Below are 53,738 nucleotides of genomic sequence, written 5' to 3'. Positions count from 1 at the left end.
TGCTTGCCGAAGATCCATACGCCGGTGTCGACGACGAGGTAGGAGGAGTCGACGTCGTCCGAGTGCTTGTCGACCTTGCCGATGCTTCCGTCGGTGGCCTCGACCTTGAATCCGGTCAGGTCGGTGCCCGCGGTGTAGCCGGTGGTCGGCTGGTAGCCCCAGATGCTGTCACTCATAAAACGGCTCCCTCATCGAATTTCGGTGCCGTCCACAGTCGTACGGTGGAGGCATTTCAGGTGTCATCGAATTCGGTGACGTTCCTTCAGTACGCCGAGTTCCCAGGGTTCTTGGCCTCACACATCCATTCCCGAATCGGTGCGGCCGGGGCCACCGGAACGGGAGGGGACACGGGTGGGGCCCGGCACCGTAGTGCCGGGCCCCACCCGTGGTGCTTGTGTTGTGCCGCCGTTCAGGCGTTTTACCAGCGGTACCAGCGGCCACGCTTGCCGCCACTTGCCGTCGGGCGGATCACGAACCCCAGGGCCCACACGATCAGCACGATCACGGCGATCCACCACAGGGCCTTGAGCGCGAATCCGGCACCGAAGAGGATCAGGGCGAGCAGAAGAACGAGAAGAACAGGAACCATGATTATCAACCTCCGGAGCATCGTGTGCCCGGAGGATCGGCCCGCACTCCTGCGCATCCCGATTATTCGGTGCCGGCTCCGAAGCGGCACGTTCTCTCGAAAAGTCGAAAGAAGGTGGCGGGTGCCTCTAATAGCGGCCCGTACGACATAGCGCCCCGTGGGACGTGTTTCGAGTGGAGGCCGTTGGCGTTGTCTGGCAGGGTGCGTTCGGTGGGAGCCGACGCCGGACCGGAGCACAGCCCTGACGGGCGGTTCATCATCGTGGGCGGGCGCCGCTGGCGGGCGACGGACCCGGACCTTCCCGAGGACGTCGCGGCGCGGCTCCGCTCCCACCTCATGGCGGCCCGGCGCGCGGTCGCCGCGGCCCGGCGCGCCGAGGACCCCGAAGCCGAACGGGCCGCACGCGCACGCGTACACCTGTCCAAGGTGGCCCTGGGGGAGCGGGGCACACCATGGTGGGAGCAGAGCGAGGAGGAACGCCGGGCACGCTGGCGCAAGGGCTTGGCCGAACTGGACTGAGTTCCCGCGGGCGCGGTCGCGGTCGCACAGTGCATGGCGGGACGCGGGCCGGAGAGTGCGGGGCCTTGGGCGGCGGTGGGGCGGTCGGCCTTGGAGAACGCGGGGCCTTGGGGGCGCTGGGGCGGTCGGCCTCGGAGAACGCGTGGCCTTGGGGGCGGTAGGGCGGTCGGCTTCGGAGAGCACCGGTTCCGGTGTGTCAGCGGCAGCGGCGGATACGGATGGGGCCGTGAACCTCGGCCGACGTGACAGGACGCCCACCCTGCGTGATCTCCACCTCGCCGGCCGCGACCAGCCGCCGGGCGGCGCGGCGAGCCGGTTCCATGAGGGCGCGCCAGCCGTCGTCATCCCCTTCGTGCACCGCCCGCGCGGCGTCGGACGGGCAGATGCTCGCGGTCGGGGCACGACGATCCAGCAGCTCCAGAATGACCCGCTCCAGCCGCCGCCCGGTCTCCGCGTCGTCGTAGGACACTCCACCAGTATCGTCGCCCCGCTACCGTTCCGACCGCACCCCTTGGACCACACCACCTGGAGTCACCAGTGTCATCGCCGCAAGTGCGCACCCCTGAGGAGAAGCTCGCGGACGCGAAGAAGCTGTTGGGTCTCCCGCGTATCGTCGTGATCTGCGGCTCCACCCGCTTCATGGCCGAGATGAACGAGGCCGATCTGCGGGAGACCAAGGATGGAAGGATCGTCGTCAAGCCGGGCTGTGACATGAAGTCGCCGCACGAACTGTGGTCCGATCCTGTCGAGGCCGGGGCGTTGAAGGTTCGGCTCGACGCTCTGCACCGGGCGAAGATCCGGCTCGCTGACGAGGTGCTCGTGGTCGGTGACTACATCGGAGACAGCACCCGAGCCGAGATCGCGTACGCCCGGTCGCTGGGCAGGCCCGTGCGGTTCACGCACCCCGAAGTCGACCCTGACGCCTGACCGTCCTCGTCTCGTCCGGCGGGGTGACCTGGAGCCCCTTGTGGGGCGGGCCCCTCAGGCGGGGGCGGCGTCGGTCGTGTCCCGGCGGCCCGGTGTGAGCAGGTAGGCGAGCGCCATGTCGCTGAGTTCGTCCGCGTATCGCCGCTTCGCCGCCTCACCGGCGGGCGCGTCGGGGCGTACGGAGTTGTGGAAGCAGGCGCCGAGCACCGCGCGCGCGGCGGTGTCCAGCGCGCTCGCGGGGTCGGCGCGGCGGATCTGGTCCATGTAGGGAGCCGCCGCGTCGAGCAGCAGGCGATGGATCACGGTGATGGTGCGCAGGCCGCGGTCCGGAGGCTTGGTCCCCCGGGCGCGCAGCAGTTGGGGGAAGAAGTTGCCGCCGTCCTCGAACGACTCCAGCAGGGCGTGCGCGTAGGCGTCCATGACGCCGGACAGTGACGGCTCGGCCGAGGACAGCCGCTCGGCCACGTACTCCTCGCGCCGGTCCAGCATGCGCTCCGTCAGCGCGTTGACGAGCTGTTCCTTGTCCTCGAAGCGCCGGTAGATCGTGCCGACCGAGACGCCGGCGCGCTCCGCGACGCCGGTGATCGTCATGTCCTCGATGCCCACCGACGAGGCGAGGTCCTCGGCGGCCTGGAGCACCCGGGCGAGTGTCGCCGCGCTGCGCGCCTGCCTCGGCTCCCGGTACGGCGCCGGGCGGTCGTGCTCGTCGGTCATGCCTCGCATCGTATCGGCGGCGGCTCCAGCAGGAACTTTTGACAAGTGGTGCACCTCTCTGCGTACCCTCATAACGTGAATGTGAATTTACATTCACATCATATGGGAGGTGTGGACCATGACCGACAAGCAGACGTCCATGACGGACGAGCGGACGCGGACGTCCGGAACGGACGAGCAGGCGTCCCCGGCGGTGACCGTGACGCTGGAATCGGGGCCCATCGGTTCCGGGACCATCGACGACTTCGAACTGTTCTACGCGCGCCGCGCCCTGGACCGCCTCAGGACGCGACTGGGCCGCGAGGGTCTGCTCGACCTGCTGGCCGCGGACATCGAGGAGGGCAACGCCTTCCTGCGGGAGTGCGCCCGTACCTCAGAGGGCCGGTTCAACGCGGGGACGACCGTGCTCGCGGCCCGCGGTCTGACCTCGGGGGAGTTCCTGGCCTGGATGGACGCGGCCTTCGCGGGCGACGACGAACGCCCGCTCCTCGCCGCGCACCCCGAGCACTACGCGATGGGCACCGACGCCATCGGCGCGCGCGTGGTGGAGAACATCGGCCCGCACGTCTGCTCGTTCTACATGGGCGGCTGGGGCACGGCGGCGATGGCCTGGGCCGAGGACGCGGACGAACTCCTGCCTGAGGCGGAGTATCCGCGCAAGATGTCCTCGAACCTCTTCCTGGAGGACGGCACCGTCGTCGGACGGGCGCTGATCCAGTTCGGCGACACCGCCGACGGGTTCACGGCGAACCTGACGGTCTACTTCCCGGCGTCCTGTCCGCAGGACGTCCTCGACCATCATCTGCGGCACTACGCCGTCGAGTTCAGGAACTGGATCGTCGCCGCGGCGGCTGCCCAGGTCTGAGCGGCGGGAGGCGGGAGCGCCCGCCCCGGCTGAGTCCTCCGGCGCGGCCCCGGCCCCGGCGTGCCAGGACGACCCACCCCGGCGCTCCCGCCGCCCGCGCCTCCGGCGTACGAGGGCCGGCGGTGCCCACCGCTCAGCGTCCCGCGCCCATCGCCCAGCGCACATAGTCCTGAGTCCTGCGCCCCGCCGAACCACCCCACCGTTCCAGCCGGCAACCGACCCCGTCCTTCCGGCGGCCGGTGCCCAGCAACGAAAGACCTCCACCATGTCGCACCACGTCACCCCGCCCGGTACGGGACGCAAACTGACTCTGGTCGTCCTCGGACTGGCCGCCCTGATCGCCGCGATGCTGTGCGCCTTCGCGCTGCCCTCGCTGCACAGCGGCCCGCACCACGTACCCATCGGTGTCACCGGACCCCGGCAGGCGGCCGAGGCGATCCGGGAGAACGTCGACGGGCCGGCGTGGGACATCCGCCTCTACCCGACCCCCGAAGCCGTCGAGAAGGCCGTGCTGCACAAGGACGTCGCGGGCGGCCTCGCGGTCACCGGCCACGGCGTCGACGTCTACACCGCCACCGCCGGCGGCCCCTCGGCCACCAGCGCCCTCACGGCCCTCGGTGACGGGGTCGCCCAGCAGAACAAGACGCGGGCCACCGTCCACGACCTGGTGCCGTTCACCGACGACGACCCCCGGGGCGCGGGACTGACCGCGGCGCTGATGCCCATGATCTTCGGCGGGATCTTCCCCGCCCTGATCCTCGGCAGTGTCTTCCCCGGCCACCGCGGGCTGCGGACCCGTCTCACCGGCGCCCTGCTGTTCTCCGTCGTGGCGGGCGCCGCCGTCGCCGCCGTCCTCCAGTTCGGCACCCACTCCATCGACGGCGACTACGGGATCACCGCGCTGGGCGTCATCCTCGGCATGGCCGCCATGTCCACCACCCTGCTCGGCCTCCAAGCCCTGCTCGGCATGGGCGGGTTCGCCCTCGGCGGCGCGCTCATGATGCTGCTCGGCAACCCGCTCTCGGGCCTTGCCACCGGCCCGCACTGGCTGCCCGACGGCTGGGCCACCGTCGGCCGGCTGCTCCCGCCGGGCGCGTCCGGCAGCCTGCTGCGTACGAACGCCTTCTTCGACGGAACCGGTGCCGCCACCCCCGCGCTCGTCCTCGCGGCCTGGGCCGCCGTCGGGGTCGCCTTCGTCCTCCTCGCCGACCGGCGGGGCCGGCGCGCGACCCCGGACTCCCATGGCGCCGCCACCTCCGGGACGACCGACGTCTCACATCCCGAACTCGTCACACGCTGAATCCCAGTGGCCTCCGGTCCTACGGGATCGGTTCCGGGCCTGAGCACAGGACGCAGGAGACGGCCCCCCGCCTCCGACCCCATCCCCAGGAGGTTCACCATGCTTCGAACCGGAGTTCTCGCCGGTCCCGTCAGCGGGCTCGCGTACGAGACGCCGACCTGTTCCGGACTGACGAACGAGAGAGGGGAGTTCCGCTACCGGGACGGGGAGCGGGTCGCCTTTCTCCTCGGGGAGACCGCGCTCGGCACCCTCAAAGGCGCCCCGCGTGTGCACCTGGCGCAGATGGTCGCCCGCGTCGACGGGAGCCCGCACAAGCTCAAGGACCCCGGCCTCACCAACATCGCCCGACTGCTCTTCACCCTCGGCCGCGACGCAGTGCCCGACCACGGCACCCGGATAGCCCCCGAGATCCATGGCATCGTCGGCGACCGCCCGCTGGACTTCCGCCGTGACATCGCCTTCGCCGGCCGCGAGGACGACGAGATCCGGGCGTTCACCGAGGACCCCGTCGTCGTCTCGCTGCTCGCCGACCTCAACAGCGCCGGCGTCTTCGACGACCGCACACCGCGCCGGCTGTGCACCCCGGCCGCCGCCCGCAACGAGCTGCGCCGCAACGCGATGGGCATCCGCCGCCACCGCGACGTCAAGATCCCCCTCGCCAACGGCTCCCACCTCTACGCCGACGTGTTCCGCCCCGCCGAGGACGGCGCATACCCGGTGATCATGAGCTGCGGTGTGTACGGCAAGGCGTTCAACCACCACTCCATCTGCGGCGACGAGGACCTGGAAGAGCACGAGCGGATGGAGGACGAGTACTTCCACGGGAACGCCGACGGGATTCCCTGGGAGAACCACGAGACCGTCAACACCGCCGCCTGGGTGCCGAACGGCTACATCGTCGTCCGCGTCGACGGGCCCGGCACCGGCAAGAGCCCCGGCACGCTGGCCCCTTGGGGCATCTCCACCGCCGAGGCCTACAAGGAGGCCATCGAGTGGGCGGGCGAACAGCCCTGGTCCAACGGCAACGTGGGGCTGTGGGGCATGTCCTACCTCGCCGTCACCCAGCACGCCGTGGCCTCCCTGCGCCCCGCCCACCTCAAGGCGATGATCGCCATCGGCACCGACATCGACCTGTACGAACAGGTCGCCTACAACGGGGGCATCCTCAACGAGGAGTTCTTCCCGCACTGGTACCGCAACGGCCTCGTCCCGGCCGTCTGCGGCGAACTCGACGCCGTGGACTTCCTGAAGGCCATGCGGGACAGCCCGTTCAAGGACTCCGACCCCAAGGCCGTCTTCGGGCCGCGCGCCGAGGTCTTCATGAGCCCGGACATGAGCGACGTGACCGTGCCGCTCTGGGCCGTCGCGGCGACCACCCATGTGAGCCATCTCCACCAGCTCGGCAGCAGCGAGACCTATCTGCACACCCCGACGCCGCACAAGAAGCTCGACTTCTGGGAGGACTGGCTCGTGAAGTCCTACGCGGCCGAGTCCGTGGCCGACCACATGGCGTTCTTCGACCACTGGCTCAAGGGAGTCGACAACGGCGTCATGGACCGGCCCCCGGTGCGGCTGGAGATCCGCACCGGCAACGGCGCCTCCTACCTCCAGGAGGAGGACGAATGGCCGATCGCGCGGACCGCGTACACCAAGTGGTACTTCGACGCCGCACCGGCCGCGTGGAGCGGTGACGGCACCCGGGACGACTTCCTGCGCATCGCGCCGACGCCGCCGGACGCCGAGGCCCGTGTGAGCTACTCCGCCGAGGTGCGGCTCCCCGACGCGACGCTCGGCCCCGAGAGCCTGCGCGGCGACGCGGCCTCGACCGCGACCGACCCGCGCACCACGGGAGTGTCCTTCATCAGCGAGCCGGTCACCGAGGATCTCGTCCTCGCGGGGTACGGCAAGGTCGCCCTGTGGGTCTCCGCCGACAGCCACGACATGGACCTCTACGTGTCGCTCCGCGTCGTCGACGAGCGCAACCGGGAGGTCGACTACTCCGGCCCCACCACCATGGGCCTCAAGACCGGCCACTACCCGGTGGCCAAGGGCTGGCTGAAGGTCTCGCACCGCACGCTCGACGCCGCGCGCAGCACCGAGTACGCCCCGAAGCACACCCATCTCAAGGGCGATCACGCGCCGTTGGCCGACGGCGAGGTCGTCCCGGTGGAGATCGAACTGATCCCGCACACGGCCCTGGTCCGCGCGGGCCACCGCATCCGCGTCGACATCCAGCCCTACGACGGCCTGGGCCACGGCACGCACCACGCCTACGACCCGAGCTATCACACCGGGGCGGCCAACACCCTGTACACCGGTCCGACGCACCTCGGATACGTCCAACTGCCCGTCGTTCCCCGGCGATCGCATGCCTGAGCCGCGCTGAGGCGCCTCCGCGCCCGCCACTCCCTCCGCCTGCGGACCGGCCGGATCGCGGTCCGTAAGCGGAGTGCTCCTTCTTAACTGTGCCTTAAACGCGCCTTAAGGGTTCGCGGGCGGTGTGTCGAACTTCAAGTAACCCCAGTTCAAAGGGATTTGGTGATCCGCCGGGCCGGTTGGCCTCTTCGGCCGTCGTGCGTAGCATCGGGGCCCATCGGTGGCGTCCGGTGCCGTTGTGAGAGCGCTCTCAGGAGCCTTCTCCGATCATTCGCGGTGCCCGCGCCGGCCGTGCGCAGCACAACCGAACAGTCCCCTGGGCAGGGCGCGTTACGGCGCCCGCCCTCCGCACAACACCCCCCACAGCCTGGCCGCAGGCACAAGTACCAAGGAGCACCGCACCCATGACGCCTCGTCACCACCGTGACCTCTCCCGCCGCAAGATGCTCTTCGCCCTCGGCGGTGCCGCCGTGGCCGTCCCCGCGGTCGCCGCCGTCGCGCCGTACGCCCTGGCCGGCCCGACGGACGCCTCCACCAAGGCGGCCGAGGGCTCGCTCCCACTGACGATCGTCAACAACAGCGGCTCCTTCGACAACGCGTCGGTGCACGTCTACATCGTCGGCAACCAGGACGGCCGGCAGGTCCGCGTCACCCAGGACGGCACCCTCGCGCCCATATCCCTCGCCGACAACGGCGCGGACGGGTTCACCGACTACGCGCTCACCCTCTCCGGCAGCGGCGAGACTCAGCTCAGCCTCCCGTACATGTCCGGACGCATCTACGTGTCGCTCGGCGAGAAGCTCAAGTTCAAGGCCGTCGCGGACGGCGACGGCAACGCGGCGCTCCAGTTCCCCGCCGGCTGGGTCACCTCCGACCCCAACTACCCGGTGCTGCACGACTGCGCCGAGTTCACGTACAACTCCTCGGGCATGTTCTGCAACACGACCATGGTCGACATGTTCAGCGTCCCGCTCAGCATCCGGCTCAACGGCGACAAGGAGCAGACCACCGGCACCGTCCGCGAGGGCGGGCGTGCGGCGGCCTTCGCGGCGGTGAAGGGCGTCGAGGCGTTCGCGCCCCTGGTGGTGGACGACGTCCGCATCATCGCGCCGGGTCACGGTCTCGACGCCGGCCTGTTCGCGAAGGACTACTTCGCCCCGTACATCGACGAGGTGTGGAGCACGTACACCGGCAAGGATCTGACCGTCACCACCAACGCCGGGACGTTCACCGGGCGGGTGCGGGCCGACAAGTTCACCTTCGACGGACCCGCCGCCGTCTCCTTCGACAAGCCCTCCACCCGTGACGTCCTGTTCTGCGACGGCAACCTCGCCGCTCCCAACGACGGGACGACCGGCCCGGTGGCCGCGGTGCTCGGCGCGGGCTTCAACCGCTCCACCCTGCTCAGCAACCCGGCCCAACCGACCACCTCCGCCGACGACTTCTACCGGACCGACCTCACCAACCACTACGCCAAGGCCGTCCACGCCGCCACCGAGGACGGCAAGGCCTACGGCTTCGCCTTCGACGACGTGGCCGACTTCGCCTCCTACATCCAGGACACCGCCCCCACCGCGATCCGCCTGACGCTCACGCCGTTCTAACGTTCCGGAGCACAACTCCCGCTCCAGGGGCGGCACATCGGGGAGTCACCGCGCGGTCGGCGGCGGTGACTCCCCGCCGCGTCCCTCGCCGGCCGCGCCGCCGAGGGCGGGCGCCGTACGTCAGCGGTGCGCGAGCGTGGCCTTCGCGAGGACCTTGTCGATGCGCGGCAGGGTGCCCTGGTGGCCGACCCACCCGCGCGGGGTCTCCAGCTCCTCGCGCGCCGCGCGGTCCCCGGTCAGGGCCAGTGCGACGATGCCCGCCTCCGCCATATGAAGGGCCCGGGGCGGGTCACCGGACCGCTGGTCCAAGGAGATCTCCACGAGTGCGGCGACGGCGCCGATCGTCTCCCGCGTGACGGGCAGCAGACCGAGCGTCCAGCCGAGCCCGCGCAGCGCGTGGGAGTTGCAGGCGCCGAAGCGGGTGTTCACGTCGAACGGCAGATTCCGGTGGCCGACCAGCGGGACCGTGCGGTCGAGCGCGGCCGGCTCGGACCAGACCGGCAGCGCCGCCCGTACCGCCTCCGGGCCGGCCTCCTCGACCAGCGCCGGCGCGGCCCGTCGCCAGGTCGCCGACGGCGCGCTCGCGGCCCGCATCACAGCACGGGACAGCTCCAGCAGCTCACCACGCTCGGCGAGCGCCCGGTATTCGGCGGCCTGTTCGACCTGTACCTGGCTGTCACTCAGCCATCCGCTCATGAACCGGAGCACAGAAGAGGCCGTGTCGTCCCCTGCCGCCCGGATACCGGTCCGTTACGCTCGCAGCGCCGCACCGGGCCCGAGACCACGGAGGACAGCACGGCGGGGATCAACCGTGAACGCCTCGTCAGGACGCTGACGTTCTGGCTGCGTCCCGCGTTCGCGTTGCGCGTCCTCAACCGGTTCCAGAAGATCGTCGGCTTCGACCGGTCGATGGCCCTGGCCTCCAGCGCGCTGACCGCCATGATCCCGCTCATGATCCTCTGCGGCGCCGTCCTCAGCAGTTTCTCGGAGTACGACGCCGCCGAGCGGATCATCAGCCGCTACGGCCTCACCGGACAGGGCGCCGAGGCGGTCAGGTCGCTCCTCGCCCCCGCCGACGGCACCAGCGCGAGCGTCGGCGTCTTCGGCAGCCTGTTCCTGATCATCTCGGTGCTGAGCTTCGCCCGCGCCACCCAGCGCCTGTTCGAACAGACCTGGCAACTGCCCCCGCTCAGCGTCCGCAACACCAGGAACGGCCTGTGGTGGATCCTGGCACTCGCCGGCTACACCGCCGTCACCGGCTGGCTGCACGCGACACTGGGCGGCAAGCCCCTGGGCGTCGCGGCCTCGGTGGTCGAGATCCCCGTCAGCATCGCCTTCCTGGTCTGGAGCGGCACCGTCCTGTCGGCCAAGCGCATCGCCTGGCGCGACCTCGTGCCCTTCGGCCTCACGGCCGCCGCCCTCACCGCCCTCTACTCCGTGGGCGCCTCGATCTACCTGCCGCGCCTGTTCAACTCCTACACCGCGCGCTACGGAGCCGTCGGCGCCGTCTTCGCGATGATCTCGGCGCTGTTCGCCGCGATGTTCGTGCTGGTCGCCTCCGCCGCGTTCGGGCGGGAGATGCGCGAGGAACTCGTCAGGATCCGGGCGGGCGACCGGCCCTCCGACGACGAGGTCCGCCGCCAGTGGGACAGCGTGGTGGAACAGACCCGTTCGCGGTGGCGCTCGACCCGGGCCCAGGTCTCCCACCGCCGCGCGAAGAACGCCAAGGACGGCGCACCCTAGGTGGCGCGGGCGACGAGGAGGGCCACGTCGTCGTGGTCGTCGGAGTTGCGCAGCCCGTACAGCAGGAGGTCGCACAGCTCCTCCAGCGGCCGGCCGGGCTCGTCGAGGAAACTCAGCAGGACGTTCAGCCGGTCGTCGATGGGGTGCAGGCGCGTCTCCACCAGGCCGTCCGTGTACAGGACGAGGACGTCGTCGGTGGCCAGGTCGACCGTGGTGGTCTCGAAGGGGACGCCGCCGACGCCGAGCGGGGCGCCCGGCGGCAGGTCGAGCAGGACCGGCGCGGCGCCGGGGCGGGCCAGCGCGGGCGGCATGTGTCCGGCGTTCGCCACCCGGCACTGGCCGGTGTGCGGGTCGTACACGGCGTACAGACACGTGACGATGTAGTGCTCCAGATCGCAGGTGATCTTGTCGAGGTGCTGGAGCACATCGCCCGGATCGAGGTCGAGGTCGGCATAGGCGCAGGTGGCGGTGCGCAGCCGGCCCATGGTGGCCGCCGCGTCGATCCCGTTGCCCATGACGTCGCCGACGACCAGGGCGGTCCGGTCGTCCGACAGCGGGATGACGTCGTACCAGTCGCCGCCGACCTCGCTGGTGGCCTGGGCCGGCTGATAGCGGGACGCGACCTCCAGGCCGTTGAGGTTCGGCGGGTGCTCCGGCAGCAGGCTCCGCTGGAGGGTCACCGCGGTGTTGCGCACGCTCTGGAACCAGCGGGCGTTGTCGATGGCCACCGCGGCACGGCTCGCCAGCTCCGTCGCCAGCACCACATCGTCGTCGTCGAAGGGGACCGGGTTGCGGGTGCGCTTGAGGTCCAGCGCGCCGAGCACCTCACCGTGGGCGATCAGCGGCACGGCGAGATACGAGTGGACGCCGGCCCGGGCCAGCAGCGAGCTGGCCTGCGCGTCACGGGCGATGCGCGGAAGATCCTGGTCGCCGACATGCCGTATGAGGACCGGCCGGCCCGTGTGCACGCACAGGGTCACCATCCGGTCGCCCTCGTAGGCGGCCAGGTCGCCGGGCGGGTCGGCGGCGCGCAGGGCCACCGTGGGGTGGGACGCCTTGAGGGCCAGCGCGCGGAAGAACTCCGGGCCGTTGTCGGGGCGGCGCATACGACGGCAGGCCAGCGCCGAGTCGAGGACGTCCACGGCGACCACGTCGGCCAGCTCCGGGACCGCGATGTCCGCCAGTTCGCGGGCCGTCTGGTCCACCTCGAGGGTGGTGCCGACCCGGGTCGAGGCGTCGGCGATGAGCGCCAGACGCCGGCGCGCCCGGTCGGCCTCGGCGGCGGCCCGGTGACGCTCGGTGACGTCGACCACCGAGGCCGCCGCGCCCAGCACCCGGCCGCCCGGGTCCTCCAGCCGGTAGAACGACAGGGACCAGGCGTGCTCGTGCTCGGGGTCCACCGGCGGCCGGCCCACGTGGTACTGGTCGAGCAGCGGGGTGCCCGTGGTGAGCACCTGACGCAGCGCGGACTCCACGGTGTCGACGTCGGGGAACGGCAGTGTCTCCCGCAGACGCCGGCCGATGTGGTCCTCCGCGGGGATGCCGTCGATCCGCTCCAGCGCCGGGTTGACCATGAGATAGCGCAACTCGGGGTCCATCAGGGCCAGCCCGATGGGGGACTGGTTGATGAGCTGCTCGCACAGCGCGAGGTCGGTCTCCACCCGTTGCAGCAGGGTGTGATCGGCCGCGATACCGAGGGCGTACACATCACCGAGGTCGTCCAGGAGCCGCATGTTGCGGAACTCCATCAGGCGGGTGCTGCCGTCCTTGTGCCGGATGGGAAAGGCCCCCGCCCAGCTCCGGCCGGTCGCCAGCACCTCGGCGAACAGCTTCGAGACGGAGTGCAGGTGCTCGGGGTGGATGATCATGCGGGCCGCGTACTTGCCGAGGACCTCCTCCGCCGAGTAGCCGATCAGGTCCTCGGCCTGCGGAGTCCAGAACACGATCCGGCCCTCGGCGTCGAGGACCATCGCGGCGACGCTGAGGACGTCCAGCAGTCCGGTCGGCCGGTTCGCGTCGGGGCCGTGGCCCCCGCTCTCGGACTGCAAGGAATCGGCTGTCATCCCTGGCCCTCCTCCGCCGGCCGGCGCGGCATGCCGGCTCCGTCGCCGCTGTCGCACACGTCGGCACGAACCCCGGCCCTTCCATGCTGCGCCCTGACCCCGTCCCTGCCCACTCCAGAGGCCCTTCTTGGCATGTACGGAGCGGAGAGGCGGGTGAGCCGGCAGGAGGGGACTGGCGGGCCGGCGCGGTGACCCGTGCGGGTCAGCTCCGGAGGGATTCCCAGCTCGCGGCCAGCCGCTCCTGCTCCAGACGCCGGAGCCGCGCGCGGGAACGCGGATGGAGCACGGGCGCGACCGACAGGCCGCCGATCAGGATGAGGGTGCTGGCCACTCCCGCGACTGGCACACGTTCATTTTGTCGCACGGGTACCCGTGGCGGTCCTGTTCGGCCGGCCCGCCTACTCGGCCGACTCGGCGGGCCGGCGGGCTGGCGGGCTGGCGGGCTGGCGGGTCGATAGTCCCGGGCGGTCCCCAGGGCGCCGCCAGAGCTGGCGCCGCCCCCCGCGGGCCCCGGAGCCCCCGTATTGGGGCCCCGGAGCCACCCGGCTCGCCCACGGGAGGGCCGGGAGGCCGCGACGCCGGGAACAAGATCCGGTCTTGCCGAAAAGGCGGTCAGCGCAGCCGCGCCGCGGACAGGCCGCCGTCGACGTCGAGGGTCGCGCCGTGGACGAAGGCGGCCTCGTCGGAGACGAGGTAGCGGACGGCGTAGGCGATGTCGACGGGACGTACGGGTGCGCCGGCGGGGGTGGCCTTGGTCATCTCCGCGAGCACGCCCGCGCTCCTGGCGGTGCCGAGGGTGGCCGTGGCGCCTGGGGCCACGGTGTTGACGCGGACGCCGTGCGGACCGTACTCGGCGGCCCAGGCGCGTGTGAGCTGTTCGACGGCGGCCTTGGTCGCCGGGTACAGGGCCTTGTACGGGACGCCGACCCGCGCCATCCAGGAGCCGATGTTGATCACGGCGCCGCTGCCGCGGGCGGCCATGCGCGGGGCGAGGGCGGCGACCAGGACGTGCGGGGCGCGGATGTTGGTGGCCCACAGGGCCTGCATCTCGTCGTCGGTGACGGTGGCGGTGGCGCCGCCCGGATAGACGCCCGCGTTGTTGACGAGGATGTCGACCCTTCCGCCGAGCGCCTCCTCGGCCTGCTCCGCGAAGGCGCGTACGGCGGCCGGCGCGGCGCCCAGGTCCGCGGTGAGGGCGTGGGCGCGCCCGCCCGCCGCCAGGATCGCGTCGGCGACGGCCCGCGTACGGTCCCGGTCCCGGCCGCTGACCACCGTCTCGGCGCCGGACGCCGCCAGCACGCGCACGACGGCCTCGCCGATGCCGCCGGACGAGCCGGTGACCAGTGCGGTGCGGCCCCCGAGGGCGCCGTCGGCGGTAAGGCTGGACAGGATCTCTTCGTTCGTTCGCATACGTCGATCGTGGCCCGGCGCAGGCGCGGGCGTATTGCCTGGAACGATCAGTGTCTTGCCTGATGACGACTCGCCGCCGGGACGGTACGCGTGCGGAGGCGGAGGCGGAGGCGGATGCGGATGCGGATGCGGAAGCGGACGCGGGTCGGATACGGATCGGACGCGGGTCGGGTCGGATTCGGATGCGGATCGGATCGGATCGGATTCGGATGCGGGTCCGCTTGCGGCTCGCGCTCCGGCGCAACGGGTCCGGACCGTACGAAACCGGTTCGCGGGACGGCACTCGGCCCCGGGCGCCCGACACAGGCTCCCCGCCTCCGCTCCCGCCGTGCGGCCCGGACCCCGGCATCGGGTTGGATGTGACGTGTGGACGACGTGACCGACGACGTGACCAACGCGGTGATCGCCGACCGGCTCGACCGGGTGGCCGACGTGATCCTGCGCCGGGCGGGCGACCGGGCGCTCGCCGCGCGCCTCGGGCTCCGCCTCAGCCGGGTCACCGCGCCGACCGGCCTGGCGTACCAGCGGTACACCCCGTCGCTGTCGGTCGTGGCGGCCGGCCGCAAGCGTTCCATCGTCGGCGACGACGACAGGGTGTGGGGGCGGGACGGCTTCCTGATCACGCCCGTCGATCTGCCGGTCGTGACGGCCGTGGTCGAGGCCGAGGAGCCGCGCGGCTTCCTGTCCGCGCGCTGGGAACTCTCACCGATCGTCATCGCGGAGGTCGCCGCCGCGATGACGGTGCCGGGCGGCGGGGGACGGCGGGCCGCGCCCGGGAAGCGGCTCGGCGGCTGGACGGTCCCGCTCGCCGACGCGTTCGCGCGGCTGGTCGCGCTGCTCGACGAGCCCGAGCAGATCGCCGTGCTCGGCCCGCTGGCCTGCCGGGAGGTCGTGGTCCGGCTGCTCCAGACCGACCAGGCGCCGCGCGTCCTCGCCATGGTCGCGGACAGCGACGCCGTAGTGCCGCGCGCGGTGAGCCTGATGACCGGCCGTATGGCCGAGCCGTGGACGGTCAAGGCGCTGGCGGCGGCGGTCCGGTGCAGTGAGCCCACGCTCTTCCGGCGGTTCAAGGACGCGACGACGATGACGCCCATGCAGTACCTCAAGCGGCTGCGGCTCGGCGAGGCGCGGCACCGGATGGTCGTCCTCGGCGAGGCCGCGGCGCAGGCCGCCTCCGCCGTCGGCTACCGCAGCGCCTCGCACTTCTCGCGCGACTACCGGCACGTCTACGGCCGCCCACCGGCCGCGGACGCCGCGAACACCCGCCTGTGGCTGCGGACTTCGGAACCGGGCACGCCGGAACCGGGCAGGCCGGGGTTGGGGACTCCGGAACCGGGGTCCACGGAGTCGCCCGCCGCCTCCGGGCCGGGCACGTAGGCACCCGCGGCACACCGCGGCAGTCGCGCTCGCCGAGCGGCGGGCCGGCGCCGATCGCGCCGTCCGTCACGAGATCACCCAGGTCGTAATCACGCAGGTCGCAATCACGCAGGTCGTCCGGTGCCCACGGCGCGACCGGCACAAGGAACCGGTCATGGGACGGTCGCGAGATCCGCCGGAGGCGCTTCAGACGTCCTCGGCCTCGGTCGCCTCGTGGAAGGCGACGATCGACTCGCCGTTCGCCCTCGCCCATTCGCTCAGGACGCCGATCGGCTCCCTCAGGGTGTTCCCGAGTTCGGTCAGGCTGTACTCGACCCGGGGTGGCGCCTCCGCGTACACCCGCCGTTCGACCAGCCCGCTCTTCTGGAGCCGCCGCAAGGTCTGCGTCAGTACCTTGCGGGAGACCCCGCCGATCAGTTCGGCCAGCTCGCCGTGGCGCAACGGGCCCTTGCTCAGCGCGAAGAGCGTGACCACGGCCCATTTGCTGGAGATGACCTCGATGGCCAGCCGGGCGGGACAGTCCGCGAGGAAGACGGTGCCGGGGCGGAGGCTCATGAGCCGAAGGGTACCTTTTGGTTCCTGTCGGCTGCCTACCGTCGGAGACACGCAGGGCCCCACCTGCCGGTACACCGACCCCGAGGAACCAGCCATGACCACCCGGAACACGTACGTCCTCGTCCACGGCGCCTGGCACGACGGACGCTGCTGGGAGCGCGTCGCCGCACTGCTCACCGCCGAGGGCCACCGCGTCCTCACCCCCTCGCTCACCGGCCACGGCGACAAGGCCCACCTGCTCGGCCCCGAGGTCGGGCTGACCACCCACATCGAGGACGTCGTCGGCCTCGTCCTCGGCGAGGACCTGACCGACGTCGTCCTCGTCGGCCACAGCTACGCGGGGATGGTCGTCTCCGGGGTGGCGAACCGGATCCCGGAGCGCGTCCGGCGCCTGGTGTACTTGGACGCGATGGTGCCGACGCACGGGGAGAACGCCATCGACGTCATGCCGATCACACAGGCCATGATCGACGCTGCCGCCGCCACGGACCAGCCCTGGCGTATTCCGCCGTTGCCCGAATTCCCCGCGCCCCAGGGCCTGTTCGGCGTCACCGACCCCGACGACATCGCCTGGCTCAGGGCCACCCTCACCGACGAGTCCGTGCTCTGCTTCCGGCAGCGGGTCGAGATGGACAACCCCGCGCAGGCCCTCATCCCCCGGGTCCACATCCGCTGTGTCGGCAGGGAACCCGAGGGAGTGACCCGACGGCCCGTCCCGGAACTTCAGCCCAACGGGCAGCCCTCCCGGGTCCATGAGCTGAAGAGCGGACACGACTGCATGATCACCGATCCCGGCGAACTCGGCGCGCTGCTGCTCGAAGGGATCTGACGCGCCGAGCCGGGGGAGCGGCGAACGCGGTGTGACGCCTCACCGGGCGCGGAGTGTGACGTCCCGCGCTTAGCCGAGGGCCTTGACCGCCTGGTAATAGGTCCAGGCCGTGCTGGTGCAGGTGGTCTTCGTGGCGCCGCTGTAGGCCTCGCACACCCGCTTGAGGTCCTCGTAGAGGGCGCTGTCGAGGCGGGGCTTGTTGGCGGTGAAGGTGCCGGCCGCCTTGTAGTTGCGGTAGCCGAAGTCATGGCGGGCGCAGGAGGTGGCGAAGGGGAAACCGAAGGGGTTGTCCGGCGAGGAGGAGCAGTAGTCGGTGGACCAGTCGAACGAATACGCCGACCAGGCGGCCTGGTTGGAGCGCGCGGCGACCCAGAGGTTGTAGCTCGACGCGCTGGTCTGGGTCCAACTGGACAGGATCTGGGGCTTGTCGGCAGGAGCGGCGGTGGCCGTGCCGGCGGTCGCGGTGATGGTGACCACGGCCATGACCGAGGCGGCAAGTCCGGTGGCGAGTCTACGGTGCATCCCACACCTCCATGAGGCTGCCGCCCGGTCGGGCGGCAGGTTCATGACAAGATGATCGGCACCTTGATCCTCCTTGCATAGCCTCTGTAGCTCAACAATCAATTAACTTGCGGTAGTTGGAAGGTGTGGCGGGCTGGAGGAGGGGGTGGAGCCGGGTCATACGTGTCGGAGTCGGCCGTATGCGGCGGGGTTGGGCCGTACGTGGCGGGCCGGGCCGCACTCGGTGGGGTCGGTGAACCGCGCATGTGCCGGAGCCGGGCGGGACGTACGCGGCGGGGGCGGTGAGCCGCATGTGCCGGGGGCGGGCGGGGCCTACGCGGCGAGGGCGGGCAGGACATACGCGGCGAGGGCGGGCGGACGTACGCTCGGCGCCTCGACCTCCGGCGGCCAGGACGCCGTCCCTGACCGGATCGGTCCGCACCCGGACCCGATGCGGCCTGTCCCCGCCCCGCCCTCGGCGGCCAGAGTGGGGACATGACCCGAGCACTCGTCGTCATCGACGTCCAGGAATCCTTCCGCGCCCGCCCGCTGTGGGAGACCATCTCCAACCCGAAGATCGCCCACCAGGTGGACCGACTCGTCCGGCTCGCCCGGCGGGCCGGCGACACCGTCGTGTGGGTGCTGCACTCCGAGCCCGGCAGCGGCGGCGTGTTCGACCCCGCCCTCGGCCACGTCCGGCTCCTGGAGGAACTCCACCGGGAGGAGGGCGAGCCGCTGATCCAGAAGACCTCGCACAACGCCTTCACCACCACCAATCTCCAGCAACTGCTCACCGAGCGCGGCATCCGCGAACTCCTCGTCTGCGGCATCCGCACCGAGCAGTGCGTCGAGACCACCACCCGCGTCGCCGGCGACCTCGGCTACGACGTCACCTTCGTCACCGACGCCACGGCCACGAACCCCATCGCGCACCGCGACGCACCCGCCGACCAGTCCGTGGCCGACCTGCTGGCCGACCCGCGCACCCTGAGCGCCGACGAAGTCATCCGGCGCACCGAGTACACGCTCGCCGGCCGCTTCGCGACCATCGCCACCGTCGACGAGCTGGAAGCCGCGGCCACTTCTCGGGCATGATGACCGGATCGTGAGCCGCATCGTCTTCTTCCTGGTGCCCGGAGTCCATCTCCTGGACCTCGCGGGACCCGCGCAGGCCTTCTCCACGGCCGCCGACTTCGGGCACCCGTACACCCTCCACTACGTCGCCGAGCAGCCGCAGGTGCCGACCGCCCAGGGGCTGCCCCTGGTGGCCCGGCTCGACTGGCCCGAGCTTGGCCCCGAAGACCTGATCGTGGTCCCCGGCTGGCGGGCGGTCGACCTCGCCGACGGTCCCGCCATCGGCGAGACGACCCTGCGCGTCCTGCGCGAGCACCACGCCGGCGGCGGCACCGTCGCGAGCGTCTGCGCCGGAGCCGACGCGCTCGGCCGCGCCGGGCTCCTCGACGGCCGCCGCTGCACCACCCACCACGACGTCCAGGAGGCATTCGCCCGCCGCTACCCTCGGGCGGTGGTCGTCCGCGACGTGCTCTACACCGCCGACGACCGGGTGGTCACCTCGGCCGGCATCGCCAGCGGCATCGACCTCGCGCTGCACCTCGTCGCCACCCGGCACGGCCCCGCCGTCGCCGCCCAGGTGGCCCGGGACATGGTGGTCTACTCACGGCGCAACGGACACGAACCGCAGGCCAGCGCCATGCTCCGCTACCGCTCCCACCTCGACGACACCGTGCACCGCGCCCAGGACCTGGTCGACGCCCGCTTCGACCAGACGCTCCCGCTGCCGGACCTGGCCGCCGCCGTCGGCGTGAGCGAGCGCACCCTCACCCGCCTCTTCACCCGCGCCACCGGCGGCCTCACCCCGCTGCGCTACCAGCAGGCACTGCGTCTGGAGCGCGCCGAGCACCTCATCGGCCACGGCCTCACCGTCGACGCCGCCGCCCGCGCGGTCGGCTTCGAGGACGCCCGCATGCTCCGCCGCCTGCGGGCCCGCACCGGCTGAGACACCGACGCCGTACGGACGCCTACGACCGAGTCCGACACCGTACGGGCACGGGTGAGCCGGCCTCAGGTGTCCCGGCCCGCCCCCGACAGCGACGCCCGCTGTCGTGCCGCCCGTACCGCCGCCGTCAGCGAGGCGATGTCGTAGGCGCCGTAGTGGCGGCGGCCGTTGACGAAGAACGTCGGGGTGCCGGAGACGCCGCTCAGGTCGGCGGACTCGACGTCCCTGGCGACCCGGGGCGCGCCCGCGCGGGCGCGCAGGTCGGCGCGGAACCGGTCGCCGTCGAGGCCGATCTCGTCGGCGTAGCGGAGCAGGTCCTTGGGGCTCAGGGCGCCCTGGTGGGCCATGAGGAGGTCGTGCATCTCCCAGTAGCGGCCCTGATGGTCCGCCGCCTCGGAGGCCTCCGCGGCGAGCTGGGCGCCCGGGTGCACGTCGGTGAGCGGAAGGTGCCGCCACACATAGCGGACGTCACCGAAGTCGGCGAGCAGCTCGCGCACCACGGGCTCGGCGAGCCCGCAGTACGGGCACTCGAAGTCGCCGTACTCGACCAGCGTCACCGGGGCGTCCAGCCGGCCGCGCACATGGTCGCGTGCCACGTCGACGGGCTCGCTGAGGTCGACGATGGCCTCACCCGTGCCGAGCAGGGCGCGGGCACGCGAACGCGCGTTCAGGGCGCCGATCAGCAGGGTGACGAGCCAGGTGACCAGGAACGAACACACCACGGCGGCCAGGATGCCGATCTTCGCCTGCTCCAGCCGGTCGCCGTCGAAGGCCAGCGACGCGATCAGCAGGGCCACGGTGAAGCCGACACCGGCCAGCGTGCCGCCCGCCGTGATGGCGCCCCAGCCCACGGGCGGTCGCAGACGGCCCCGGCTCGCCCGCGTGGTGAGCCAGGTCGCGCCGATGATGCCGGCCGGCTTGCCGATCACGTAGCCGAAGAGGATGCCGAGGGTGACGGGGGAGGTGAAGGCGTCGGCGAGCTGTCCGCCGCCGAGGGCGATGCCGGCGTTGGCGAGCGCGAAGAGCGGCACGATGACATAGCTCGTCCAGGGGTGGAACATCTGCTGGAGCCGCTCGTTCGGGGACAGCGTCGAGGCGAGCCCGCGGCGCACGGTGCGTTCCAGCTCCGGGGTGGGCTGCTCCCGGAAGCGCCGGAAGAGACGGCTGGCGTGCTCCAGATCGCCCCGGTCCGCCGTGTACGCGTACGTCAGCAGACCCATCGCGAGGCCCGTCACCACCGGGTCGACGCCCGACTTCAGCAGCGCCACCCAGATCGCCGCGCCCAGCACCCCGTACAGGGCCGGGACGCGCCGGCCGATGGTGCGGCGCAGCAGCAGGACGACCGCGAAGAGGCCGACGGCCGTCAGCAGGGCGGGCAGCGCGATGGACTCGCTGTAGGCGACGACGATGACGGCGAGCGCCACGAAGTCGTCCACCACGGCGATGTTGAGCATGAAGACCCGCAGATTGCCGGGCAGCCGCGACCCGAAGACGGCGAGCATGCCCAGGGCGAAGGCGGTGTCCGTGGACATGGCCGCACCCCAGCCGTGCGCGTCCGAACCGTGGCCCGCGGTGACGGCGAGATAGATCGCCACCGGCACGATCATCCCGCTCACGCCCGCCAGCACCGGCAGCGCCACCCGGCGCCGCTCCCGCAGCTCACCGAGATCGAACTCGCGGCGCGCCTCCAGCCCGACGACGAAGAAGAACAGCGTCATCAGACCGCTGTTGACCCACTCCCGCAGGCCCAGCGAGACTCCGCCCGACCCGATCCGTACGGACAGTTCGGTGCCCCAGAAGGACTCGTACGAGCCGGGGCCGATGTTGGCCCACGCCAGCGCGGCCAGCGTGGCGGCGAGCAGTACGGCGGCGCTGCCGGTCTCCGTCCGCAAAAAGGCGTGCAGCGGACTGCGGGGCTCGGTGCCGCACAGACTCTGGCCCGACAGGGACGACGACTCGGATGGCATGGTCACCCACCGATTCTCGCCCCGGACCCACCGGTCCACACGCCGCCACCCGGAGAGGACGTCCCCGGACGCCGTCACATCCGCCGTGTCCGCTCCGTCAGGGTGACGGACCGAGGACGCCGGCCGCGACCCGTCGGCGGCGGCCGACGGAAACACGGCCCGGCTTTCCGGGCGAAGCTGGTTGGATCGAGCCCGGCGACGTGGACGGGACCGCACAGGCGGCCCCGCCCGAGAGATGGAGAGATGATGAGCAAGGCCACGAGGACGGACGCGCAGCCGTCTGCGCCGCACGGTGCCGACAGCCACGATCTGATCCGCGTGCTGGGCGCGCGGGAGAACAACCTCAAGGACGTCAGCATCGAGATCCCGAAGCGCCGGCTGACGGTCTTCACCGGAGTCTCCGGCTCGGGCAAGAGCTCGTTGGTGTTCAACACCATCGCCGCCGAGTCGCAACGCCTCATCAACGAGACCTACAGCGCCTTCGTCCAGGGCTTCATGCCGACGCTCGCCCGGCCCGAGGTCGACGTCCTCGAAGGGCTCACCACCGCGATCATCGTGGACCAGCAGCGGATGGGCTCCGACCCGCGCTCCACGGTCGGCACCGCCACCGACGCCAACGCGATGCTGCGCATCCTCTTCAGCCGGCTCGGCAAACCGCACATCGGACCGCCGAGCGCGTACGCCTTCAACGTCCCCTCGGTCCGCGCGAGCGGCGCCATCACCGTCGAACGCGGCAACAAGAAGGCGGTCAAGGCCACCTTCAACCGCACCGGCGGCATGTGCCCGCGCTGCGAGGGCCGCGGCACCGTCTCCGACATCGACCTCGCCCAGCTCTACGACGACACCAAGTCCCTCGACGAGGGCGCGATCACCATCCCCGGCTACGGGTCGGACGGCTGGAACATGCGCCTCTACAAGGAGTCCGGCTTCGTCGACCCCGGCAAGCCGATCCGCGAGTACACCAAGAGGGAACTGCACGACTTCCTGCACCACGAGCCGGTCCGGATGAAGATCGCCGGCATCAACATGACGTACGAAGGGCTCGTCCCCCGGGTACAGAAGTCGATGCTCTCCAAGGACAAGGAGGCGATGCAGCCGCACATCCGGGCCTTCGTGGACCGCGCGGTCGCCTTCACCACCTGCCCCGAGTGCGACGGCACCCGGCTCAGTGAGGGCGCCCGGGCCTCGAAGATCAAGCGGATCAGCATCGCCGACGCCTGCGCCATGCAGATCAGCGACCTCGCCGACTGGGTCCGGGGTCTCGGCGAACCGTCGGTGGCGCCGCTGCTCACCGCGCTCCAGCAGACCCTCGACTCGTTCGTCGAGATCGGCCTCGGCTATCTCGCCCTCGACCGGCCGGCCGGCACGCTCTCCGGCGGTGAGGCACAGCGCGTCAAGATGATCCGCCACCTCGGCTCCTCCCTCACCGACGTCACCTACGTCTTCGACGAGCCCACCGCCGGCCTGCACCCGCACGACATCCAGCGCATGAACGAACTGCTGCTGCGCCTGCGGGACAAGGGCAACACGGTCCTCGTCGTGGAGCACAAGCCCGAGACCATCGCGATCGCCGACCACGTGGTGGACCTCGGCCCCGGCGCCGGTACGGCCGGCGGCTCCGTCTGCTTCGAGGGCACCGTCGCCGGACTGCGCACCGCCGACACCGTCACCGGCCGCCACTTCGACGACCGGGCCTCGCTCAAAAAGACCCCGCGGAAGCCCACCGGCACCCTGGAGATCCGCGGCGCGACGGCGAACAACCTGCGCGACGTCGACGTGGACATCCCGCTCGGGATGCTCGTCGTCGTCACGGGCGTGGCAGGCTCCGGCAAGAGTTCGCTCGTGCACGGATCGATCCCGGCCGGCGAGGACGTCGTCTCCGTCGACCAGAGCCCGATCCGCGGCTCACGGCGCAGCAATCCGGCGACGTACACCGGCCTGCTCGATCCGATCCGCAAGGCGTTCGCCAAGGTCAACGGTGTGAAGCCGGCCCTGTTCAGCGCCAACTCCGAGGGCGCCTGCCCCACTTGCAACGGCGCCGGCGTCATCTACACCGACCTGGCGATGATGGCCGGTGTCGCCAGCCCCTGCGAGGACTGCGAGGGCAAGCGGTACCAGGCCTCGGTGCTCGAATACCGCCTCGGCGGGCGGGACATCAGCGAGGTGCTCGCCATGTCCGTGGACGAGGCCGAGGAGTTCTTCGCCGCGGGGGAGGCGGCCACCCCCGCCGCGCGGCGCGTCCTCTCCCGGCTCTCCGACGTCGGGCTCGGCTACCTCACCCTCGGCCAGCCGCTCACCACCCTCTCGGGCGGCGAGCGGCAGCGCCTCAAGCTGGCCACGCACATGGCCGACAAAGGCGGCGTCTACGTCCTGGACGAGCCGACCACGGGACTGCACCTCGCGGACGTCGAGCAGTTGCTCGCGCTGCTCGACCGGCTCGTGGACTCCGGCAAGTCGGTCATCGTGGTCGAGCACCACCAGGCCGTGATGGCGCACGCCGACTGGATCATCGACCTCGGTCCGGGAGCCGGCCACGACGGCGGCCGGCTCGTCTTCGAGGGCACCCCGGCCGACCTCGTCGCCGCCCGCTCAACTCTCACCGGCGAGCACCTCGCGGCATACGTCGGAGGCTGACCGAAGCGCGCCCGCGGGCCCGGCCGTTCGCCGCCGGGTCCGCGGGCCGGGCTCTCGTCAGGCGACCGCGTCCCGGTAGGGGCGGAAGAACTCCCGGAGTTCCCGCGCGTACAGCTCCGGCTGCTCGAAGGGGGCGAAGTGGCCGCCGCGGGGCGGTTCCGTGGCGCGGGTGAGGTGGGTGGTGCGTTCGAGCCAGGCGCGCGGCGGGCGGACCATGTCGCCTGCGAAGACCGAGAAGCCGGACGGCACCTCGACGCGGCGGGCGAGCTGGGCGGGTGGGATTGCGGCGTTCGCGCGGTACATGCGCGTCGACGAACCGATCGTCTCCGTCAGCCAGTACAGCGTGACGTTCGTCAGGATCTCGTCCTTCGTGAAGCACCGCTCGACGTCACCGCCGCAGTCGCTCCACGCCCGGAGCTTCTCCACGATCCAGGCGGCGAGCCCGGCCGGCGAGTCGTTGAGCCCGACGGCCGCGGTCTGCGGCTTGGTGCGCTGGATGGCCGCGTACGCGCCCTCGGACCGGCCCCAGGCCGCCGCCTCCTCCATCCAGGCGCGTTCCTCGGGCGTCAGGTCGGCGGGGTCGCCGCCGAACACCGGCAGGCCCCCGTCCATGCGGTGGACGGCCACCACCCGGTCGGGGTGGTCGAGCGCGAGATAGCGGCTCACATGGCTGCCGAGGTCACCACCGGCCGCGCCGAAACGCCCGTAGCCGAGGACGGACATCAACTCGGCCCACAGACCGGCGACGGCGATGGAGTCGAGCGGGGCGCCGGCGGGACGGTCGGAGTAACCGAAGCCCGGGATGTCCGGCACGACCACGTCGAACGCGTCGGCCGGATCGGCTCCGTGGGCGCCGGGATCGGTCAGGAGCGGAATCACCTTCGTGTACCGCCAGAACGAGTCCGGCCAGCCATGGGTGAGGACCAGCGGCAGCACCGGACCGGCCGGTGCGACGGCCCGCGCGTGCACGAAGTGGATTCCGAGGCCGCCGACCGGGGCCCGGAAGTGGGGGAGCCTGGCGAGGGCCGCCTCCTGGGCCGGCCAGTCGAAGCCGTCCGCCCAGTAGGCGACCAGCTCGCGGAGGTAGCCGAGGTCCGTCCCGTAGGCCCACCCGGCGTCCTCGGGCGCGTCCGGCCACCGGGTTCCGCGCAGCCGCGCGCGAAGGTCGTCGAGTGCGGCGGGTGCCGTCCGCAAGGTGAACGGCTCGGGGCGGGAAGCGACATCGGCCATGAGGCGCATCCTACGGAGCCCCCCTCGCTTTGGGCTCGGACGCGCCCGGCTCCTGCCCCGGGTACGCGAAAGGGGCGGGAGCCCGGCACATGGCCGTCTCCCGCCCCGATCCGCCGACCGTCAGGTGCGGTAGGCGTAGTACGCGGCGTTCGGGTACGACGCGATGATGCTCGCCACCGACCTGTTGTAGGTGTTGGTGGAGTGGTACGACAGGTACGGCACACCCTGCGGGCTGCGGTACGTGACGATCATGCTGTGGTCCTTGGACCCGTCCTTGTTGAAGTCCATCTGGAGCACGTCGCCGATGTCCAGCTGGTAGACGTTGGCGAGGCTGGTGACACGCTTCGAGGACAGCGCGAACCACGAGAACTCGTTGACACCGATGAACGAGTCCGACTGGATGTCCGCGGTACCGAACCAGTTGTGGAAGTCGTTCGTGTAGCCGGGAACGTGCTTCCAGCCGCCGGCCTTCAGGGACTGGCTGACGAAGTTGGTGCAGTCTCCGCCCGCGCCCTCCCCGTTGAAGTCCGGGTACGCCGGGTTGTAGCTCTTCCAGTACTTGGCCGCGTACGCGACCATGGCCTTGTAGTCGTAACCCGAGGCCTTGAGGTTCTTCGGCTTCGCGGCCGGGTTCGGCGTGATCGCCGAACGGGCGGCGCTCGGCGGACCGTCGTCGGCGGTCTTCGGAGCGGCCACGAGCGGGGTGGTGGCGACCTGGTTGACCGCGACACCGTCGTCGGTGTCCCGGACACCGGTCAACTGCCAGTCGCCCTTGCGGTCCGCCTTGAAGGTCAGCTCGTGGTGCGCCTGGAAGCCCGTCGTCTTCGGCTCGGTGCCCCGCGTCTTGTCGTAGGTGAGCGTCGTCGTCTCGGTGACGGTGACGGTGGCGTGACGGCCCTTCACCTTCGTGCTGTCCAGCGAGACGCTCGTGTCACCCGCGCGGTACTTCTCGCCCAGCTTCGCCAGACGGTCCTTGCGGCCCTGGAGCTGCGACAGCGCGGACTTCTCGGTGCGGGACTGGGTGGAGGACAGCCGCACACCGCCGGAGAAGCGCGAGGTGTGCCGCTTGCTCTTCCCGTTGTCCACCAGGGCGTCGGTGCGGTCGGTGAAGACCGCGTCCGCCAGCCGCTGGAAGGTGGCCTTCGTGGCGGCGTCCACCTTGGGGTCGGCGGCCACATCCGCCGCTCCCGCGGACCAGTTGGGCAGCAGCGCGGCGCCGGCGACGACCGATGCGGCCGCCGCCGTGACTATGGTGGCGCGTCGCCGCTTACGGCTCAGTTTCCTTGATTTCAATGGTGTTCCCCTCTACGCCGGTATTCGATACCGGAGGCCGCATCCTCGCACGGCGTGTGTGGCTCCCGTGAAGGGGGTTGCCGACGTGATGGAGCTGTAATAGGCGGCCCTCCCGACGCCGTTGGGTCCCCGAGCCCCGGCGGCGACGGCCGCGCGGGTACGGGCCGGACCCGTCCCCGGCCCGGCCGGCCGGCCGGCGAGCGCGCGCCACGTACGCTTCGCGACGTGTCCGCAAGCCGTCTGCACCGCGTCGCCGTCCTCGTCCTCGAAGGGGCGAAACCGCTCGATGTCGGAATCGCCGCCCAGGTGTTCACCACCCGTGCGAGCATGCCCTACGAGGTACGGGTGTGCGGCGCCGAACCCGGACTCGTGACCGGCGGCGACGGTCTCTCCTACCACGTCGCCCACGGTCTGGACGCGCTCACCTGGGCCGACATCGTCTTCGTCCCCGGCTACCGGTCCCCCGACCGCGAGGACCCGCCGCCGGCCGTCGTCGGCGAGCTGATCGCCGCCCACGAACGCGGCGCCCGGCTGGCCGCCATCTCGACCGGTGCCTTCGCGCTCGCCGCGACGGGACTCCTCGACGGCAAGCGCGCCACCACCCACTGGCACTACACCCGGGCCCTCGCGGCGAAACACCCGCTCGTCCACGTGGACGAGAACGTCCTGTTCATCGACGAGGGCAGCGTGCTGACGTCGGCGGGCGCCGCCTCCGGCATCGACCTCTGCCTGCACATCCTGCGCGGCGACCTCGGGGTGGCCGCCTCGAACCACGCCGCCCGGCGCCTGGTCGCCGCCCCCTACCGCAGCGGCGGCCAGGCCCAGTACGTGCCGCGCAGCGTGCCCGAACCGCTGGGCGAACGGTTCGCCGCCACCCGCGAGTGGGCGCTGCACCGGCTCGGCGAACCGCTCTCCCTCGACATGCTCGCCGAACACGCGGCCGTCTCCCCGCGCACCTTCTCGCGCCGCTTCGCCGAGGACACCGGCTACACCCCCATGCAGTGGGTCATGCGGGCCCGTATCGACATGGCCCGCGAACTGCTGGAGCGCTCGCAGTGGAGCGTCGAGCAGATCGCCGCGGGCGTCGGACTCGGCACGGGCGCCAATCTGCGGCTGCACTTCCAGCACATCCTCGGCACCAGCCCGAGCGAATATCGCCGCACCTTCACCCAGGGTGAATAGAACGCGCCCCGCCCGTTCACCCGCGGCGCGAGCCCGGCGCGGCGCTGGCGCGATCCTTGCGGACCATGGCGTTCCCGCCGCTGTCCGGGCCGCGGCGCGCGAGCGAACCTGGGAGGGAACCCGCAGGGACCGGAGGGACACCACCCATGACTCGCATCGCCATCAACGGATTCGGCCGCATCGGACGCAACGTGCTGCGCGCGCTGCTCGAACGCGACACCAAGCTGGAGGTCGTCGCCGTCAACGACCTCACCGAGCCCGCCGCGCTCGCCCGCCTCCTCGCCTTCGACTCGACGTCCGGCCGGCTCGGCCGTCCGGTGACCGTCGATGGCGACACCCTCGTGGTCGACGGCCGGCGTATCAAGGTGCTCGCCGAGCGCGAGCCCGCCCGGCTTCCCTGGGCCGAACTCGGCGTCGACGTCGTCCTGGAGGCGACCGGCCGCTTCACCTCGGCCACGGCGGCCCGCGCCCACCTCGACGCGGGCGCCCGCAAGGTGCTCGTCAGCGCGCCCTCCGACGGCGCCGACGTCACGCTCGCGTTCGGCGTGAACAACGACGCCTACGACCCGGCCGCGCACACGATCGTCTCGAACGCGTCGTGCACCACCAACGCGCTCGCGCCGCTGGCCGCCGTCCTGGACGACCTCGCCGGTATCGAGCACGGCTTCATGACCACGGTGCACGCCTATACCCAGGAGCAGAACCTCCAGGACGGCCCGCACCGCGACGCCCGCCGCGCCCGTGCCGCCGGCGTCAACATCGTGCCGACGACGACCGGCGCCGCCAAGGCGATCGGCCTGGTGCTGCCCAACCTGGAGGGCAAGCTGTCCGGCGACTCGATCCGCGTGCCGGTCCCGGTCGGCTCGATCGTCGAGCTGAACACGACCGTGGCCCGTGACGTGACCCGCGACGACGTCCTGGCGGCCTACCGCGCGGCGGCCGAGGGCCCGCTCGCCGGTGTCCTGGAGTACTCGCAGGACGCCCTCGTCTCCTCCGACATCACCGGCAACCCGGCCTCCTCGATCTTCGACTCGGCGCTCACCCGCGTCGACGGCCGGCACATCAAGGTGGTCGCCTGGTACGACAACGAGTGGGGCTTCTCCAACCGGGTGATCGACACACTCCAGCTTCTCGCCGCGGGCTGAGCGCGCGGGGAGGCGCGGCGCCGCGAGCCGCCTCACCGGGCCCCCCTCCACCTCCGGGTGGACGGGGGCCCTCGTCAGTCCACCGGCCAGGTGTGCACCGGCGCGTTGAGATGCATGTAGTCGATGTACTGCCGCGTCATGAGCCGCAGAGCCTCGTGCCGGTCGTACCGGCCGGAGGCCTCGAGGCGGTGCAGCGTCTCCTTCTGCCAGACCGCCCCGTTGCGCGCGGTGACGCACCGCTGCTCGATGACGCCGAGCAGCGGCTCCCGCCAGGCCGCGTCCATGCCCGACCGCTCCAGGCCCTGGTGGGCCAGCGGCAGCAGTCTGCGCAGCACGAGTTCGGGCACCGGCACCTCGCCCGTGCCCGGCCAGTACAGGCGGGCGTCGATGCCGTGCCGGGCGGCGGCGCGCAGATTGTCCTCGGCTGCGGAGAAGGACATCCGCGACCATACCGGGCGGTCCTCGTCCACGAGGGCCCGGGTGAGCCCGTAGTAGAAGGCGCCGTTGGCGAGGGTGTCGGCGACGGTCGGACCCGCCGGCAGCACGCGGTTCTCCACCCGCAGGTGCGGCCGGCCGCCGGCGACGGCGTAGACCGGACGGTTCCACCGGTAGATCGTGCCGTTGTGCAGGGTGAGTTCGGCCAGTTCCGGTATGCCGCCGCTGGCGAGGGTGCGGGCGGGGTCCTGGTCCTCGCACAGGGGGAGCAGGGCCGGGAAGTAGCGCAGGTTCTCCTCGAACAGGTCGAAGACGCTGGTGATCCACCGCTCCCCGAACCACACCCGGGGCCGTACGCCCTGCGCCTTGATCTCCTGCGGGCGGGTGTCCGTCGCCTGCTCGAAGAGCGGGATACGCGTCTCGTGCGCCAGCTCCCTGCCGAACAGGAACGGCGAGTTGGCCGCGAGGGCGACCTGCACCCCGGCGATCGCCTGCGCCGCGTTCCAGTAGCCGGCGAACTCCTCGGGCGACACCTGGAGATGGAACTGCGTGCTGGTGCAGGCGGCCTCCGGCGTGATGGTGTCCGCGTAGGTGCGCAGCCGCTCGACGCCGTCCACCTCGATGAGCAGGTCCTCGCCGCGTGCCGCGAAGACCTGCTCGTTGATCAGGTGGTAGCGGGCGTTCTCCGACAGGGCGCCGGGGCCGACGTCCGACTCGCGCAGGGTGGGCAGGATCCCGATCATGATCAGGTGGACGCCGACGCTCCGCGCGCGCTGCTCCGCGTGGTTGAGCGCGGCGCGGATCTCCTCCTCCCAGGCGTCGGGACCGCCCGCGGTCAGCCGGCGCGGCGGGATGTTGATCTCCAGGTTGAACCGGCCCAGCTCGGTGTCCCAGGCGGGATCGGCGATGGCGTCGAGCACGTCGGCGTTCCGCATGGCCGGATCGGCCGCGCCGTCGGTCAGGTTCAGCTCCATCTCCAGACCCACCTGGGGCCGCTCGGCGTCGAACCGCGCGTCGCGGAGCATCTGCGCGAAGGCGTCGAGGCACTCCTGCATCTTGATCCGGTACCGGCGGCGGTCCTCGCGGGTGAAGACCTGTGCCGGAACATCACGTCCCATCGGCCCTCCCTGGGTCGCCCCACGGACACCTCTCCCGTCCAGCGTCGCACCGGTTCCTCAGAACCACGAGGTGATACGGCCGCCAGGCCTCAGCCAGTGGCGCATCCAGCGGCGTACGAGCCGGACGGACTGGATGACGGTGAGCGGCCACAGCACGGCGAAGCACCAGAGGATCGCGGGTTCGGAGGTGCGGAAGCCGACGACGGCGAGAAACACCGAGCAGAGCACCATCAGCACGACCGAGACCGCCAGCCACGGCCGCCGGGCGGGGGCGGGCGGCGGCTCCGGATCGACGTGGTCGTGGCGCAGGCCTTCCTCGATCTCCGCGAGGGCGGCGCGTTCGAGCGGAGACAGCCGGACGCCGTCCCTGTGGTCCCTCTCGTCCACGGCGACCCACCTCCTGAGGATTCCTCGTCCACAGCGGGCTCTCGGGATGCCGGACCCTCACGTCCGGCCCCGAGCGCGGTGCGGCCTCCGGCCGAGGCAACGACCACGCCCTTGTCGCTATCGTCACACGACCGGCGTAAACCGGGCCATCGGTGGGCGAAGGTGCGCAACGGACGGAGCTGTGCTGTAAAGGTCCGGACCTGTGGCCGTCCGTGGCTTGCCCTACCTGAAGTAACAAGATCAAAATGCGGGGTGGGCGCCCAGGGCAACCAAACGGGCTGTCCGTCTTCCGGGACGCCCTTCTTCCTCCCCCCTCCGTGCGCCGGCCGAGACCGGCGCATGCCCCCGCCTCAGGAGCTTCGGATGCAGACCCCCAACGACTCCCTCGAACAGGCGCGCATGTCGTACGAGGGACACCTCGCCGCCTGCCGTCAGTGCGCCGCGGACCAGGCGCCGTGCGCCGTCGCCAAGCACCTCAGGCGCGTCTACAACAACCTCAACCTGGCCGCCCGGCGCGGCGCTTCGGGAGGTCCCCTCACGCGCCCGCGATGAGCGCGCGGGCCCTTCCGTGGCGGCCCGGAGGCCGTGCGGCAGGATGGGGGCATGAGCGTAGTCAAGATCAACGTACTGACCGTCCCCGCCGAGCAGCGGGAGACGCTGGAGAAGCGCTTCGCCTCGCGGGCCCACGCGGTCGAGGGCTCCGACGGGTTCGAGTGGTTCGAACTGCTGCGGCCCCTCGAAGGCACCGACAGCTATCTCGTCTACACCCGCTGGCGTGACGAGGAGTCCTTCCAGGCCTGGATGGAAGGCCCGATGAAGGCCGCCCACCAGGGCGGGGCAGCCCCCGGTGGCGAGCGCCCCCGGCCCGCCGCGAGCGGCTCCACCCTGTGGTCCTTCGAGGTCGTCCAGCAGGCCGCGCCCGCCAAGCCGTAACCGCCTTCCCGTCACGCGGGACGCGGGCGCGCGCAAGGAAAAGGCCAACCGCCGCACGGAATGCGGCGGTTGGCCTTCATGGGGCGTCTGCGGCGGACGGGTCAGGTGGCCGGGACCTCGTCCACGAACGCGGTTCCGGCGGTGCGGTACGCGGCCACCTTCGCGGACACCTGGGCCGGCGTCAGGACCTGGTCCTTGACGTGCAGCACGTAGTCGACCTGCTCGTCGTAGGCGCGCGCGGTCGTCGACGTCTGTCCGGCGAGGTCGATCAGCCACTGGTTGAAGTTGATCGACATGGGCCGCTCGGGCAGGTACTGGGCGTCGTGGGTGCCGAAGAGCTGACCGTCGATGTAGTACTTGATGCTGCTGTTGTCGATCGTGAGCACCAGGTCGTGCCAGCCCGCGTAGCTCTGGCGCGCCTCGGTGTGCTGGTTGACCGCCTGCCAGGGGTCGGGGTTGTACGTCTCCCAGGACGTCGTGTAGAGGATGTTGCCCGACTCGCCCCAGCCGCCGTTGGGCAGGTACTCGAAGTCGTACTCGGAGTAGTCGTCGGCCATCGGGGCCTTGAGGTCGTTGATGGTGAAGAACGTCTGCACCAGGTGGTCCCCGTCGGGGCCCGACTTGGGGGCGTCGGCGAACTTCACGCGTGCCGCGTAGGTGCCGTTCTTGAACTTGGTGCTCTTGGAGACGACTTCGGTCTGCTTGGTCGACTCGGCGGTCCCCGCCGTCGACGTCTCCAGGTTCATCACCTTGTTGCCGGACACGGTCGGGAAGGTGACCTTCGAGGGGTCCCAGTTCGCGCCGGGGACACCGGGACCACCGGAGTTGGAGCGGACGTTCCAGCCGTGCGCGGAGATCGCCGGGTCGGTGTACGACGCGTAGCTGAAGTCGTCGAAGAGGGTCTGGCCGCCGCCGGGCGGGTCGGTCGGGTCCGTCGGATCGGTGGGGTCGGTCGGGTCCGTGGGGTCGTTGCCGGCCGGAGCGGTTCCCCAGACGGTGGCACCGGCGAGCTGCGCGGTGACCTTGGTCCAGTCCGCGTAGGAGGTCTGCGCACCGCTGAAGGAGTAGTCGTCCGCCTGGTTCAGCGTCTGCCAGTTGGCCTGGTAGAACCGCAGCTGCATGTCGCCGGTGTCGGTCCCGGGCGCCAGCGTGCCGGCCGTCGAGGTGAAGCCGATCTCCAGATAGCGGTCGGCGGTCGCGGTCGGGTGGGCCAGGGTGCCGAACGTGCCCGTGATGTTCGCGCAGCCCTTGACCGCCCATGAACACGCGAACCGGTACGCGGCGCTCGCCGAGTCGGCCTTGAAGTAGTAGCGGATCTTCACCTGGCTCAACTGCACGGACGCCGAGCCGGTGTTGCGTACCTTGAACCACGGCTCGCTCTGATCGGCGGTGGCGCCGCTCGCGCTGGTGCGGTACTGGACGGCCACACCGCCGCCGGCGGCGCTCGCGGTCATCGGGAGGGCGACGAGGGCACTGCCGCCGAGAAGGGCGGACAGCGCGAGTGCCAGACGGCGACGGCCGGTCGGCGGACGGTTTCTCATGGGGGTTCCTTTCGGGGGCTCCCGTTCGGCGCGGGAGAGTGGGGGTGCACAGGAACGCGGCGCGGAGAACTGCGTGACTCGCTTGACCAGTTGACCCATCGGGGCTTACCAGTTGACGTTGCCTGAAGGTGGCATAGACCATTGCGGTCGTCAACCCCCCGGAATCAAGGGGGACTTGGTGTGCACGGGGATGATGGCGGTCGAACGGAGCGAGAGGTTCCCGTGCCGGGATCTTGGGTGGCACCCTTGACCAGTAGACCAGTTATGGTCGGGGGCCATACCAGTTGGCCGGAACCCACGACGAACGAGGGCCCCGTATGGAGATCGACCCCGCCGCCTCCCGCGCGGTGCTCAAACGCGAGAAAGTCCGCGACACGATCCTCGAACTCATCGAGGAGCGCCGCCCCGGCGACGCCATCCCCTCCGAGCGCGTCCTGTGTGCCGAACTCGGCGTCTCCCGGCCCACGTTGCGGGCCGCCGTCGATCAACTCGTGATCGCGGGGCTGCTGGTGCGGGAACACGGCCGGGGCATGTTCGTGGCGGCCGAGAAGATCACCCAGGAACTGGTGCCGGACCGGCGGACCTTCAGCCTGCCGCAGGCCGCGGGCACCTGGACCAGCAGGCTCCTGGAGTTCACCACGCTGTCCGCGGGAGCCCGGGTCGGCCGCCGGCTGCGCATCTCGCCCGCGGCCACCATCCGCTATGTCGCGCGGCTCCGGCTGGTCGACGGCTCGCCGATGGCCATCGAGTACCTGCACGTCCCGGCCGACCTGGTGCCCGACCTGACCAGTGACGAACTGGAGAACGGCGACCTGTACGAGCATCTCGGCGAACGGCACGGCATACAGGTCAGCGAGGCGGTCCAGTCGATCGAGCCGACCGTGGTGAGCCGCGCCGAGGCCGGCCTGCTCGACGTGCCGGAACTCTCCCCGGCCCTCCTCTTCGAGCGCCTCACCTCGGACGCCGGGGGCCGGCCCGTGGAGTACGTCCACTCGATCTACCGGGGCGACCGCTACCGCATCGTCTCCCGTCTGGCGCTCGGCCCTCGCTCCGGGCACGCGTCACCGGGGGAGGGGCACCATCCGGGCATCCCGCCGGGCGACTTCCCGGCGGGCGAGCCCGTCACGTTCTCCACCCGCGGGGTGGTGGCGGGCGACCTCTTCGGCCGCGCCGACGACCGGGTGGAGGGCAGGGTGGACGACCGGCTGGGCCGCCGGGTGGAGGGTCGAGCGGACGGCCGGCCCGCCACCTGACGTGGGACCTCCGCGATCTGCCTCGGGACCGTCCGGGATCTGCCTCGGGACCGTCCGCGGCCTGAGGCGGGACCATCCCGGACCTGACGCGGGGCGCCCCGGCTCAGTGGCCCAGCGCCGCCACACCCGCCGCGGCGAACTTCTCGTCCAGGTCACCGGAGGGAGCCCCGGCGACCCCGACCGCCGCGACCGGGGCGCCCTTGACGTCCACGGGCGCGCCGCCGGCGAGGAACAGTGTGCCGGGGATGTCCTTCAGGTTCGGGGTCTGCGCCAGCCGCTTGGCCAGCTCCGAGGTCGGGGCGTTCCAGGAGACGGCCGTGAACGCCTTGCGCTCGGCGGACTCGTACGACTGCGGGCCCGCGCCGTCGCCCCGCAGGGTGACGAGCGTGTTGCCGTTGCGGTCGACCACGGCGACGCTGACCTTCTGGTTCTCCTTCTCGGCGGCGTCCAGCGCGGCCTGCGCGGCCTTGGCGGCGGCGTCGACCGACAGGTGGGTGGAGGTGACGGTGCCGCCGCCCTTCACGCTCGCCACGGGGGCGGCCCCGGGGGCGGCGGGCGCCGAGGCGTTCGCGGAGACCGTGCCGAGGGTGCCGGCGGCGACGGCGGCGAGCACGGCACCGCCGGTGGCGATACGGGCACGGCGGGAGAGCTTCTTCATGAGGTCGACTCCAGGTCTGTCTGGGAGGGCGGTTCGCTTCTTCGCTCTCCAGCCTGGTGCCGTGAGAGGCCCGTCTCCGTCGGCGTTCCGGCTCGCCGCGCGCGGCCGACCGGCCCACACCGGGGTCAGCCGATCGGATGACCCCGGGCCCGCCCGGACGGGTCACCATGGAAAGGTTCGGGCAGGCCGGGGCACGCAGGGAGTGGCGAGGGAGGTGGACGGCGGTGGACGGCATGGACACGGGAACGGACCGTCCCCACGACCAGGGGCCCGGCGAGGACCGGACGGGCGGGACGGGCGGTGATCGTGCGGCGGGCGACGCAGGGGCGGGCGCGGGGCCGGGCACGCGGCGGGGTGACGACGCCGGCACGCACCTCGCCGGGAACGACGGCTCGGGCACGGCACGTACACCGGCCGGCGTGGACACGGGCGCGGCTCCGAGCGACGGCTCGGGCACGGCACGTACACCGGCCGGCGTGGACACGAGCGCGGCCCCGGGCGACGGCGCGCGGACACCCCCGTACGCCGGAGCCGACGAGCGTACGGACCCCCGGTACGCCGCCGACGCCCGCCTGCTCGGCATCGTGATGCACGTGGCGTTCTTCCTCCTGCTGGGCGGCGCCCTCGCGCGCTTCCTGCTGCGTCACCCCGGCGAGGCCCGCACCCCGTGGATCATCGCGCTCTCCGTCGTCCTGGCCGTCCTCTACGCCGTCCCCTCCATGGGAGCCGTCCGCCGCCACACGGCACGTGCGCGGAAGGGGGCCGGGAAGGACCGCGCCGCCGGTCTCCCACCGCCCGCCCCTGCCCCCGCCCTCGCATTCGGCCACGCTGCCCCCGCCCCAGAACTCGGCCACGCCGCCCCCGCCCCGGGACCCGGCCAGACGGTGCCGATCCCCGCACTCGGTCAGACCGCGCCCGCCCCGGGCCCCGGCCACGTCGTCCCCGCCCCGGAACTCGGCCAGGCGGCGGCCGTCCTCGTCGTGTGGGTGGTCCTCGTCCTGCTCGCCCCCAGCTTCGCCTGGTGCGCGGTGCCGCTCTTCTACACGGGCCTGCGCATGCTGCCGACGCGGGCGGCGCTGGTCCTGGTCGTCGTGCTGACGGCGTTCGTCGTCGCCGCCCAGTTCCGCCTCGCCGGCGGATTCGACCCGAACCTGCTGCTCGCCCCGCCCGCCGTCGCCGCCGTCGCCACCGCCGTCTTCCTCCAGATGGAACGGCAGACCGCACGCCAGCGCGCCCTGATCGACGACCTGGTCCGCACCCGTCGCGACCTGGCGGCCTCCGAGCGCCGCGAGGGCACCCTCGCGGAGCGCCAGCGGCTGTCCATGGAGATCCACGACACGCTCGCCCAGGGGCTGTCGAGCCAGCAGATGCTGCTCCAGGCCGCCGACCGCGTCTGGGAATCCGACCCCGGCAAGGCCCGCGCCCACGTGCGTACCGCCGAAGCCGTCACCGAGCACAACCTCGACGAGGCCCGCCGCTTCGTGCACGACCTCGGCCCCGCCGACCTGGCCCGCGGCGCCGGACTCGACCGGGCGCTGCGCGCGCTCGCCGAGCGGGAGTCCGGCGAGCGCCTGACGGTCCGCGTCCAGGTGGACGACGCCGGGCGCGTCCCGCACCTGCCTGAGCGGGTCCGTTCCGCCCTGCTGCGGATCGCGCAGGGCGCCCTGGCCAACGTACGGGAGCACTCCGGGGCGCGGACGGCCACGCTCACGCTCACCCTGCTGGACGATCAGGTCGTCCTCGACGTCACCGACGACGGCCACGGCTTCGACCCCGGGGAGCCGGGTCCGGCGTCCGGAGTGCGGGGCCACGGCGTCCCCGCGATGCGCGCCCGGGCGCGTCAGCTCGGCGGCACCCTCACCATCGAGTCCGCGCCCGGAGAAGGTACGGTCCTGTCCGCAGCGATCCCCCTGGAGTCCTCCCGATGACAGCCGTGCCCGACGCGCCCGACGCCTCCCGCGACCCGGTCCGCATCCTGGTGTGCGACGACCACGCCGTCGTACGGGCCGGACTGCTCGCCCTGCTCGACAGCGCACCGGACATCGAGGTCGTCGCGGAGGCCGGTACGGGCGAGGAGGCGCTTGCCCTCAGCGCCAAACTCGCCCCCGACGTCGTCCTCATGGACCTCCAGCTCGGCGACGGCATCGACGGCGTGGAGACCACCCGCCGGCTCACCACCGCCCCCGGCGGCGGCCCGCACGTCCTGGTGCTGACGACGTACGACACCGACGCCGACATCACCCGCGCCATCGAGGCCGGGGCGACCGGCTACCTGCTGAAGGCCGAGCGCCCGGAGGAACTCTTCTCCGCCATCCAGGCAGCCGCCCAGGGACGCACGGCGCTCTCCGCCCCGGTCGCCGGCCGCGTCATGGCCAACCTGCGCAGCCCCCGGCCCACCCTCACCGACCGCGAGCGCGACATCCTCGCCCAGCTCGCCCAGGGGCTCGGCAACCGCGAGATCGCCAAGGCCCTGTTCATCAGCGAGGCGACCGTCAAGACCCACCTCGGCCGCATCTACGACAAGCTCGGCGTCGACACCCGGGCGGGCGCGGTGTCGGTCGCGAAGGAACAACGCCTCCTGCCGTGACAGCCCGGGTTCCGCCGGCCCGCGCGACCGGCGAGACCGCTGCGACCGGTGAGACCGTTGCGGCCGCTGGAACTGGTGCGACCGGTAAGACCGGTGAGGCCCGGCGGAGCACGGAGCACGGAACACGGAATGGGAGAACGGGCGGCGCTCGCGTTCCTTCGATCGCCGCTGTTCCCGGCGGAATTCGTCCGACGCGCTGACAGGCGGCCCCTCCGTTAGAGTGAGGGCGACGACGTGCTCATTCCGGTCGCCCTTCGCTGCTGACCTCTCCGTCGAATTCCCCTACGTCCGAAGCGGTTTTCGTGGCGTTGCCGAACCGCCGGTCCCGGGCACTGAACCCGCGTGACGCGTGGAGTTCCGTACCACTTCCGAGAGGAACAACTCACATGCCCTTCGCCACCGCCAAGGACGGCACGCAGATCTTCTACAAGGACTGGGGTTCGGGCCAGCCCGTTGTCTTCTCCCACGGCTGGCCGCTCACCGCGGACTCGTGGGACCCCCAGATGAAGGTGATGGCGGACAACGGGTTCCGCGTCATCGCCCACGACCGGCGCGGCGGCGGGCGCTCCGGCCAGCCCTGGACGGGCAACGACCTCAGCACGTACGCCGACGACCTGGCCGCGGTCATCGAGGCCGAGGACCTTCACGACGTCATCCTGGTCGGCCACTCCACCGGGGGCGGCGAGGTCACCCGCTACATCGGCCGGCACGGCAACGACCGGGTCGCCAAGCTGGTGCTGGTCGGGGCCATCCCGCCGCTGATGCTCAAGACGGACGCGAACCCCGAAGGCCTGCCGATGCAGGTCTTCGACGACATCCGCAAGGGTGTGGAGACGGACCGCTCGCAGTTCTACCAGGACCTCAGCGCCCCGTTCTTCGGAGCCAACCGCGACGACTCGACGGTCACCCAGGGAACCCGTGACGAGTTCTGGCTCTGGGGCATGACCGTCGGCCTCAAGGGAGCCTATGACTGCGTCAAGGCGTTCTCCGAGACGGACACCACCGAGGACCTCAAGAAGGTCGACGTGCCCACGCTGATCGTGCACGGCGACGACGACCAGATCGTGCCCATCGCGGCCTCGGGCGACAAGTCGTCCAAGCTCGTCAAGGACGTGGTCTACAAGGTCTATCCGGGCGCCCCGCACGGCCTCGCGCTGGTCCCCAAGTTCGCCGAGATCTTCAACAAGGACCTCCTCGAATTCGCCCGCGGCTGACCCCGCCGGACCCTGAAGAGCGGCCCGCGCCGGACAGCGCGGGCCGCTCACGGACGTCCCCGACTCACGGACTCCCCGGCTCAATAATGTCCCGGCTGGGGGATGTCCTCGCGCGTGGACCTCAGCCGGCGGACGGCTCCCCTGAAGCGGACGTCGCCGCCGCGGGCACGGTGTCGGCGTACCGGGCCCGCATGGCGTCACTCGCCGCGGGCCCCGCCGTGAAGACGTACGCCTCGCTGTCGTCGAGCCTGCGCCCCGACCTGGCGTCGACCACCACCGGCTCCACCTCCTCGCCGGTGGCGGCGTCGACAAGGATCATGCTGCGCCGCTCCGGTGCGAGGCGGGAGTTCCCCCAGGCCGCCAGCGCGACGACGACCGGGCGCAGCGAGCGCCCGAGGTCCGTCAGCACGTACTCGTGGCGCACGGGCTGCGTCTGGTAGGGCCGGCGTTCCAGCAGGCCGTCGGCGACGAGGGTCTTCAGCCGGGCTGTGAGCATGCTGGACGAGATCCCGAGGCTCTCCTGGAACTGGTCGAAGCGGGTGTAGCCGTCGAAGGCGTCATGGAGGATCAGCAGCGTCCACCACTCGCCGACGTGCTGCACCGTCGTGGACAGCGGGCACTCCCTGTCCTCCAGTCTGATCCGGCCCGGCATGGCTGCTCCCCAGAGTTACTGCTAAAGTGAAAGTTACTAGCTTCTAGTTTAGCAGTAACAGGGGCCGGTGTACTCCGCGTACCCGCGTGGGCGCGCGCCCACGCCCCGAGAACGAACCCTCACGACGAACGACGGCGGCACCACCCCGACCGCCGGACCCGCCCACTCCCACCTGGACCCCGCCATGCCCGATGACCAGCACCAGACCATCGACCCGGCCGGACTTCCCCCGGTCATCACCCGATACCTCGCCGCCCACCGCGCCCGGGACACCGCCACGGCCCTCACCACGCTGACCGAGGACGCCACCGTCACCGACGACGGCAAGACCTACGAGGGAGTTCCCGCGATCGCGGACTGGCTCGGCAGGGCCGCGAGCGAGTACACGTACACGACCGAACTGACCGCCGCCCAACGGATCGATCCGTCCCACTACATCGCCACCCACCACCTCGAAGGCGACTTCCCCGGTGGCCAGGTGGACCTGCGCTTCCGCTTCACCCTCCGGGACGACCTCATCGAGGAGCTGGTCATCGAACCGTGAACCGGCGTTGTCCGGTCAGGGCCCGGGTTCGCCCCCTCTCCCTGCGTCACCCCCCGACCGCCCCGACGCCCTCGCCCCCACCCTCCGGCAGGGGCTGTTCCGTCCAGATGGCCTTGCCCTCGGGGGTGTAGCGGCTGCCCCAGCGCTCGCACAGGGCGTTGACGAGTTGCAGGCCCCGGCCGCCCTCGTCGGTGTCGGAGGCGCGGCGGATACGGGGCATGGTCAGGCTCGCGTCGGACACCTCGCAGACCAGGCTGCCGCTGCACAGCAGCCGGAGTCCGATGGGGCCCCTGGCGTGCCGGACGACGTTGCCGACGAGTTCGCTGGCGAGCAGTTCGGTGGTCATGACCAGATCGTCCAGATGCCAGCGGGCGAGCTGCTCGCGCACATGGCGGCGGGCCACCCCCGCCGCCTCCGGTCCCTCCGGCAGGGACCAGCAGGCCATCTGGCGCTCCTCGACCCCGTGCAGCCGGGCGATGATCAGCGCGGCGTCGTCCGCGGTGGGCTGCCCGCCCGGCAGCAGACCCGCCGTCACCGCGTCGCACAGGTCCTCCAGCCCGTTCTGGCGGGCGGCCCGGGGCACCAACTCGGCCAGCCGGGCCATGCCTTGGTCGATCTCCCGGTGCCGGGACTCCACCAGCCCGTCGGTGTAGAGGACCAGCAGACTGTCCGCCGCGAGCTTCAGCTTCGTCGTCTCGAACGGCGGGAACGCGGCGCCCAACGGCGGGTTGGCGGCCACGTCCGGGAAGTGGGCGCTGCCGTCGGGCAGGACCACGAGCGGTGGTGGATGCCCCGCCCGCACCACGGTGCACGAGCCGTCCGTGGCGTCGTAGAGCGCGTACAGGCAGGTGGCGTAGGAGTGTTCGCCGAGCCCGCCCACGATGTCGTTGAGGTGGCCCATGATCTCGTCGGGGGGCAGCTCCAGCGCGGCCAGGGTGTGCAACGCGGTCCGCACCCGCCCCATCGTCGCCGCCTCGGGCAGACCGTGCCCCATCACATCGCCGATGACCAGGGCCACTTGGCCCGCCGACAGCGGGATCAGGTCGTACCAGTCGCCGCCCACGTCGGCGGTGTGCCCGGCCGGCAGATAGCGGGCCGCCGCCGTCACCTCCGGCAGCACGGGCAACGCCGTGGGCAGCAGGGCCCGTTGGAGTTCCCGCGACCGGGTGAGTTCGGCGTCGAACAGTCGCGCCCGCTCCAGGGCGTGCGCGACGAGGGCGCTGATGGTGATCAGCAGCGTGCGCTCCTCCGAGCTGAGATGCCGAGGAGTCTCGAAGGCGATCACACAGACGCCGAAGGTGTGGCCGGACGCAGTCAACGGGAGGAAGGCCCACGCCTCCTTGGTGGTCGGCGGGCGGCTGCCGCCCGCCGGGAACGCGGACTCCCACTCCTTGCGGGAGGAGTAGAAGGCGGGCTCCCCGGTCAGGACGGCCTGACCGACCGGATCGGCGTCGGAGAGCGGCATGCCGTGCGTGCCGTGCATCTGCCGCAGGAAGGCGTCCGGGTAGCCGACCGACCCGATGTGCGCCAGGCTGTCGCCTTCGCGGACCAGCACCAGCAGTCCGTGCGCGTCGAACGGGGGCAGCACCCGCTGCGCGATCGCCCGCACCACGTCCTGCGAGGTGGTGGCCGCGGCGAGCTGACCGGTCAGCTCCGCCGTCCGGCTCGCCCGCTCGGCCGCGGTCCGGATCGCCGCCACCTCCTCGGCCTCGTGGCGCCGCGACTCGGTGACATCGGTGAAGTACAGGGTGACGCCACCGGGGACGGGGACCAGCCGCAGGTGGTAGCAGAGCCCGCTGTCCGCCATCGTCACGTCGAAGCCGAGGGCGACGGACTGCGCGGCCCCGCGCTTGCACCGCTCCGCCAGGTCCGGCATCCGGCGCAGCGAGGGCAGCCCCCACAGGTCGCGCCCGAAGAGCTGCTCGTCGGTGACGCCGAGAAGGCGCTCCGCCTCCAGGTTGGCGAAGGTGACGCGCCATCGGTCGTCCACGGACAGGAACGCGTCGCTCATGTACTGCAGGGCGCGGCTCAGCGTGTCACGGGTGGACCGTGACGCGTCGCTCACCCACCCCTTGCCGACGATGCGAACGACCTGCCCCTCGTCGTCCAGCACGACGTGTGCGGAGGCCCGCGTCCACAGATAGCTTCCGTCGGCGCGCCGGACCCGGTACTCGGCCTCGAACGGCGTGTGTGTCCGGAGCGTGCGGTCGGCCGCCGCGAGGGTGCGCGGGAGGTCGTCGGGGTGCACGACCTTCATCCAGCTCTCGACGTGCGGTATGAAGTCCGCCGGATCGGTCTGGTAGACGCTCATGGCCGCCGCGTCCCAGAGCAGCTCGCCCGTCTGCACGTCCCACTCCCACGACCCGACGGGGGTGAAGTCGAGGTCCGTCCCCATCCGGGCCGGGGCCGGCATCCCCCGCAGCCGGCTCATGGTCCAGTCCGCCACCGCGCTGAGGAACGCCCACTGCTCGGGCGTCGGCTCCCGGTCGTCTCCGCTGAGGCAGGTGATCGCGCCGATCGCCCGCTGTCCGTCGATCAGCGGCACCGAGAACCAGCCGGACCGCGACAGCAGCGGCGCCGAGGGCTCGACCAGGTCGGCGGGGAGCGCGGACCGCCACACGGGCTCCCCTGACCGTACGGCGGACGCGGTGGCGGTAGGCCCGTTCTGGTCGATGATCTCCCAGGCCCGGGTCAGGGACAGCGGCAGCCCGGCGGAGGAGACGAGACGCAGGGCCGACATGGGCCCCCGCAGATAGACGGCCCCGCCGACACAGCCCAGCTCGGCCATGGAGTGCTGGAGCGCGAGCCGGAAGATCTCGCTTTCCGTGATGTCGTCGTCAGCGGAGTCGAGTACGTCCAGCCGCCTGATCACCCACCCAATATAGGATGAAATGCCCGCGATCACCTGCCCGTCTGGTCCGTTCGGCCGACGTGGGCACGGGCGGCCGGGACCGGCAAGCGCGCGACGCGAGGCCCCGCGTCCCCGGCCGTTTCGCTCCTCGCCGGGCGCGGGCCCGGCGCTCCCGCCGCGACCCGGGTTGCGGGTCCCCGTACGCCAACCCACGCTGACCTGGACGCCACGTGATCCACGATCCGGGCCCGCCGCCGCCCCCCCCCCGAGACCGGGCGGCGGTCCCGGCACGGGAACGCGACAACACGCACGGCCGCACGAGCACACGCACGGCCGCACGAGCACACGCGGTACGGGAGCACGGGGCGTCGGTCCCGACGAGGCGAGGGTGGTGGCACACAGGTGAACGCCGGACCGCGGCGTCCGCACCGGCAGCCGGACCCGCCACGCCCGGGTCGCGGCGGACGCCGTACGCGCCACCCCGTCCTCGGGAACCGGTCCGCCCGTGGAGCCCGTTCGGTGGCACGGGCCCGCACGGCCGGGACGGCCGGGACGGTCCAGGATTTCCGTGACGTCGGCCGCGACCAGGCGCCGGTGGGACACGGACTGCGGGTGGCCGCCGCGTACGCCTGGCGGCTGATCGTCGTCGGCTTCGTCGGCTACACCCTCTTCGCCCTCCTGGGCCGGCTGCAACTGGTCGCCGTGGCGCTCTTCCTCGCGCTGGTCATCACGGCCGTACTGCGCCCGTTCGCCGACCTGCTGGCCCGTCACATGCCCCGCACCCCGGCCGTGGTGCTGAGCATGGGCGGCAGCGTGCTGCTCGTCCTCGGCCTGATGGCACTGGTCGGCGGGCTCGTCGCGGGCGAGTCGGGGCGGCTGGGACACGAGTTCGCCGGGGGACTGGGGCGTATCGAACGGTGGCTGGAGGGCTCCCCCTTCCATGTGAGCCACGCGGTGCTGTCGAACCTTCAGGACAAGGTCGCCCACCTCGTCTCGGAGAACCGCTCGGTGCTGATCAGCAGTGCCCTGAGCGGAGTCGGACGCGCGGTGGAGGTCGTCACCGGGCTGGTGCTCGCCCTGTTCTGCTCGCTGTTCTTCGTCCGCTCCGGAGACAAATTCTGGCGGTGGTCCAAGGACCTGCTCCCGGAGGCCGCGCGCGACCCGTGGGACCGGGCCGGCCGCGCCGCCTAGCGCACCTTCGCCGGATACACGCGCGGCATCATCATCGTGGCCGCGACCAACGCCGTCCTCGTCGGCATCGCCCTCTACGCCCTGGGCGTCCCCCTCGCGCTGCCGCTCACCCTGCTGGAGTTCTTCGCCGCGTTCATCCCGCTGGCCGGATCGCCCGTCGCGCTCGCCGTCGCCACCGTCGTCGCCCTGGCCACCCGGGGCCCGGTGGTCGCCCTGGTGGTGCTCTCGCTGATCGTCGTCATCGGCCAGTTGGAGGGGCACGTCCTGCATCCGCTCGTCCTGAGCTGGGCGGTCCGGCTGCATCCCGTGGTCGTCGCCGTGTCGGTGATCGCCGGAAGCATCCTCGCCGGTGTGATCGGTGCCGTGGTGGCCGTCCCGATGGTGTCGGTCGCGTGGTCCGTGACCGGCGCACTGCGCGCGCCTCCCGGACCCGCTCCCGAACCGACGGGCCGCTCCCCGGACGCCCCGCCCGCGCCCCCCTGACACCCGCGCCTACGGGCGACGGGCTTCCGGGACGCCCGGACGCCCTCATTCCGGCCAGCCGAGGGACGTGTAGCTCTCTCCGGCGGCGATCGCGGTGAGCGCCGCTCGGGTGTACCCGACCAGCGGCTCCGGCAGGGCGTCCAGGGGCCACCACCGCCACTCCGTGCACCGGTCGGGCTCCGGGACCCGGGGTTCGCCGTGCCAGCGGCCGGCGGCGAAGAACAGCTGCACACGCGGGAACGGGCTTCCGGGGTGGCACATGTCCACGGTGTGGACGAGGGCGAGGTCGTCCGCCGTGACGACGAGGCCGGTCTCCTCCGCCGTCTCCCGCACCACGCAGGCCAACGCGGACTCCCCGGCCTCGCGGTGGCCGGCCGGCACATGCCATACCGAGGGCGCGTAGTCGCTGTCCGGATGCCTCTTTCCGAGCAGCACGGCCCCGTCTCGTACGAGGACGAGGTGGGCGCCGACGATGCTCTGCGCCCGGACCTTCCGGCTCTCGTGGACGCGCACCGTCCGGGGCACTCCGGCCGGGCCGAGGTGGGGGCGCGGCTGCCGCTGGTGCTCGCGGAGGACGGCCGCCGTGCCGGGGTCGAGGGTCATGTACGCCGTCTCGGCGAAGCTGGTCCAGCGCAGTTGGATGCCCTCGTACAGCGGGATCTCGTGGGCGGGCGTGTTCAGGGTGCCCACGTGGACGAGGCAACGGTCCGTGAGAGCGCCGCCGGCGTCCACGGTGTCGACGAGGAGGAAGGGAGTGAGGTCCGGGACGGTGAGGCCGGTCTCTTCGAGCAGTTCGCGGGCGATCGCCTCGGCGGGCGTCTCACCGGGCTCCGCGCCCCCGCCCGGCAGCCCCCACTGCCCGGGCCGCCAGATGGGCTTGTTGGCGTCCCGCAGATGCAGCAGATAACGCCCGGAGTCGTCCACGAGGAGGGCGGAGGTGCCGGGAAGTTCGGCGGGGGACGGGGAGAGCGGGGGCAGGGCGCCGTCCACAGCGGTCATGCGGGTTCCCTTTCGGCGGCGGGGCAGGGGAGCGGTCAGGTGTTCGGGGGGCGGGCTTTCAGAGGTTCAACGACCGCGCCGGGATATCGAACACACGTATTTCGGCCGCATCGGAATCCGCGGGGGGCGAGGGAGGGGGCCGGGGCGGGCCGGAACGCCGGGGCCGGTCCGCGCGCGTCAGATGTCCGAATCGCCGCCGCTGATGGGGGAGTGACGGGTGGGGCGACGCGGGGCCGGCATGGTGGGCCCGGTGCGGCGGAAGCCCCGGGCGCGGGGCCGCCGACAGGCGCCGGGCGGGGAGGCGCGCGGGGAGGCGAGCGGGGAGGCGAGCGCGGCGGAACGGGCTTGATCGTGACGGGAGTTCGGCCGTTCCCTGCCGTCCGAACGGGTCGGCCGAGGAGTCGCCGACGGTCGTGCGCCCCCGCCCCAACGGTCCTGCTGCCTGCTGCCCGCTGCCCGCTGTCGGCGGTCGGCCGTCGGTTAGCGGCGGTCGGCTGTCGGCGGTCGCTCAGTCGAGTGTGCCCGCCGCCGCCGACATCAGGGGCTCGGCCTCGGCCTCGGTCGTGTCCGGCGGTACGACGAGCAGATCCCAGCGCCCCTCGCCGGGCGCGACGAGGACGATGGTCTGGGGCCCGGACCCCGCCGCGGCCGTGTGCAGGCGGACGACCTGGTTGGCGACGAGGATGCGGCCGGGCAGCGCGGACCACGCGGTGCCGTTGACGGTGACGCTGCTGACGTGGCCCCACGCATTCGGCAACCCGGCGAGCAGATCGGGGAGTTCGGTGAGCAGCTCGTACGAGCGGGGCCACCAGGCTCCGTCGATGGCCCGGGGCAGGTCGCCGTGCGGCGCCAGGCGCAGCCGCAGGAGAGGTCGGACGGGAAGCGGGGGCTCCGCTGCGGTGGTCATTCTGGCTCCAGCCGACGAACCGTGTACGAAAGGGCAGTTGGGATCACAGGCGGCGGGCGGTGACCCGCTCCGCGCTCGGCCAGCGCACCTCGGACACCCAGCCGAACCGTTCGAGAAGACGGATGAAACCGGCCGACGGATCGATCTGGCCGCGGTCCACGCCGTGGCGGGCGCTCGTCGGATCGGCGTGGTGCATGTTGTGCCAGCTCTCGCCGAACGACAGCAGGGCCAGCGGCCACAGGTTGGTGGCCCGGTCGTGACGCCGGGTCCGGAAGGGGCGCTCGCCGATGAGGTGGCACAGCGAGTTGACGCTCCAGGTGACGTGGTGCAGCAGCGCGATGCGCACAAGTCCCGCCCACAGCAGGGCGGTCACGCCGTACACCCAGCTCCCGCCGATCGCCCAGCCCAGCCCGAACGGCAGGGCCAGAGTGAGGAGGCACAGCGCCGGGAAGGCGCGGGAGACGGCTCGGATGTCACGGTCGGCGAGGAGGTCGGGGGCGTAACGCTCGGCCGGTGTCCGTTCGTTGCGGAAGAGCCAGCCGACGTGCGCGTGGAAGAGCCCGCGCAACTGGCCGCGCAGATGGGTGCCGTAGCGGTACGGGGAGTGCGGGTCGCCGGGGCGGTCGGTGAACGCGTGATGGCGGCGGTGGGTGGCGACCCAGCCGATGACGTCGCCCTGGAAGCTCATCGATCCGGCGACGGCGAGCGCGACACGCACCGGGCGGACGGCCCGGTATCCGCCATGGGTGAGGCCGCGGTGGAAGCCGACCGTGACGCCGAGGCCGGTGACCGCGTAGAGGACGGCGGCGAGGATGACGTCGGTGGGGTGGATCAGGCGCCCCCAGAGCAGCCAGCCGGCCAGGCCCAGGGCGACGAACGGCAGGATCACGATCACCGCGGTGACCGTCACGTAGATCCGCTCGCCGCCGTCGCGCGGCGGGCTCGTGCCGGTGACCGGGAAGGGGGACGTTCCGTCGTAGTCCTGGAGCGGCGGGGCGTCGCGTGACGGGACCCCCGTCGGGGTGGGGGTGGAGATGACTGCCATGGGAGAACTCCTCGGCCTCGGTGCGGGTGGCGCGGCCGGGGTCAGGGGCTGCCCCTGTGACGGGATTCGTGAGAACTGGACGGTCGGGACAGCGACAAATGAAGAGTCCTCGCTTCCCCACCGTACTCCGGCCCGCTCCTGAACGGGGCTGATCCTGTTGGGTGATCGGCAGGCGAGACGCGGCGCGGAGTAGGGTGAGGGCTACCGAGGGCACTTCGTGCACCGGCTTCCATGCCGGGTCGTTCTCGGCGAGCCACGAGAACCGGACCGCCGTAAGGCGCCCGGAGACAGGCCCGCGTCATGTCGCTGACCTCACCCGCCCTGCCGTCCGCCCAGCCCGTGGCGCCTCTCGTGACCGAGAGGCCCGCGGAGTCCGAGAGGCCCGGCGTCGTCCCGGCCGCCCGGCTCGCTCTCAAGACCGAGGGCGGCACCCGGGGTCTCCTGGACGGTGCCTGGTGGCCCCGCTCCCGGGACCTGCCGGCCGAACTGCCCGAGCTGACCGACGTACTCGACCGCCGGTGGGGCCGGATCACCCGGATCGCCGTCAACCCGCGGCACTGGCCGGTCATTCCGCGCGCGGTCCCGGTGAACGGCCATGTCGTCAAGGTCGGTTGGTTCACCGAGACCGACGCGCACAAGCTGTTGCTGCTCTCCTACGGCACCGGGCGCTGGGACCTCCTGGTCATCCCGCCCGAGACCGATCCGGAGACCGCCGCCCGGCTGATGGCCGCCGCCTCCGGCCACGACGGCCCGCCGCTCACCGCGAGCGCGCTCGTCGCCGCCGAGGAGAGGCGGGCGGACCGGCCGAGGGCGTGATTCAGGAGGCCTCCACCGCGGCCTTGATCCGCCGGCCGAACGCCGGTGCGTCCTTGCGGGAGGCGCTGAGGGCGAGGCCGACCAGGAGCTTGCCGACGCCATGGCCGTTCAGGACGTTGAAGATCCGGACCCGGGTCGTGCCCTCGCCGGTGGATTCGAGGTCGTAGCCGCCCTCGTCCGCCGTGATGGAGTTCTTCGAGATCTCCGTCCAGCGGATCAGGTGGGGCGGTTCGAACTCGGTGATCCGGAATCTGCGGGCCGACTTCATGCCCGCGTCCTTCACCGTGCTGGTGAAGACGGTGCCCACCGCCGTCGGACCCTCGGGTGTCTTGGTGATCTCCTGCACCCTCGGACTGAACTTGGGGTCGTTCGTGCCGGCGGCGAGGAAGGCGAACACCTCCTCGATGGGACGGTTGATCTCGGTTGTCGCCTCGAACTGACCGGACACGGTTCCTCCTGTGCTGCGATCACGAACGCCGCTGGGGGCACGCGGACCGGCCGCGCCCTTCCAGCCTAGGGGCCCCGGGCGCTGCCGTCGCGTCGCGAGAACTCTTCGCAACGCGACCGACACGCGGGCGCCCCTCCCGGCCGGTCAGCGGTCGAGCGACTCGGTCAGGCGGACGCGGTAGCCGTCCTCCTCCATCAGCACGACCGTGACCCCGAAGGGGTTGGGGTGGTCCAAATCCATCGGAGTGAACGCGTACTCCACGGCGGCCCGGACCGGCGCCACCAGCTCGCCGCCCTCCCGTGGCGGCGGAGCCGCCTTCCACTCGATCCCCGTGTCGGTCCCCGGGGCCGCCGCCTCGCCGTCGGGCCCTGGAGCGCAGGGCACCTCGGCATAGGGGAACTGGTGCAGCACGTGCCCCTCGGGGGTGGCGTGGACCATGTTCAGGCAGGGTGCCGGGCCCTCGGCGGGCAGTCCGCAGAGGCCGGCGACGTCCAGCGACTCCCAGGCGAGGACCACCTCGTCCGCCCCGGCCGCCGCCGCGATGTTCGACAGCGCGGCGATCCCGGTGAGCGCGTCCGCGCCGGGCTCGACCGGCCGGAGCCAGATCAGCCCGACCAGCTCGCCGCGCACCAGCGGCATGATGACCGGCCTGGGCACCGCGCCCTCGGCCACTCCGGTGGCGTAGGCGCCCTTCACCGAGCCGACCAGCGTGTCCCACGTCCGGCTGTCCACAAAGGCCCCCTGCTCCTCGCTGCTGCGTCGATCACCGCAGACCCTGTCACGCCGGGCGCCGCCGTGTCAGCGCGATGTCCGGCTTGTGCCCCTTCGGCTTCGGTGCGGCGACGCGTTGACGGCGGGAGGAACCGGTCACACGGTCATTCAACCGGGAAGTTGAATACGGGAGGTGGGGAGTGGCCGACGACCGGCTGTCCCGGGTGTTCTCCGCGCTGGCCGACCCGACCCGGCGCGACATCGTCATCACCCGCGAGTTCGACGCCCCGCCGGAGCGGGTGTTCCGCGCCCACACCGAGCCCGACCTCGTCGTCCAGTGGCTCGGCCCGCGCCGGCTCACCCTGCGCGTCGAGGTCAGCCTGGAGACGGCCGTCTTCGTGCACGCCTGGGACCTGGCACGGGCCAGTGGCCAGGACGAGGCCCTCGACCCCGGCGGATGTGCCCGGCTGCTCGACGGGATGCTCCCGCTCGACCAGGTGCTCCGCGAGAGCGGACAGTACGGTCCTCGGGTCGAGGTTCCCGGCAGCGCCGGCGCCCAGACGCGCCTGCTCGCCTTCATCGGGCGCACACCCTGACGCACCGGACGAACACACCGAGCGGCCCGGCGGGGACACCGCGGCGAAACCCGGACGGAGCCCAAGACGCCGTATGCGCGGGCACGTTGGCGTACGGGCCGTGGCGTGCCGCCACGGCCCGTACGGTGCCTACGCCAAGTTGCTCGGCCGGTGGGGGGTTCAGGCGGCCTTGTTCACCTTGGCGAGGGCCTTCGCCAGACCGTTGGCCCACAGTTGGTTGACGCGGGACCGCTCGGTCGCGTTCGGATAGCGGTTGGTGCAGGACGGGCCGGGTCCACCGCCCGACATCAGTTCGCTGCACGGGCCGCTGTAGTGGTCCGGCAGGCCCAGGACGTGCCCGGTCTCATGGGCGGTGACCCGGATCGAGTCGTACTGCCGGTTCTGCGCGTAGTCCAGGAAGATGTAGCCGCTGCCGTGGCCGTTCGTGGACGCGTACGACCCGCGCGAGTCGTTGCCCTCGTAGTACGTGAAGTCCGCGCCCCCGGTGGTCGACTGGAGCTTGACGTTCGACACGGAGCTGTTCCAGATCGAGGCGGCGCTCGATATCTGCGAGCGGAAGCTCGGCGCCTGGGAGGCGTTGTAGTACACCGTCACCGACGCCAGTGTCGGGTTCGCCGCCTGCCTCTTGGCGACCGACTTCAGCACGGCGTCGAAGAACGCCTTGTCACCGGCGGCACCCTCGGCTCCGCCGACGTACCGGGCGTGCGCGGCGGGCGCGGAACCGGCCGGGGCGGTCGCCGGCTGGGCGCTCGCCGGAACGGCGGTGCCGAGCGCGGCGGAGACCAGACCGGCGCCGAGCGCGAGGGCCAGGAGTCTGCGGGACGACGTCGAGTTCGTGCGCGAGGAAGGCATGTGGGGTGCTCCTACTCGTTCGTGTGGGGGTGTGAACGACGCGTTCAGCAGGAGTGTCGGGCAGGCGAAGGGCCCGGCGGATGATGGCAACAGGGGATAGCACCGGGCTATCGGGGCCAACTCGTAAGCGTTCGTAGCGATTTGAACATCTGGTGCCGTGCCCGGTGCCGCCCCTACCCTTCCGGACATGGATCTGGAGGTGCGGCACCTGCGTGCCCTCTGCGCCATCGCCGACGCGGGAAGCCTGCACAAGGCGGCCCGTGAACTCGGCGTGGCGCAGCCTTCGTTGAGCACCCAGTTGCGCCGCATCGAGCAGACCCTCGGCGGGCAGCTCTTCGTCCGCGCGGGCACGGGCTGCCGCCCCACGCCGCTCGGCCACGCCGTACTGAGCCGGGCACGGCCGCTGGTCGCCGAGTTCACGGCGATGGTCACGGAGACGCGCGCGGCGGTGGCCCGCGCAGCCGACGAACGCCGGCTGCGCATCGGAGCGACGGCCAGCCGCGCCCTGCCAGGCTGGCTCCGGAGACTGCGCGCCCGCGTCCCCCGCACCGAACCCACCCTCCGCATGGACGTGTCGGCGAACTCGCTGCTGCGCATGGTCGCCGGAGGCTGGCTCGAACTCGCCTTCGTCCACGAGGTCGAGGGCAGCCCGCTCTGTGTCCCGCCGGAACTCCGGCTGCGCGTCCTCGTCGAACGCGAACCGCAGTTCGTCACCCTCGCGCCCGACCATCCGGCGGCCCGTGGACGCGAGGTGGCCCTCGCCGAACTGGCCGACGAACAGTGGATGGTGGACTCCACCGTCGACGGCGAGTGGGACGGCGTCTGCCGGGTGCTGCGCGGGGCGGGACTCGACCCCGACATGCTGCACGGCGACTACCTCACCGCGTACTCCCTGGCCGCCACCGGCGAGGTCGTCACGGTCAGCCAGCCCACCGCCCGCCCGCGCTCCGACGTCGTGATCCGTCCCCTCCAGGGCGACCCGATCGGCGTACGGCTGCTGCTGGCCGCGCGCACCGAGGCCGAACTCGACAACGGCTACCAGGAGTTGGAGGAGGCGTACTGGGAGGCGGCCCACCAGGCGCCGGCCTACCGGGAGTGGCTGACCCGCAAGGGCGCGCGGGACGCGGCGCGCGTCCTGGGAGAGCGTGACGGCGGAACCACTCGCGAGGACGCGGCGCGGACGCTGGTCGCCGAGTCGGGGCAGGGCGGCGCTTGGCGCGCGGGCTCGGCGGCGGGGCGGGGCGGGTGGCGCGACGGCTCCGATGGAGGCCTGCGGGGGACGGCCCCCTCAGTCTCCTGAAGGGGTCCTGCCGGTCGGCGTACGGGCGCCCAAGTCCCGCTCCTCATCGCTTACGTGCGAAGTCCCGCCCCGGTCGTGCCTGCCGATGGCCGACAGTTCCGCCGCGAGGGTCCGCAGCCAGCCGTCGATGTCGACCAGCGCGGGCCGGACGGACGGCGGGGCCGCCGAGATCACCTCGGCGGGCAGGGGTGCGGGGCGAACGCGTACGCCGCCGGGCGGGAAGGCGGTGGCCCGGTCCATCGCCGCCGCCAGTCGCCCGGCCGCCTCGTGAGCCCAGCGGGCGGCGTCCGACGGGGCGGGGCCGTGGTCCTGACGGGGCAGCCAGTGCGCCCCGACCATCGCGTGCGAGCCGCAGTTGAGCGCCGCGAGCCAGTCGGGGCCACCGTCGCCGGGGGTGCCGCCCTCCGTCCGGTACTGCGCGTAGGCGCCCTCGGCGATGCGGAGACGGTGGCGTGCCAGCCGTAGCGCCTCCTCGGTGGCCGCGTCGCGCGAGCGCGCCTCGGCCGGCGTGTCGACCAGGTTGGCCGTCGTGAGCGTCACCAGCCGCGCCACCGCGCGCAACAGCTCGGCGACGCCACGCCGGACCTCCGCGCGGGCTCCGGCGGGCCAGGCGAGCACCCCGCAGAGAAGCCCGATCGTGCAGCCCGTCAGAACGTCGAGGAGCCGTACCTCGGCGAGCCGCCAGGTGGCCGGTGTGAGCTGGCCGAAGGCGGCGGACACGACCAGGGTGAACAGGCCCTGCGCCCACGCGGGCCCGGCGATCGGCCCGACGGCGAAGGCCACGAACATCGCCGGTACCAGCACGACGGCGTACACGAGCGTCGCGTCCCCCGCCCCGAACAGCAGGGCACCGGCCGCCAGCGCGCCCAGCAGGGTGCCGACCGCCGCCGAGCGGACGGTGGACCAGGTCGCCCCGGCGGTCGTCCGGCCCAGGGTGAGGACGGCGAGCAGGACCCAGAAGCCGTGCGACAGGTCCAGCGTGCCGGCCACCAGGCGGGCCGCCCCGAGCCCCAGGGCCGTACGGACGGCGTTCTGGAACAGCACCGAGCGCAGGGTGAGGTTGCCGGTCAGCCGCACGGCGAGGAGCCGGGCCGTGGACGGTTCGGCGTACCAGAACTGTTCGTGCGGGAGGCCGGGGGAGTCGCGGCGGCCGGCGACCGCGATGGCGACCGCGCTCTGGACGGTCAGGGCGGACGCGGCGACGGCCAGTACGTCCGAGGTGTGCCGCAGCAGGTGCGGGGACGGTTCCCGGCCGTCTCCGAGGCGGCGCCCGCGTACGGTGACGAAGTCGGCGACCTCCTCCTCCAGCGTCTCCGGCGCGGGCGCGGCGCGGGTGCCGCGCAGGGCGTCCGCCGTCGCGGCGCAGGCGGCGGCGAC

48 protein-coding genes and 3 pseudogenes are annotated in these 53,738 nt (G+C 72.1%); 25 read left to right on the top strand and 26 right to left on the bottom strand.

The window, feature by feature from the left end; translation table 11 throughout:
• Together AB0912_RS26465 and AB0912_RS26460 are read right to left on the bottom strand one after the other, a co-directional pair.
• A pseudogene (locus AB0912_RS26465) lies at positions 1-176 on the bottom strand (PRC-barrel domain containing protein); the annotation flags it as partial.
• Between the two features lie 242 nt (positions 177-418).
• Positions 419-589 carry a hydrophobic protein gene (locus AB0912_RS26460; protein ID WP_366703943.1) on the bottom strand — a complete coding sequence of 57 codons (171 nt, stop codon included), beginning with the start codon at positions 587-589 and terminating at the stop codon, positions 419-421.
• A 210-nt stretch (positions 590-799) separates the two neighbouring features.
• Between AB0912_RS26460 and AB0912_RS26455 the strand changes: the two genes are divergently transcribed.
• Positions 800-1,108, top strand: coding sequence for a hypothetical protein (locus AB0912_RS26455; RefSeq protein WP_366703949.1), 309 nt, complete (start codon positions 800-802; stop codon positions 1,106-1,108).
• A 196-nt stretch (positions 1,109-1,304) separates the two neighbouring features.
• On the opposite strand, the gene AB0912_RS26450 is transcribed toward AB0912_RS26455, so the two are convergent.
• Positions 1,305-1,577, bottom strand: a complete 273-nt coding sequence (locus AB0912_RS26450; protein WP_366703941.1) for a DUF3253 domain-containing protein — start codon at positions 1,575-1,577, stop codon at positions 1,305-1,307.
• A 68-nt stretch (positions 1,578-1,645) separates the two neighbouring features.
• On the opposite strand from AB0912_RS26450, the gene AB0912_RS26445 reads away from it, so the two are divergent.
• A complete protein-coding gene (locus tag AB0912_RS26445; RefSeq protein ID WP_366703939.1) occupies positions 1,646-2,035 on the top strand; it encodes a hypothetical protein in 390 nt (129 codons plus the stop codon).
• Positions 2,036-2,089: 54 nt separating this feature from the next.
• On the opposite strand, the gene AB0912_RS26440 is transcribed toward AB0912_RS26445, so the two are convergent.
• Positions 2,090-2,749 (bottom strand): TetR/AcrR family transcriptional regulator, encoded by a 660-nt coding sequence (locus AB0912_RS26440; RefSeq protein ID WP_366703937.1) that lies wholly within the window; start codon positions 2,747-2,749, stop codon positions 2,090-2,092.
• 118 nt (positions 2,750-2,867) lie between these two features.
• Here AB0912_RS26440 and AB0912_RS26435 point away from each other — a divergent pair, with 118 nt between their 5' ends.
• The 4 genes from AB0912_RS26435 to AB0912_RS26420 all read left to right on the top strand — a co-directional run bounded on the left by AB0912_RS26435 (position 2,868) and on the right by AB0912_RS26420 (position 8,894).
• Positions 2,868-3,614: a hypothetical protein gene (locus tag AB0912_RS26435; RefSeq protein WP_366703935.1), complete on the top strand. Its 747-nt coding sequence runs from the start codon at positions 2,868-2,870 to the stop codon at positions 3,612-3,614.
• A gap of 265 nt (positions 3,615-3,879) precedes the next feature.
• Positions 3,880-4,914, top strand: coding sequence for a hypothetical protein (locus tag AB0912_RS26430; protein WP_366703933.1), 1,035 nt, complete (start codon positions 3,880-3,882; stop codon positions 4,912-4,914).
• A gap of 99 nt (positions 4,915-5,013) precedes the next feature.
• The gene (locus tag AB0912_RS26425) at positions 5,014-7,290 is read left to right on the top strand and encodes a CocE/NonD family hydrolase (RefSeq protein ID WP_366703931.1); all 2,277 of its coding nucleotides are present in this window, start codon (positions 5,014-5,016) and stop codon (positions 7,288-7,290) included.
• Between the two features lie 404 nt (positions 7,291-7,694).
• Complete coding sequence (locus AB0912_RS26420; protein WP_366703929.1) at positions 7,695-8,894, top strand: beta-1,3-glucanase family protein; 1,200 nt, start codon at positions 7,695-7,697, stop codon at positions 8,892-8,894.
• A 120-nt stretch (positions 8,895-9,014) separates the two neighbouring features.
• Here AB0912_RS26420 and AB0912_RS26415 read toward each other — a convergent pair whose 3' ends face one another.
• Positions 9,015-9,590: a hypothetical protein gene (locus AB0912_RS26415; protein ID WP_366703927.1), complete on the bottom strand. Its 576-nt coding sequence runs from the start codon at positions 9,588-9,590 to the stop codon at positions 9,015-9,017.
• A gap of 165 nt (positions 9,591-9,755) precedes the next feature.
• On the opposite strand from AB0912_RS26415, the gene AB0912_RS26410 reads away from it, so the two are divergent.
• Positions 9,756-10,637 (top strand): YhjD/YihY/BrkB family envelope integrity protein, encoded by an 882-nt coding sequence (locus AB0912_RS26410; protein WP_366703925.1) that lies wholly within the window; start codon positions 9,756-9,758, stop codon positions 10,635-10,637.
• Here the strand turns inward: AB0912_RS26410 and AB0912_RS26405 are convergent.
• From AB0912_RS26405 to AB0912_RS26395, 3 genes are all read right to left on the bottom strand, one after another.
• A complete protein-coding gene (locus AB0912_RS26405) occupies positions 10,634-12,700 on the bottom strand; it encodes a SpoIIE family protein phosphatase (protein ID WP_366703923.1) in 2,067 nt (688 codons plus the stop codon). The two genes, AB0912_RS26410 and AB0912_RS26405, sit on opposite strands and share 4 nt — an antisense overlap.
• A gap of 202 nt (positions 12,701-12,902) precedes the next feature.
• Positions 12,903-13,046: a hypothetical protein gene (locus AB0912_RS26400; protein WP_366703921.1), complete on the bottom strand. Its 144-nt coding sequence runs from the start codon at positions 13,044-13,046 to the stop codon at positions 12,903-12,905.
• Between the two features lie 266 nt (positions 13,047-13,312).
• Entirely contained in the window at positions 13,313-14,110 is a 798-nt protein-coding gene (locus AB0912_RS26395; protein WP_366703919.1) for an SDR family oxidoreductase, read from the bottom strand.
• Positions 14,111-14,476: 366 nt separating this feature from the next.
• Between AB0912_RS26395 and AB0912_RS26390 the strand changes: the two genes are divergently transcribed.
• On the top strand, positions 14,477-15,487 hold the full coding sequence (locus tag AB0912_RS26390) for an AraC family transcriptional regulator (protein WP_366703917.1): 1,011 nt from the start codon (positions 14,477-14,479) through the stop codon (positions 15,485-15,487).
• Between the two features lie 186 nt (positions 15,488-15,673).
• On the opposite strand, the gene AB0912_RS26385 is transcribed toward AB0912_RS26390, so the two are convergent.
• A complete protein-coding gene (locus tag AB0912_RS26385; RefSeq protein WP_366703915.1) occupies positions 15,674-16,042 on the bottom strand; it encodes a helix-turn-helix domain-containing protein in 369 nt (122 codons plus the stop codon).
• A gap of 94 nt (positions 16,043-16,136) precedes the next feature.
• On the opposite strand from AB0912_RS26385, the gene AB0912_RS26380 reads away from it, so the two are divergent.
• Positions 16,137-16,871: an alpha/beta hydrolase gene (locus AB0912_RS26380; RefSeq protein ID WP_366703913.1), complete on the top strand. Its 735-nt coding sequence runs from the start codon at positions 16,137-16,139 to the stop codon at positions 16,869-16,871.
• A 69-nt stretch (positions 16,872-16,940) separates the two neighbouring features.
• Here AB0912_RS26380 and AB0912_RS26375 read toward each other — a convergent pair whose 3' ends face one another.
• Positions 16,941-17,393 (bottom strand): phospholipase, encoded by a 453-nt coding sequence (locus AB0912_RS26375; protein ID WP_366703911.1) that lies wholly within the window; start codon positions 17,391-17,393, stop codon positions 16,941-16,943.
• 474 nt (positions 17,394-17,867) lie between these two features.
• Between AB0912_RS26375 and AB0912_RS26370 the strand changes: the two genes are divergently transcribed.
• Positions 17,868-18,467, top strand: coding sequence for an isochorismatase family protein (locus AB0912_RS26370; protein WP_366703909.1), 600 nt, complete (start codon positions 17,868-17,870; stop codon positions 18,465-18,467).
• 10 nt (positions 18,468-18,477) lie between these two features.
• Entirely contained in the window at positions 18,478-19,389 is a 912-nt protein-coding gene (locus AB0912_RS26365; protein ID WP_366703907.1) for a DJ-1/PfpI family protein, read from the top strand.
• 65 nt (positions 19,390-19,454) lie between these two features.
• Here AB0912_RS26365 and nhaA read toward each other — a convergent pair whose 3' ends face one another.
• A complete protein-coding gene (nhaA, locus tag AB0912_RS26360; RefSeq protein WP_366703947.1) occupies positions 19,455-21,356 on the bottom strand; it encodes a Na+/H+ antiporter NhaA in 1,902 nt (633 codons plus the stop codon).
• A gap of 246 nt (positions 21,357-21,602) precedes the next feature.
• On the opposite strand from nhaA, the gene AB0912_RS26355 reads away from it, so the two are divergent.
• The gene (locus tag AB0912_RS26355; protein ID WP_366703905.1) at positions 21,603-23,990 is read left to right on the top strand and encodes an excinuclease ABC subunit UvrA; all 2,388 of its coding nucleotides are present in this window, start codon (positions 21,603-21,605) and stop codon (positions 23,988-23,990) included.
• Positions 23,991-24,047: 57 nt separating this feature from the next.
• On the opposite strand, the gene AB0912_RS26350 is transcribed toward AB0912_RS26355, so the two are convergent.
• Together AB0912_RS26350 and AB0912_RS26345 are read right to left on the bottom strand one after the other, a co-directional pair.
• Entirely contained in the window at positions 24,048-25,220 is a 1,173-nt protein-coding gene (locus tag AB0912_RS26350) for an epoxide hydrolase family protein (protein WP_366703903.1), read from the bottom strand.
• 120 nt (positions 25,221-25,340) lie between these two features.
• Entirely contained in the window at positions 25,341-26,513 is a 1,173-nt protein-coding gene (locus tag AB0912_RS26345) for an amidase domain-containing protein (RefSeq protein ID WP_366703901.1), read from the bottom strand.
• A gap of 225 nt (positions 26,514-26,738) precedes the next feature.
• Here AB0912_RS26345 and AB0912_RS26340 point away from each other — a divergent pair, with 225 nt between their 5' ends.
• Complete coding sequence (locus AB0912_RS26340; protein WP_366703899.1) at positions 26,739-27,695, top strand: helix-turn-helix domain-containing protein; 957 nt, start codon at positions 26,739-26,741, stop codon at positions 27,693-27,695.
• A gap of 146 nt (positions 27,696-27,841) precedes the next feature.
• On the top strand, positions 27,842-28,840 hold the full coding sequence (gene gap / locus AB0912_RS26335; RefSeq protein ID WP_366703897.1) for a type I glyceraldehyde-3-phosphate dehydrogenase: 999 nt from the start codon (positions 27,842-27,844) through the stop codon (positions 28,838-28,840).
• 74 nt (positions 28,841-28,914) lie between these two features.
• On the opposite strand, the gene AB0912_RS26330 is transcribed toward gap, so the two are convergent.
• Both AB0912_RS26330 and AB0912_RS26325 read right to left on the bottom strand, forming a co-directional pair.
• Entirely contained in the window at positions 28,915-30,393 is a 1,479-nt protein-coding gene (locus AB0912_RS26330; RefSeq protein WP_366703895.1) for a glutamate--cysteine ligase, read from the bottom strand.
• A 57-nt stretch (positions 30,394-30,450) separates the two neighbouring features.
• Positions 30,451-30,780, bottom strand: a complete 330-nt coding sequence (locus AB0912_RS26325; RefSeq protein WP_366703893.1) for a DUF3040 domain-containing protein — start codon at positions 30,778-30,780, stop codon at positions 30,451-30,453.
• Positions 30,781-31,143: 363 nt separating this feature from the next.
• Here AB0912_RS26325 and AB0912_RS26320 point away from each other — a divergent pair, with 363 nt between their 5' ends.
• Positions 31,144-31,332: a hypothetical protein gene (locus AB0912_RS26320; RefSeq protein WP_366703891.1), complete on the top strand. Its 189-nt coding sequence runs from the start codon at positions 31,144-31,146 to the stop codon at positions 31,330-31,332.
• 51 nt (positions 31,333-31,383) lie between these two features.
• Positions 31,384-31,713: an antibiotic biosynthesis monooxygenase gene (locus tag AB0912_RS26315; RefSeq protein WP_366703889.1), complete on the top strand. Its 330-nt coding sequence runs from the start codon at positions 31,384-31,386 to the stop codon at positions 31,711-31,713.
• Between the two features lie 101 nt (positions 31,714-31,814).
• Here the strand turns inward: AB0912_RS26315 and AB0912_RS26310 are convergent, their stop codons facing one another.
• Positions 31,815-33,254, bottom strand: coding sequence for a cellulose binding domain-containing protein (locus AB0912_RS26310; RefSeq protein ID WP_366703887.1), 1,440 nt, complete (start codon positions 33,252-33,254; stop codon positions 31,815-31,817).
• Positions 33,255-33,571: 317 nt separating this feature from the next.
• On the opposite strand from AB0912_RS26310, the gene AB0912_RS26305 reads away from it, so the two are divergent.
• Positions 33,572-34,507: a GntR family transcriptional regulator gene (locus AB0912_RS26305; protein WP_366703885.1), complete on the top strand. Its 936-nt coding sequence runs from the start codon at positions 33,572-33,574 to the stop codon at positions 34,505-34,507.
• Between the two features lie 103 nt (positions 34,508-34,610).
• Here the strand turns inward: AB0912_RS26305 and AB0912_RS26300 are convergent, their stop codons facing one another.
• Positions 34,611-35,165, bottom strand: coding sequence for a heme-binding protein (locus AB0912_RS26300; protein ID WP_366703883.1), 555 nt, complete (start codon positions 35,163-35,165; stop codon positions 34,611-34,613).
• A 587-nt stretch (positions 35,166-35,752) separates the two neighbouring features.
• On the opposite strand from AB0912_RS26300, the gene AB0912_RS26295 reads away from it, so the two are divergent.
• The 3 genes from AB0912_RS26295 to AB0912_RS26285 all read left to right on the top strand — a co-directional run bounded on the left by AB0912_RS26295 (position 35,753) and on the right by AB0912_RS26285 (position 38,966).
• Positions 35,753-37,093: a sensor histidine kinase gene (locus AB0912_RS26295; RefSeq protein WP_366703945.1), complete on the top strand. Its 1,341-nt coding sequence runs from the start codon at positions 35,753-35,755 to the stop codon at positions 37,091-37,093.
• A complete protein-coding gene (locus AB0912_RS26290) occupies positions 37,090-37,752 on the top strand; it encodes a response regulator transcription factor (RefSeq protein WP_366703881.1) in 663 nt (220 codons plus the stop codon). The genes AB0912_RS26295 and AB0912_RS26290 overlap by 4 nt, the downstream gene beginning before the upstream one ends.
• A 386-nt stretch (positions 37,753-38,138) precedes the next feature.
• Positions 38,139-38,966: an alpha/beta hydrolase gene (locus AB0912_RS26285; protein ID WP_366703879.1), complete on the top strand. Its 828-nt coding sequence runs from the start codon at positions 38,139-38,141 to the stop codon at positions 38,964-38,966.
• Between the two features lie 121 nt (positions 38,967-39,087).
• On the opposite strand, the gene AB0912_RS26280 is transcribed toward AB0912_RS26285, so the two are convergent.
• Entirely contained in the window at positions 39,088-39,618 is a 531-nt protein-coding gene (locus AB0912_RS26280) for a helix-turn-helix domain-containing protein (RefSeq protein ID WP_366703877.1), read from the bottom strand.
• Between the two features lie 184 nt (positions 39,619-39,802).
• On the opposite strand from AB0912_RS26280, the gene AB0912_RS26275 reads away from it, so the two are divergent.
• Positions 39,803-40,162, top strand: coding sequence for a nuclear transport factor 2 family protein (locus AB0912_RS26275; RefSeq protein ID WP_366703875.1), 360 nt, complete (start codon positions 39,803-39,805; stop codon positions 40,160-40,162).
• Between the two features lie 46 nt (positions 40,163-40,208).
• Here the strand turns inward: AB0912_RS26275 and AB0912_RS26270 are convergent, their stop codons facing one another.
• Positions 40,209-43,034 (bottom strand): SpoIIE family protein phosphatase, encoded by a 2,826-nt coding sequence (locus AB0912_RS26270; RefSeq protein WP_366703873.1) that lies wholly within the window; start codon positions 43,032-43,034, stop codon positions 40,209-40,211.
• Positions 43,035-43,607: 573 nt separating this feature from the next.
• Here AB0912_RS26270 and AB0912_RS26265 point away from each other — a divergent pair.
• Positions 43,608-44,687: pseudogene (locus AB0912_RS26265) on the top strand (AI-2E family transporter).
• Positions 44,688-44,732: 45 nt separating this feature from the next.
• On the opposite strand, the gene AB0912_RS26260 reads toward AB0912_RS26265, so the two are convergent.
• The 3 genes from AB0912_RS26260 to AB0912_RS26250 form a co-directional block, all read right to left on the bottom strand.
• On the bottom strand, positions 44,733-45,686 hold the full coding sequence (locus AB0912_RS26260; RefSeq protein ID WP_366703871.1) for an NUDIX domain-containing protein: 954 nt from the start codon (positions 45,684-45,686) through the stop codon (positions 44,733-44,735).
• Between the two features lie 508 nt (positions 45,687-46,194).
• Positions 46,195-46,593: a DUF5994 family protein gene (locus tag AB0912_RS26255; RefSeq protein WP_366703869.1), complete on the bottom strand. Its 399-nt coding sequence runs from the start codon at positions 46,591-46,593 to the stop codon at positions 46,195-46,197.
• Positions 46,594-46,636: 43 nt separating this feature from the next.
• Positions 46,637-47,638, bottom strand: coding sequence for an acyl-CoA desaturase (locus tag AB0912_RS26250; RefSeq protein ID WP_366703867.1), 1,002 nt, complete (start codon positions 47,636-47,638; stop codon positions 46,637-46,639).
• A gap of 194 nt (positions 47,639-47,832) precedes the next feature.
• Here AB0912_RS26250 and AB0912_RS26245 point away from each other — a divergent pair.
• Positions 47,833-48,427 (top strand): annotated as a pseudogene (locus tag AB0912_RS26245) (DUF5994 family protein); the annotation flags it as partial.
• Between the two features lie 28 nt (positions 48,428-48,455).
• Here the strand turns inward: AB0912_RS26245 and AB0912_RS26240 are convergent.
• Together AB0912_RS26240 and AB0912_RS26235 are read right to left on the bottom strand one after the other, a co-directional pair.
• Entirely contained in the window at positions 48,456-48,902 is a 447-nt protein-coding gene (locus tag AB0912_RS26240; protein WP_366703865.1) for an SRPBCC family protein, read from the bottom strand.
• 144 nt (positions 48,903-49,046) lie between these two features.
• Positions 49,047-49,634, bottom strand: a complete 588-nt coding sequence (locus AB0912_RS26235; RefSeq protein ID WP_366703862.1) for a hypothetical protein — start codon at positions 49,632-49,634, stop codon at positions 49,047-49,049.
• Between the two features lie 179 nt (positions 49,635-49,813).
• Here AB0912_RS26235 and AB0912_RS26230 point away from each other — a divergent pair, with 179 nt between their 5' ends.
• Complete coding sequence (locus AB0912_RS26230; protein ID WP_366703860.1) at positions 49,814-50,209, top strand: hypothetical protein; 396 nt, start codon at positions 49,814-49,816, stop codon at positions 50,207-50,209.
• Positions 50,210-50,368: 159 nt separating this feature from the next.
• Here AB0912_RS26230 and snpA read toward each other — a convergent pair whose 3' ends face one another.
• Positions 50,369-51,061 (bottom strand): snapalysin, encoded by a 693-nt coding sequence (gene snpA, locus AB0912_RS26225; RefSeq protein ID WP_366703858.1) that lies wholly within the window; start codon positions 51,059-51,061, stop codon positions 50,369-50,371.
• A gap of 187 nt (positions 51,062-51,248) precedes the next feature.
• Here snpA and AB0912_RS26220 point away from each other — a divergent pair, with 187 nt between their 5' ends.
• Positions 51,249-52,361 (top strand): LysR family transcriptional regulator, encoded by a 1,113-nt coding sequence (locus AB0912_RS26220; protein WP_366703856.1) that lies wholly within the window; start codon positions 51,249-51,251, stop codon positions 52,359-52,361.
• Here AB0912_RS26220 and AB0912_RS26215 read toward each other — a convergent pair.
• Positions 52,350-53,738 (bottom strand): FUSC family protein (locus tag AB0912_RS26215; protein ID WP_366703854.1); only part of this gene is annotated, 1,389 nt, incomplete at its 5' end. The genes AB0912_RS26220 and AB0912_RS26215 overlap by 12 nt on opposite strands.

The organism is Streptomyces sp. NPDC007084, from assembly GCF_040703595.1.
In the GTDB taxonomy this organism is placed as follows: Bacteria; Actinomycetota; Actinomycetes; order Streptomycetales; family Streptomycetaceae; genus Streptomyces.
The sequence above is the reverse complement of the archived record's forward strand: the minus strand, read 5'-3'. Positions and strand labels throughout refer to the sequence as shown.

Coding starts and splice junctions, on each gene's coding strand:
- AB0912_RS26460 (WP_366703943.1), bottom strand. CDS start 589: ATGGTTCCTGTTCTTCTCGTTCTTCTGCTCGCCCTGATCCTCTTCGGT.
- AB0912_RS26440 (WP_366703937.1), bottom strand. CDS start 2,749: ATGACCGACGAGCACGACCGCCCGGCGCCGTACCGGGAGCCGAGGCAG.
- AB0912_RS26435 (WP_366703935.1), top strand. CDS start 2,868: ATGACCGACAAGCAGACGTCCATGACGGACGAGCGGACGCGGACGTCC.
- AB0912_RS26430 (WP_366703933.1), top strand. CDS start 3,880: ATGTCGCACCACGTCACCCCGCCCGGTACGGGACGCAAACTGACTCTG.
- AB0912_RS26425 (WP_366703931.1), top strand. CDS start 5,014: ATGCTTCGAACCGGAGTTCTCGCCGGTCCCGTCAGCGGGCTCGCGTAC.
- AB0912_RS26420 (WP_366703929.1), top strand. CDS start 7,695: ATGACGCCTCGTCACCACCGTGACCTCTCCCGCCGCAAGATGCTCTTC.
- AB0912_RS26415 (WP_366703927.1), bottom strand. CDS start 9,590: ATGAGCGGATGGCTGAGTGACAGCCAGGTACAGGTCGAACAGGCCGCC.
- AB0912_RS26405 (WP_366703923.1), bottom strand. CDS start 12,700: ATGACAGCCGATTCCTTGCAGTCCGAGAGCGGGGGCCACGGCCCCGAC.
- AB0912_RS26395 (WP_366703919.1), bottom strand. CDS start 14,110: ATGCGAACGAACGAAGAGATCCTGTCCAGCCTTACCGCCGACGGCGCC.
- AB0912_RS26385 (WP_366703915.1), bottom strand. CDS start 16,042: ATGAGCCTCCGCCCCGGCACCGTCTTCCTCGCGGACTGTCCCGCCCGG.
- AB0912_RS26380 (WP_366703913.1), top strand. CDS start 16,137: ATGACCACCCGGAACACGTACGTCCTCGTCCACGGCGCCTGGCACGAC.
- AB0912_RS26375 (WP_366703911.1), bottom strand. CDS start 17,393: ATGCACCGTAGACTCGCCACCGGACTTGCCGCCTCGGTCATGGCCGTG.
- AB0912_RS26370 (WP_366703909.1), top strand. CDS start 17,868: ATGACCCGAGCACTCGTCGTCATCGACGTCCAGGAATCCTTCCGCGCC.
- nhaA (WP_366703947.1), bottom strand. CDS start 21,356: ATGCCATCCGAGTCGTCGTCCCTGTCGGGCCAGAGTCTGTGCGGCACC.
- AB0912_RS26355 (WP_366703905.1), top strand. CDS start 21,603: ATGAGCAAGGCCACGAGGACGGACGCGCAGCCGTCTGCGCCGCACGGT.
- AB0912_RS26350 (WP_366703903.1), bottom strand. CDS start 25,220: ATGGCCGATGTCGCTTCCCGCCCCGAGCCGTTCACCTTGCGGACGGCA.
- gap (WP_366703897.1), top strand. CDS start 27,842: ATGACTCGCATCGCCATCAACGGATTCGGCCGCATCGGACGCAACGTG.
- AB0912_RS26330 (WP_366703895.1), bottom strand. CDS start 30,393: ATGGGACGTGATGTTCCGGCACAGGTCTTCACCCGCGAGGACCGCCGC.
- AB0912_RS26320 (WP_366703891.1), top strand. CDS start 31,144: ATGCAGACCCCCAACGACTCCCTCGAACAGGCGCGCATGTCGTACGAG.
- AB0912_RS26315 (WP_366703889.1), top strand. CDS start 31,384: ATGAGCGTAGTCAAGATCAACGTACTGACCGTCCCCGCCGAGCAGCGG.
- AB0912_RS26310 (WP_366703887.1), bottom strand. CDS start 33,254: ATGAGAAACCGTCCGCCGACCGGCCGTCGCCGTCTGGCACTCGCGCTG.
- AB0912_RS26305 (WP_366703885.1), top strand. CDS start 33,572: ATGGAGATCGACCCCGCCGCCTCCCGCGCGGTGCTCAAACGCGAGAAA.
- AB0912_RS26300 (WP_366703883.1), bottom strand. CDS start 35,165: ATGAAGAAGCTCTCCCGCCGTGCCCGTATCGCCACCGGCGGTGCCGTG.
- AB0912_RS26295 (WP_366703945.1), top strand. CDS start 35,753: ATGCACGTGGCGTTCTTCCTCCTGCTGGGCGGCGCCCTCGCGCGCTTC.
- AB0912_RS26290 (WP_366703881.1), top strand. CDS start 37,090: ATGACAGCCGTGCCCGACGCGCCCGACGCCTCCCGCGACCCGGTCCGC.
- AB0912_RS26285 (WP_366703879.1), top strand. CDS start 38,139: ATGCCCTTCGCCACCGCCAAGGACGGCACGCAGATCTTCTACAAGGAC.
- AB0912_RS26280 (WP_366703877.1), bottom strand. CDS start 39,618: ATGCCGGGCCGGATCAGACTGGAGGACAGGGAGTGCCCGCTGTCCACG.
- AB0912_RS26275 (WP_366703875.1), top strand. CDS start 39,803: ATGCCCGATGACCAGCACCAGACCATCGACCCGGCCGGACTTCCCCCG.
- AB0912_RS26260 (WP_366703871.1), bottom strand. CDS start 45,686: ATGACCGCTGTGGACGGCGCCCTGCCCCCGCTCTCCCCGTCCCCCGCC.
- AB0912_RS26255 (WP_366703869.1), bottom strand. CDS start 46,593: ATGACCACCGCAGCGGAGCCCCCGCTTCCCGTCCGACCTCTCCTGCGG.
- AB0912_RS26250 (WP_366703867.1), bottom strand. CDS start 47,638: ATGGCAGTCATCTCCACCCCCACCCCGACGGGGGTCCCGTCACGCGAC.
- snpA (WP_366703858.1), bottom strand. CDS start 51,061: ATGCCTTCCTCGCGCACGAACTCGACGTCGTCCCGCAGACTCCTGGCC.
- AB0912_RS26220 (WP_366703856.1), top strand. CDS start 51,249: ATGGATCTGGAGGTGCGGCACCTGCGTGCCCTCTGCGCCATCGCCGAC.